Source organism: Pseudomonas alliivorans, from assembly GCF_017826695.1.
In the GTDB taxonomy this organism is placed as follows: domain Bacteria; phylum Pseudomonadota; class Gammaproteobacteria; order Pseudomonadales; family Pseudomonadaceae; genus Aquipseudomonas; species Aquipseudomonas alliivorans.
In genome coordinates this window covers 516306-572186 of sequence record NZ_JAFFZW010000002.1, presented here as the reverse complement: position 1 = coordinate 572186, position 55881 = coordinate 516306, and the positions used below count along the sequence as shown (strand labels likewise).

The following is a 55881-nucleotide window of genomic DNA, read 5'->3' as shown; positions in this document are numbered from 1 at the left end:
GGCGTATTACTCGGGTCTGTCGATCCGGCGCATTGCCGTTCAAGTGTTTGTCGGCAGCGCACTGGCCTGCGCGGTGGCGGGCATTCTGCTTGGCTCGACGGTCAACGCCTACGTGCCGATGTCGGGCAATGCCTACCTGATCAGCGCGATTGGCGCAGTATTCATGGGCACCACCTTGAGTCGTCAGGGACGGCCCAACATTGTCGGAACGTTATTGGGCGTGCTGTTCATCAACGTGATTGCCAATGGGTTGTTGCTGATTGGCTGGAATTTCTATTGGCAACAGGTGGCGACCGGAGCGCTGATCTTTCTGGTGCTGGCCTTCAGTTTCGCCAGTCGCCACCTGCTACGGGATGCTCACTGACACAGCGGCTCAGGCCTTGCCCGAGCCGTTGCCGATCTGCCAGACATAAGGCGGCTCTGTGCCGTTGATGCGCCAGTCGCCGACGATGCGTGCCTTGTAGATCAGCGGATTGTGCGAAGCCGCCGTGCGTGCGTTGCGCCAGTGGCGGTCCAGCGCCTTGTTGACGCTGACCCCCGATGCGCCGAGTGCGTTGAACAGGTCGGTGGCTGTGCGCAATACCAGTTCCGAGACGATCACCTGCGCTTTCGCGGTCTCGATTTCAGCGGCGATGTTGGCGTCCTTCTCCAGTTGCGCATCGTTGCCGAACCGGGCCAGATAAGCGCGCTGCAGAGGTTCTGCCGAACGCAGGGTAGCCGCCTCGGCCGCGTAGACCTGCGCTGCAATCTGCCCGACCACCTGTTGCACCTGGGCGTCCTGGCTCACGCTGTCGGCGTTGCCGGTGCTGAAAACGCGCTTGCGATCCCGCACTTCCTGGGCGATATCCCGCTCGACGGCCCGACCAATGCCTGCCAGCACGGCCAGCAATACCAGCTGATAAAAAGCCGTCTGATATTTGAAACGCTGCTCGAACGGGATCACGTGTTCGGCGGGCAGCGGCACGTTCTCGTAGACGGACGTGCCGCTGCCGGTGGTGCGCTGGCCGAATCCATCCCAGTCATCGCTGTGACGCACGCCGGCATGGTGCGCATCGACCACAGCGATCACGTCGGCACCGTTGTCGGCACGCTGGGCGTACACATCGATCCAGTCCGCGAAGATGCTGCCTGTGCTGTAGAACTTGCGGCCGTTGAGCACAAAACCGTCACCCCGGGCACTGACCTTGGTGATCACGTCGCCGATCTTCACTGCGCCGACTTCGGTCCAGCCGTTGCCGATCAGATCACCTGCAACGAAACGCGCAAACCATTTGTCCCGGTCGGGGCTGGCGGGGGCATTCAGGCGGTCTTCAACAAAAGCGAAATGCGCGCGCAACGCTTGTGGAATGTTCGAATCCGCTTCGGCCAGTTCGATCAGCAACTGAAACAGTTGGCCCACCGAAGCACCGCTGCCGCCGTATGCCTTCGGCACGCGGACTGCGCCAAAGCCTGCCTGCCTGAGCCAGGCAATGGGTTCGAAGGGCAGGCTCCGGCCTTTTTCGCGCTCGACCGCGCCCGCGCCGATCTCACGAAAGATCGGGCGGAAGCGGTTGGCGAGGGCTTCATAGTCGGTTCCAAGGGACAGCGGGTTGGCGTCGGTCGATAAAGTCATGCAGTGCTCCTGAGCGCTGGAAGATTGGCACTCGGCCAATGAGAGGTCGCTCAGGTCATTGCAGGGTCTGTGCCTGAATCCAATCAATTGATTTTTAAGACTATTTGTTTTTTGGGCAGTTGCAGATGTTGGCCTTGCAACAGCGCCTCAACAGCTTGGCTGCAAACCGAACACCGAACGTTTTGCATCAGGTTTCGCAACGTGTTGATCTGCAGGGTTTTACGGTATGGCACATTCGCTGCTATGGCACCTTCGATCCTTCCTTCGACGAAAGCCTTCATGCCTCATTCACTGCCTCAGGCGTCGCTGATCCAGGCTCAGACCCGTAACAGACGGCCGGGCGCGAGGACATTCATCATCACTGGCAGGGCGCGGCAGCGCGGTGAACACGCTGCTGTTCTCCCAGCAACAGCCTTTGAACAATCTGTTCATGTAGATGCTGATGCTGCTTCAAGAGTGTTCTGCAACTGACTGTATTCAAAGGAAAGTCATGTTCAGGCACGGCCTGTGCAATACCTGAATCGTGCGTGTTGAGCCGTTTTCAACCTGTTATCGATGATCAGGAACCTGCCCATGAGCCACCCTGTTAAAAGCCCGCCAAGGGCCCATGTCATCACCTCGGATGCCGAGGCCATTGAGGTCGCCAGAGCGCTTGCCGTGCGTTTTGCCGAAGAGGCCTCGGTCCGTGATCGCGAGCGCCGTCTGCCCATTGCGGAACTGGATGAATTCTCCGCCAGCGGCCTGTGGGCCATCACTGTGCCGAAAGCCTACGGCGGCGCCGGGGTGTCTTATGTGACGGTCGCCGAGGTGATCAGGATCATCTCGGCCGCCGACCCTTCGTTGGGACAGATCCCTCAGAATCATCTGGGTATTCTCGACATCCTGTTACAGACCGGCACCGAAGAGCAGAAGCGCCATTACTTCGCCAAGGCGCTGGCGGGCTATCGCTTCGGCAACGCGTTCTCGGAGTCGAAAAGCAAGAACGCCGGTACTTTCCAGACCCGCATCCGCTTTGATGGCGAACGGGCCGTGGTGGACGGTGAGAAGTTTTACTGCACCGGAGCGTTGTTCGCTCACATTGTGCCTGTGGTGGGCGTGGATGAGCAGGACAATGCGTTTATCGCATTTGTGGAGCGCGACAGTCCCGGCCTGACCATCATCGATAGCTGGGATGGGTTCGGCCAGCGCACCACGGCCAGCGGTGGCGCTGTTCTGAGGGCCGTGACGGTGCCCAGAAGTGCAGTGATTCCTGCGCACCGGGCGTTTGACGAACCCACGGCGCATGGTCCGATTTCGCAAATCATTCAGGCGGCTGTCGACACTGGCATCGCCCACGGCGCGTTCGAGGAAACCCTCAGGCATGCGCGACTGGCGCGGCCGTGGATCGACAGCAAACAGGACTTCGGCTGGCAAGACCCGTTCAGCATCGCAACCATCGGCGATCTGCAATGGCGACTGCACGGCACCGACGCAATCCTGGCCAGGGCCGGGCAGGCTATCGATCAGGCGCTGGCCGAACCCAGTGAAGCCAGTGTTGCGCACGCTTCGGTGGTTGTCGCTCAGGCAAAGGTGCTGTCGGCGCAGATTGCCTTGCTGGTCAGCAGCAAGCTGTTCGAACTGGCCGGCACCCGCTCGGTACTGGGCTCGCTGAACCTGGATCGCCATTGGCGCAACGCCAGAACCCACACGCTGCACGATCCCGCTCGCTGGAAATATCACCTGATCGGCAATCGCGTACTCAACGGTGTCGCGCCGCCGCGCCATGCCTGGAACTGATCAAGGAGCAGTCATTTGTCTCATTCAATTATCGACACCCAACTGGCGGTTGCTGCCGAAGACCTGAACGACGCACGGCGAGGCTTGCAGCAGACCCTCGATTATCTGCGTGAACAGGGCCAGCCCTGGGCGTTCAGCGATGTGCAGCGCATCGTCGAGGAGCCTTACGTGATCGGCAAGATTGGCGATCTGCAGATCCGCATCGACTTGGCGGCAGCGCTGCTGGAGCGGGCACAGACGCTTGAAGGCTCTCCCGAGCCGCGCCTGATCGCCAGCACCGAAGCGGTCATTGCCAGTGCCGATGCGTTGCTGGCGGTGGACAACGTGCAGTACGAACTGACCGGCCAGCGTCAGTCCCTGCCGCCGCAGACCGGTCGTGAACCGCTGCGCTGGCACTATCAGGTGCTGGGCAACCATCGCCTCAACGGCGTTGCCCCGCCTCAGCTTCAGGAGTGACTGCATGTCCCGTCAAATTCGCCTCAATGCCTTCGACATGAACTGCGTGGGGCATCAATCACCGGGCCTGTGGGCCCATCCGCGTGACCGGTCCTGGCAATACAAGGACCTGGAGTACTGGACCGATCTGGCCAGGATTCTGGAGCGCGGCAAGTTCGATGGCCTGTTCATCGCAGATGTGCTGGGCATTTACGACGTCTATCGCGGCAACGGCGAGGCGGCGATACGCCAGGCCACGCAGGTGCCGGTCAATGATCCGCTGCAGTTGATTCCGCCGATGGCGCTGGTTACCGAGCATCTGGGCTTTGGGCTCACTGCGTCGCTGTCGTTCGAGCACCCGTACCCGTTCGCCCGACGTCTGTCGACCCTTGATCACCTGACCAAGGGCCGGGCAGGGTGGAACATCGTGACGTCCTACCTGGAAAGCGGGGCAAAAAATCTGGGCCAGAAAACCCTGACCGAACACGATGCCCGCTATGACTTCGCCGAGGAATACCTGGAGGTCTGCTACAAGCTCTGGGAAGGCAGTTGGGAAGACGGCGCGATTCTGCGTGACCGGGAGCGACGCGTGTTCAGCGACCCGAGCAAAATTCATGAGATTCGTCATGTCGGCAAGCACTTTCAGGTGCCCGGTATCCACCTGTGCGAACCCTCGCCACAGCGCACGCCTGTGTTGTATCAGGCCGGTGCGTCCAGCCGGGGCAAGCAGTTCGCCGCCGAGCATGCCGAATGCGTGTTTGTCGCCTCGCCGTCAAAAGTGCTACTGAAGAAAACAGTCGCCGACATTCGCCGGCGCACGGCCGAGGCGGGGCGGGATCCGTCCAGCGTGCTGATCTTCAACCTGCAGACCGTAATTTTGGGCGAGACCGATGTCAAGGCGAAAGCCAGGTTCGAGGAGTACAAAAGCTGGGTCAGCTATGAGGGTGCAATGGCGTTGATTTCCGGCTGGACCGGCATCGATTTCAGCCAGTTCAGACCCGATGAACCCCTCAGGCACGTGCATACCAATGCCATTCAGTCGGCCGTGGAAACGTTCTCCACCGCCGACCCCGATACAATCTGGACCCCGCAGGCACTGGCCGACTGGGTTGGCATCGGTGGTTTCGGTCCGCTGTTTGTCGGCAGCCCGGAAACAGTGGCCGACCTGTTGCAGGAATGGGTCGAAGACACCGATGTCGATGGCTTCAATCTGGCGTACGCACTGACGCACGAAACCTTCATCGATGCGGTCGAGCTGCTGGTGCCGGAGTTGCAGAAGCGCGGTGTGTACAAGACCGAATACGCTCAGGGCACATTACGCGAGAAGCTGTTCGACAACGGACCGCGTCTGCAGGCCTCTCATCCGGGCGCGGCGTTTCGTGATCTGGCAGCGTTGAATCGTCATCGCGAGCCGCAGAGCGCCTGAAGCGTCGGATCTTTCACTCATACCTTGGACAGGACCAGGCCAACCCGGCGTGCCGATCAGGCTGCCTGGTTCGGCCAGGGCTGGCTTCAGCCTCGATGCCAGATTCGCCAGCCCTCAGGCCCCGGCCCGTTCGGACCAGGTCCTGAGCCCCGCCAGACAGCCTCCCTCCTGATGTAACCAGCCTGTATGCCCCGTCGCTGAGCCTTCGTGTCACCGTTTACAAGGTCACGGGTGATGGCCGGAATCTGTAATCATCTCTGCGGCTAATCTTTGAATCGAGAGACGCCCCAAACGTTGTACCTGCACCTGCCGCGTAGTTGGGCGTCATCGCCTCGCGCTGCAGTCTCGTTCCATCATGAACAGGAGTTCTCATGAAACCGACGATGCCGAGTCGTTCCAGCGTGTTTGCGCTATTGGTCATCTCCCTATTTCCGCTGACCCCGGCGCTGGCCAGGACGCCGTCTTCGAATGTGGCCGATAACCTTGCCCAACTGCCGGTTGTCAAACCGGTTACTGCCTGCGCTGCGCTGACCCAGACCGATCTGAGTGAGATCGGCGGGGCCGGCAGCCGTGTGGTGTCAGCCAGCGAATCCAGCCGTGATGGCGTGGCGGTGTGCGCCGTGGAAGGCCTGCTGGCACCGCAAATTGGTTTCAAGCTGGAACTGCCGACTGCCACTTGGGCGCAGCGTTATCTGCAAGTCGGCTGCGGCGGCTTTTGTGGTCACAGTGATTCAAGACCGGGCGTCGCCGACAGTTGCAAACCGCTCAAGACGGGCGCGTTCGCCGTGGCGTCCACCGACATGGGGCACAAGACGGTAGACACCACGTTTGGTGACGATCCGCAGAAGCGTGCAGACTTCGCTCATCGCGGCGTGCATCTCACGGCGCTTGCGTCGAAGAAGCTGATCCACGCGTTTTATGGCCGCAAGGCCGAGTACACGTATTTCACTGGCTGTTCGGACGGTGGCCGTGAAGCGCTGATCGAAGCTCAGCGTTACCCGGAAGACTTCAATGGGATCATTGCGGGCGCCGCTGCGCTGAATTTTCAGGTGCAGAAAGTGTTTTTTCATGGATGGATGGCGCGCGCCAACACAGGTCCTGATGGCAAACCGATCATCCTCGCGTCTCGCCTGCCGATTCTGCACAAGGCTGTGCTGACCCAGTGCGATGTGCTGGATGGACAGATCGATGGTCTGATCTCCGACCCCAGGCTCTGCCGTTTCGACCCCTCGGTGGTGCAGTGCAAAGTATCTGCCGACACCGCCAAGTGCCTCACGGCGCAGGAAGTGGAGGCCGCACGGCGCATTTACGATGGTCCGAAAGATCCGGTCAGTGGAGAGCGGCTGATCGTGGGCGGTCCGCAACCCGGATCGGAACTGGCTTGGGCGGGGCTGTTTGTACCCCTTTCTGCCGATCAGCCTAACGTCAGTCAACAGATCGCCGAACAGTCCATTCGCAGTCTGGTGTTCGAAAACAACCCTGCGGCGGACTTCAAGCTGGTCGAACTACGCTTCGACAAAAGCACCTTCGAACGCCTGCGCCCGTTGCACGCGCTTTATGACGCGACCAATCCCGATCTTGCTCCTTTCGCCAGCCGTGGTGGCAAGCTCATTCTCTGGCACGGCTGGGCTGATCCTCAGGTCTCGCCCCTGAACACACTGGCCTACCACGAGGCGGTCGAGGCACACATGGGCAAGGCCCGCACCGAATCCTTCACCCGGCTGTACATGCTGCCCGGTGTCTACCATTGCGGCCGTGGAGAGGGGCCGAGCGAGGTGGACCTGCTGACGCCGATCATGGCCTGGGTGGAAAAAGGTCAGGCGCCAGATGCCATCGTTGCCCGTCAATATCAGCCGGTGCCGGTTGATAAGGTCTTTGCGGCCAGCCTGCCGACGTTCATGACCAGGGAAGACATTTCCAACCGCGGCCGCACACGCAAGGTGTTCCCGTATCCGTACATGGCCGAGTACGACCACAAGGGCTATTCGAAACGCGCCAACAGTTACCAGCGCTCGGAACCCCTGACCGCTGAAAAGACACCGAAATGGGTAGGCAGCGGCTTCTTCCAACCTTACGAGCCGTTGCAGCGCTGATGAAGCAGGGCATGAGCACGACCAGGTGCAGACTGGTCGCGTCCATGCCCCGTGCGCGACGCAACGCATTTTCTGCCAGGCAATAAAAAACCCCGTCAGTCGAAACTGACGGGGTTTTCAAGAGTGGAGGCCGAGGTCGGAATCGAACCGGCGTAGGCGGATTTGCAATCCGCTGCATAACCATTTTGCTACTCGGCCTCAAACATCCGATGCGTTACTGCTGCATCAAACGTTGTAAACTTTTCGGAAGAACATTTTCTTTGTCTTCCAACCCATTGAATCTAAAGGGTTTTTTTCAATTCCCCAGTCGGGAATGGACGCAATTCTGTACTGGTTCGAATGGCATGTCAAGAACGGGGCGAAAATAATTCATCGCGTGCCTCAACGATGGTGCGTTCTATCAGACTTTTGAAGTCGACTTCGGCCAGACAGCGTCCCGGCCCTGACTCAACCCGCCACCCGCATCCGACGCTCTTCGCGCAATTGCTCAAGTTCCGAGGGCGTGCGGGCCAGAAGCCTCAAGGCGAAATCATGAGGGGTCGTATCGCGTTCCTGTGCTGCCCGCAGGAACGCAGAGCGTGCGTGTTCCGCACGACGTTCGCTGATGAACAGGCCGCCGGGATGACGATTGAAGTTGGCCAGTTCCTGCTGAAGCTGTTCATTGCGACGGATGAAGATTTCGAGTGCCTGGCTGATCTGGGTGTCCGTGAAAAGCATGTGTTTCTCTCCTTGAAAATATCGACCGATACCTCTATCGGCGGACTTGAAAAAATAGTGTGCGCAGTTCGTCGGTGAATGCTTGCCCACGCGAGCAGTCAGCGCCGGACGTCTGGTGCCCACCAGGGTTTTCAGGCTCAGAGTGAACAGGTGTTCGTCTGGCTCTGAATGCCTTCATGGATGGCCGCGATGGTGTGCGGCGGCATTTGCTCGATGACAAGAAATGTCGGCGCTTCAAACACCTGTAAAACCAGTGTGCAGGGCGCGTTCAATCGAGCCGACTCAGCCTCCAGTGCCGATAAGTGCCTCGCGTGGTTCGCTGCGATTTCACTGAGAGTTGACACGGTGTATCTCCTGATAACTGATCGGCGTTCCAAGGGGGGCTGACACGTCAGAAATACATCGTTCCGGCGCTGTTATAATCCTCATTGCAAGCCGCGAGCCATGCAGCGCCACGGTCTGCGTCAAATCTGACGAGCGGACCCGAGTCGCCGTTTTCGTTCCGCTTGTCTGATTTCAGACACTTCCGGCTGCGCGATTCTCTCAACTGTCACGCAGATAACTGCAACGCGGATTGAGGAACTGATGATGAGTATTGACGACAACGGACCTGAAAACGCTTATCCCGGTCCGGCAGAGCCCGGTGATGAGGAGGCATATCCAGACACAGAAAGTGACCGTCCTGACGACGAGGACAGTTCTCGAGACGACCTGAGTGACGACCCGGACATGCCGGTCAATCCTCCGGTCGACGAAACAGAGGTTCCGTCGCTGGGCAGCGGTGCCTGAAGTACTGGATCGAGTGCCAGCCCCCGCCCAGGCGGGGGCTGTTGCGAAGTGCTGTTTACGACTGTTTACGGGCTTCAGTCATCTTGCGTGTCATGACCTGACTGAACAGATCTTCAAGTGCTTCGATATCCTGCGCCGGCAATGCCTCGATACAGGCCAGGCCCATTAAAAAACCTTCGCCCACACCACCTGCCGTCGCCAGTTCCAGCAGGCCGTCAGCGAATTCAATTCGTTGCACGATTTCTGCCGCCTGGAATTTTATGGCGGGCACGATGGCCATCTCGTCGAGTTTCATCGTTGCGTACCTCGTGAGCTGAGGGCAAACAAGCCGTTCGTCACGCCGTCATTGCACGATTCGAAGCGACCATTTGCTCGCGTGTAAGTTGGCCCCAGGAGGCCGTGAACCGGTCAAACAATGCATTTCGGTTTTGCGCCATACGTGCCTTGTCTGCTGCGTTCACGGCCGACGTCAATTCCGGCAACGTCAATTCGGTGCAGTAGGCCGGTGTGCCTGGTTGCTGACGCCATGAGCCTTCGAGACCACCCGTGGCCAGCGCATCGAAGCCCGTATCTTCTACAAGTCTCTGCGCAATGGCCACCGCAATCACGTTATCGCCCGCTACAGGCAAGGCAATACGTGAAGAAGATCCTGCGGGTTTGCCCTGTTCAACCAGTGTCGCTGCAAGCACCGCGTTCCATGCCTTGACGACGGGACGGCCGATCTGCTCGCTGATCCAGACGCTCTCGGCTTTGCCGTCGTCGATTTCCTTGATCGCTCCATCACGAACAGGGTAGTAGTTGGACGTATCAATCACGACGGTTGACTCGCAGGCTTTGCTCAATGTGTCCCGAAGGTCCGGGTATTTTGCAAAAGGTATCGAGAGAATGACGACGTCAACATCCGCCACCGCGCCTTCCTTGGCCACGGCGCGTGCGCCGAGCTCGTCGGCTAGCGCTTGAATGCTCTTGGGGTCTTTGGAGTTCGCCAGTTTGACGTCATGGCCGCACGCTGCGAGTTTGCGGGCGAGGGTAGAGCCAATGTTGCCTGCGCCGATAATTCCGATTTTCATTTGGATCAACTCCCTACTGTGATTTGGCTGGGTGTGCGAATGCGTTAAGCGTGTCGCGAAGGTCAAGCAAACCCTCGGCAGTGAGCTGACACGCTGATTCGATCTTCTCGGTAATGCCCCAAAGCTCATGCCGCAGCGCCTCGCCTGCGGCAGAAAGCGCCACGAGCACCCGGCGTTCATCGGTTCGATCACGGGTTCGAGTGACTACGCCCAGAACCTCAAGCCTCTTCAACAGCGGCGTAATGGTGCCGGTGTCCATGCCCAGCTTCGTGCCAAGGTCACCCACAGCGCGGGGCTCTGCACGGAAAAGCTCAAGCATCACGAGATACTGGGGGAATGTCAGGCCAAAGGGCTCCAGCAGGGGCTTGTGGAGTCGCGCCATCCGGTTTGCTGCGCTGTAAAGCGCGAAAGACAGTTGCTGGCCGACTTCACGGCGGTCGGGGGTATCGTTTTGATCAGGCATTTATCTAGCTGGCTATTATGTAGTGTGCTAGATAATTTAGCGGGTTTGGCGCGGAAGAGCAAACCATGGGTCTGGCTGACAGTAGGGAGGGTCGGGGTTTTGCGATTTCGTGAGCCCACGAATGCGATCACGCATCAGGTTGCCAGTGTATCGCCCCGACGTGATGCCGCCGGGGCGGTGAGGGCAGGATCAGTGCTGAACGGCCCTGAGCGAATGATGGGCATCACTCTCGGGTTCGGCACAGCCTGAAGGGTTTTCTCCCCATTTTTCAGGGCTGATATCGGCAGCCCGGAGCAACTGTCTGTGATGGTCGATAACGCGTTCAAGCGAATCGATCCGATTCCATGAGTCAGAGGCACCTCTCAACAGATCGGCTATCCGGCTGTCTGCTGCCCTGAGCTTCGTCGAAAGCTTTTCCCGCTCGGCCGAGACGGTGTTGTGCATGTCGATCATCTTGGCCAGGTGCTGGCGATATCGACTTACTTCGGCGCGTAATAATCGGTTTTCCTCATTCACGATATGGGCACGCTGCCGGATCATTTGTTCTTCAGTCGGGTTGTAAGCCCAATCGTCGGCGATATCTGTGTCCATGACTGTATTCTCGATGTCTGTATGGATATACAGTAATCGAGAATTTCTAGTTTGGGGAGTGGTGTTCGTCGGCAGGACGCCGGGGAGGGGAGAAAAAGGTAGATTGCGGAGCGCTAAATAAAATTGCGGAGCAAAAACAAAAAAGGGTCAGGCAGAAAACTGCCTAACCCTTTGATTTAAATGGTGCCCCGAGCCGGGGTCGAACCGGCACGTCCAAAGGACGAGGGATTTTAAGTCCCTTGCGTCTACCAATTTCGCCATCGGGGCGGTAGCGCCAAGTGCGGGGAATATATACATCTCGCCATCGCTAAGCAAGCTCGCACACGCTTCGAAGGGTACAGGATGTGACGCGGGTGTCGAAAAAAATCCTTCGATAAATCAGGGGGCTACGAAATCCTGTCCACGTACTGGGTGTCAGGGCGGCGAGGGCAGCAGTCGTCCAGGCGCTACCGGACATCAACTGGCCGTACGGGACTGGCGTATCTTTCGACACTTTTGTCTGTTTACCGATGTCGATCCGATAAGCGCCAGTTGAAATCTTCTAGGTGATATAGGAAAAAAGTCTCTGCGTGATCAGAGGAGAGGCGTGAGCCTGAAGGCGATGCCCCTGCGGTGACGAGTAAATCCGGTTGGGCAGCCCCGGGCGATCTATGAACAATTTGATTTGAGCGCTGATTTTCACAGCGGGCATGGACGGTCAGGGTCATGAGCGATATAGGCACGAGATTGAAGCAGGAGCGCAAGCGTCTGGGGCTTTTACAGCGTGAACTCGGACACTTCGGAGGTGTTGCTGCCAATGCACAGGGAAAGTATGAAAGTGGTGAGCGTGTACCCAGGGCCGATTACCTGGCTGCGGTTGCCAATGTGGGGGTGGATGTTCTGTATGTGTTGACTGGCAGGCGCGCGGCCGGCGTTGAACTGGAGAGCATTGTGCAACGGATGAGCTGCGCAGTAGGCTCGTCTGATGTCATCTTTGTGGAGGTTCAGCATGCGGTGCGTCACCTTGTGGCGACGATCGAAGAGCTGTCCCATGCCTATGACACGGGGGGCAGAGAGGCGCAGGCCAGTATCGTGGAGTTGCCGGTCACGGCAGAGCAGTGACCGGTACAGCCGAGTGGTTTCAAAAAGCGATCAGGCTTTGACCTTCTCGGCCTCAGCCTCGATGCGGTCCGCCAGCGTGCGCAGGTAGCTGGCCAGCGCGACTTCTTCCAGCCTCAGTCCCTTGCGCTGTCTGAGGCGCGGGAGCTTGGCCAGATTGCCGAGCAGAAAGCCCTCGAGCACCGCTGGATGGATGTAGCACTTGCGGCAGATGGCGGGGGTGTTGCCCAGCTGTTTCGAAACGGCCTTGACCATGTCGACGATGTGCTTTTTCGCGTCGGCTTCCGGCTCCCAATGCAGTTTCTGAAGGGTAGCCAACGCCAGCGCGCTTGCAGCCCAGGTTCTATAGTCCTTGGCTGTGAAGTCCGATCCCGTAAGGCTTTGCAGGTAAGCATTGATGTCCGAAGACGTGACCGTATGGCGCACGCCATCATCGTCCAGGTACTGAAACAGATTCTGGCCGGGCAGTTCCATGCAGCGTTTGATCACGTTGGCCAGGCGCCGGTCTTTTACCGTGACACTGTGCTCGACGCCACTCTTGCCGCGAAACTCGAACATGATTTGCCCGCCTTTCACTTCGACGTGCTTGTTGCGCAGTGTGGTCAGGCCATAGGAGCGATTTTCCTTGGCGTACTGGCTGTTGCCGATGCGGATCAGCGTGGCATCGAGCAATGAAACCACCGTCGCCATGACCTTTTCCCTGCCCATGCCTGGCTGGGCGAGCTGTGCCTCGATCTGCTTGCGAACCTTGGGCAAGGCATGGCCGAACTCGATCATGCGCGAATACTTGTCCTGATCGCGGATCTCGCGCCAGCGCGGGTGATAGCGGTACTGCTTGCGGCCACGCGCATCACGCCCCGTTGCTTGCAGATGGCCATTGGGATCGGCGCAGATCCAGACGTCGGCGTAGGCGGGCGGCACGGCGAGCGCATTGATGCGCTTGATCTCCGACTCGTCCTTGATGCGCTCGCCCTTGGTGTCGAAGTAGGCGAACTTGCCGCGCAGTATCTTGCGCGAGAACCCCGGCTGGCTGTCGTCTACATAATGCAGGTCGCTGGCGAGTGGACTGATGATGGTCGAGTCAGGCATGGCAGAATTCCAGAGGCAGTTAAAAGCACTGACCGCGACGTTTTGCGGTGGTGCCGTTTATTTGCATCTGGTGTGCGACCGATCGCCATTACGCGAGTACGGCCACGGCCTTGATCTGCGCCCAAAGCGATTGCCCGCGATGCAGTTTCAGATGATCGCAGGAATAACGGGTGATACGGGCCAACAATGGCGTCCCGCCTGCGTCCAGCCGGACCATTACATGGGCCGAGTTGTCGGCAACCATTTCTTCTACGACTGTCACCGGTAATCGGTTCAGGATGCTGCTCTGATCGTCCGGCTGCAGATTGAGGCTGATATCACGGGCCTGCACCTTGATGCGCAGCGGCGTGCCTGGCTGCATGTCGGCATGTGCTACGCGCATCGAGAGCTTGCTGTCGGGCAGGGTGATGGTCAGCAGTTGGTAGTGAGGATCGTAGGCGCTTACCGTGCCATCGATCACGACACCTGCGTCATCGCCCATGGCCAGCGGTAGATCAAGGCGCGCCAGGGTTTCCCGGATAGGCCCGCTGGCCAGCACGCTGCCAGCCTCAAGCACTACCAGATGATCGGCCAGACGCGCCACTTCGTCCTGAGCATGGCTGACATAGAGCATCGGAATATCCAGCGCCCTGTGCAGACGTTCCAGATAGGGGAGGATTTCGCTTTTACGACGACTGTCCAGCGCTGACAGCGGTTCATCCAGCAGCATCAGGCGCGGACTGGTCAGCAGCGCACGGGCGATGCCGACGCGCTGACGCTCACCGCCGGAAAGCTTGTCAGGGCGTCGGTCGAGCAAGTGATCGATACCCAGCAACTTAGTAGCCTGCTGTAACTCAATGCTGCGCCGATTGCGGGCAATCCGTTTGAAGCCGAACTCCAGATTGTCCCTGACGGACAGGTGCGCAAACAGGCTGGCTTCCTGAAACACATAGCCTATGGAGCGTTTGTGGGGTGCCAGAAAGATGTTCTTGCTGGTGTCCTGCCAGACTTCGTCGTTGACCCGGATGACCCCTTCGTGCGCCTTTTCCAGACCTGCGATGCAGCGCAGGCAGGTGGTCTTGCCTGAGCCCGAAGGGCCGTAAAGCGCGGTCACGCCGGAGCCGGGCAATGTCAGGTCCAGGTCCAGGTGGAAGTCGGGATAGTTCATCTGCAGGCGTACGTCGACACGCGATGCCATGGCTCAACTCCAACCTGTTCTGGATTTGCCACTGGAATAGAGCGCCAGCAGGACCAGAAATGAAAAGACCAGCATTGCTCCGGCCAGCCAGTGGGCCTGCAGGTATTCCATGGATTCGACGTGGTCGAAGATCTGCACCGACACCACCCGGGTCTTCTCGGGGATGTTGCCACCGATCATCAATACCACCCCAAATTCACCGACCGTGTGCGCAAACCCTAAAATCGCGCCGGTAATAAAGCCGGGTTTTGCCAGCGGCACGATCACATGGAAGAACGTGTCCCATGGGCCTGCCCGCAACGTTGCGGCCACTTCCAGCGGGCGTGGGCCGATGGCTGAAAAGGCGTTTTGCAGAGGTTGCACCACGAATGGCATCGAGTAGAGAACCGAGCCGATCACCAGACCGGTAAAGCTGAACGTCAGCGTTCCCAGCCCCAGACTCTGGGTGAGTTGACCGATGGCACCGTTGGGCCCGAGCAGCAGCAACAGATAGAACCCGATGACGGTGGGCGGCAGAACGAGGGGCAGGGCGACGACGGCACCGACCGGACCCTTGAGCCACGAGTCGGTGCGCGACAGCCACAGCGCGATGGGCGTGCCGATCACCAGCAGGATCACGGTGGTCAACGAGGCGAGTTTCAGCGTCAGCCAGATCGCCGCGATGTCGGCGCTTCCCAGCGGCATTTACAACTGGTATCCGTACGACTTGATGATGGCGGCCGCTTGCGGGCCCTTCAGGTAGTCGACCAGCGCCTTGGCTGCCGCGCTGTCCTTGCCCTTGTTGAGAATCACTGCATCCTGTTTGATCGGGTCATGCAAGGCAGCCGGAACGATCCATGCTGAGCCGCTGGTCAGTTTGCCGTCCTTGTAAATCTGCGACAGGGCGACGAAACCCAGTTCCGCATTGCCGGTGGAGACGAACTGATAAGCCTGAGTGATGCTCTGGCCTTCGACGATTTTCGCCTTGGTGGTTTCTGTCAGGCCCAGCTTGCCCAGCACCTGAGTGGCCGCCAGCCCGTAAGGCGCGGTCTTGGGGTTGGCAATGGACAGGTGCTCGTACTGGTGGGTCTTGAGCACGTTGCCTTGATCGTCGACGTACCCTGGCCTGGCAGACCACAGCGCGAGCGTGCCAATGGCGTAAGTGAAGCGCGAGCCCTTGACGGTGTCGCCTTCCTGTTCGAGTTTTGCAGGCGTGGTGTCATCGGCCGACAGGAATACTTCGAATGGCGCGCCATTCTTGATCTGGGTGTAAATCTGGCCTGTCGCACCAAAGGCGGCGACCAGCTTGTGACCGGTATCGCGCTCGAAATCCTTGGCGATGGCCTGGACAGGTGCCGTGAAGTTGGCGGCTACGGCGACCTGAACCTCGTCGGCGAAGACAGAAGAGGTGCTGGCGAGCGTGACAGCAAGCGCGGTGAATTTCAGAACGGTTCGCAGCGGGGACGCGTGCATGCAGCAACTCCGGTAGATGAATGATGCGGCGCCGTACAGAAGGCGTTTCGCTATATATTTAAATATATAGCGATCCTTCCTCTTTCTGAAAGCGATGTTTCAAGCGCGATTCAAAATGCGCAGTGCGTTGTCCGCCAGTTGCCGGGTCAGTTCACCCGCCGTGAGCGAGTGCTTGATACCGACCGCCTGGCCGGCCCAGAGGTTCATGAAGTCGCCGTTGCCCTGAGGTTCGGCCTTGGCCCGCAACGGCATCAGCGCGCCGCCAGCCAGCGGGAAGGTCGGTGCCAGCGGGCTCATCGGGCCGACCTCACGCATGATCCGGTTCATGATGCCGCGCGCCGGGCGGCCGGTGAACAGGTTGGTCACCGCCGTCTCGCTGTCCTTGGCCACACTGAGCGCCTGGCGATGTGGCTTGCTGACCCTGGCTTCCGGGCAGAACAGATACGCCGTGCCCACTTGCACAGCACAGGCGCCCAATACGAACGCCGCCGCTACGCCGCGCCCATCGGCAATACCGCCTGCTGCGATCACCGGAACGTCGACAGCGTCAGCGACCTGAGGCACCAGTGCAAACGTGCCCACTTGGGTGTGCAACTGATCGCTGAGAAACAGTCCACGGTGCCCGCCTGCTTCATAGCCCATGGCGATGATTGCATCGCAGCCGCGCTGTTCCAGCCAGATGGCTTCTTCAACGGTGGTCGCTGAAGAAATGATCTTCGCGCCGGTGGCGCGCACGCGGTCCAGTAGCGCCTGCTCGGGAAGGCCGAAGTGAAAGCTCACGACTTCAGGTTTCAACTCCTCTACTAGCGCGCAACTGTCACTGTCGAACGGTGCGCGATTGGAAGCCGGCGTCGGTGCATCGAAGTCTGCACCCAGTTCTTCGTAGTAGGGTTTTAGCGTCATCTTCCAGCGATCGGCTTGCAGCGCGTCAAAAGGCGGCGGCTGGTGGCAGAAGAAATTCAGATTCAGCGGCGCGCTGCTGTCCTGCCTGAAGGCCGTCACTTCTTCACGGACTTGCTCAAGGGTGAGCAGGGCGCATGGCAACGACGCCAGACCGCCCGCATTGGCAACGGCAATTGCCATGGACGATCCGGTCGCGCCAGCCATCGGGGCGTGGAGAATCGGCAATTCGATATTGAAGAGTTCCAGAATGCGAGTGTCTGGCCAAAGGCTCATGCGGGGGCTCCTGATCCGTGGCAGTAAGAAAGCTTTCATTTGAGCGCGGCATGCAGGGTTTGGCAATCGACTCGTTCGGCAGGTTGCAGCGGTTACTGACGGTCCTGTTGACATAAGAGACGATCGGTCTAATATCGTCTGCATGACGACATTACCCAACCCGGCGGTCCAGCCCCGCCGTCCCGGCCGCCCACCCAAAGTGGACCGCGACAATCTCGAAACTCGTGAAACGCTGCTGCGTCGCGGCCTTGAAGTGCTGACGGAACAGGGCTTTTCCGCGACCGGGATTGACTACATTCTCAAGGAAATTGGCGTCCCCAAAGGGTCGTTCTACCACTACTTTCCCAGTAAGGAAGCGTTCGGTCGCGCTGTCCTGGACGAATACTGCCGATATTTCGCGCAACGTCTGGACCGGTGGTTTCTGGACGAAAGCCTCTCGCCTCTGGAACGACTGGTCGGTTTCGTGCAAAGCGCCAAGGCAGGCATGGCCCGTCACGATTATCGACGCGGTTGCATGGTCGGTAACCTGGGGCAGGAAGTCTGCCTGCTGCCGGACGCTTTCCGCGAGGTTCTGGAGCAGACATTGCTCGATTGGCAATCCAGGCTCGCCGTTTGCCTGCGTGCTGCTCAAAAGCATGGCGAACTGGCCGGGGATGCGAACTGCAATGAGCTGGCTGCATTTTTCTGGATCGGTTGGGAGGGCGCCGTGCTGCGTGCCCGGTTGGTCAAGAGCGATACCCCGTTGAACACATTCATTGCCGGCTTCCTTCGCGGATTGCCTCAATGAGCTTTGTGGTCTATTTAAAGACGATCGGTCTAAATTGGAGGCAACCATGCCGGTAAGCACATTCAACGCCATTGTGATTGATAAGGATGAGTCGGGTTATCACGTGAAGCTGACTGCCGTGGACGCGGCGGACCTGCCGCAGGGCGACGTCACCGTGCTTGTTTCCCACAGTACGCTCAACTACAAGGACGCACTGGCGCTGACCGGTCAGAGCCCCATTGTCCGCAAGTTTCCCATGGTGCCGGGTATCGATCTGGCGGGTGTCGTCGAGCACAGCCAGGCTTCGGCCTTCAAACCCGGTGACAAAGTGTTGTTGAACGGCTGGGGTGTGGGCGAAGGGCACTGGGGCGGTCTCGCGCAAAGGGCCCGGCTGAAGAGTGAATGGCTGATTCCACTGCCGGATGCGTTCACGCCCAGTCAGGCAATGGCCATCGGCACGGCAGGTTACACGGCGATGCTCAGTGTCATTGCGCTGGAAAAGCATGGCGTGAAGCCTGAACACGGTGAGGTACTGGTGACCGGGGCCAATGGAGGGGTGGGCAGCTTCGCCATCGCCATTCTGGCGAAGCTCGGCTATCAGGTCGTCGCCTCCACAGGGCGTGTCGCGGAAAGTGACTATCTGAAGCAGTTGGGCGCTGCGCGGATCATCGACAGAACCACGCTGTCCGAGCCGGGTCGTCCATTGGCCAGGGAACAGTGGGCCGCTGCCGTGGACTCGGTGGGCAGCCACACGCTGGTCAACGTCTGCGCCGGGATCAAGTACCGCGGCATCGTTGCCGCCTGCGGCCTGGCGCAGGGTATGGATTTTCCGGGCTCGGTGGCGCCGTTCATTCTGCGCGGGGTGACGCTGGCCGGGATCGACAGCGTCACCCGGCCTCACTCGGATCGTGTTGAAGCCTGGTCGAGACTGGCCGCCGATCTGGATGCTTCGTTGCTGCCACTGATCAGTCGGGAGATCGGCCTGAGTGAAGTGATCGACATCGCGCCGCAACTGATTGCCGGTCAGGTGCGCGGTCGCGTGGTGGTGGATACCGGTCGATAGGGTAAACAGGCTGGACGTGTTTGCCCGGAGCAAAGGCTTTGCTCACTTCGGCCCCTCACAGCAACTCGCCGGGGGGGCGAAGGTGGCTGAGCCTTGCGCTCGGCTCACTGACCGGGATAACCATTCGTTCAGGTATCAAGGTGTTACGCAGGTTTGATCAGGTGCAGCGTGCTAAAGTCAGTGCTCTGAACCGATTGAACGTGTCTGGCTGTTTGGCTGGCACTTGCACCACAAAGGCCTTGTCCGACATGTCGCACGATCCATCCTCCGACCAGGCTGCAAGCCCCAGGCAGTCGCCTTCGTTACCGGACGTCAGCAATCCGCTGCAGCTTTACCTGGCCCGTCTCGCTCCCTCCAGCCGTCTGACCATGAAATACGTTCTGCAGGACGCTGCCGACCGGCTGGGGATGGTCGATGTCGACATCTTCGACATACCCTGGCACACCCTGCAACCCGGTCATGTGACCGCACTGGTTTCGGCGTTGCGCGAGGATGACTACGCGCCCAATACTACCTCGCTGTACGTCAACGCGATTCGCGGTGTGATGAACGAAGCGTGGCGCCATGACCTGATCAGCCACGATCAGTTGCTGAAAATCCGCTCCATCAAACCGGTTAACGGGACGCGGTTGGCAAAGGGAAGGAATATTCGGCGCACACTCATTCGCGAATTGATGGAAGTCTGCGCCGCCGATCCCAGGCCGCAAGGTCGGCGGGACGCGGCGATCATCGCGATTCTGTACGGTTCGGGAATGCGCAAGTCGGAATCGGTGAATCTGGACCTGGCTCAGGTGGACTTTGCCGAGCGCAGCCTGCGGGTGACGGGCAAGGGCAACAAGCAACTGATCAAATACGCGCCCGAGTGGGCATTCGGCGCGCTGAATGACTGGCTGGAACTGCGTCGCTCCTGCCTGCCGCCGGGGCAGGACGATGATCCTTTCTTGTTCAACCGGATTCGCCGGGGCAGCAACATCACCCGTGAGCGCATCACCAAGCACGCGATCTATTTCATTGCCAAACAGCGTGGGCAGCAGGTGGGTGTCAACATCATGCCTCACGACTTCCGACGCTCGTTCATTACACGGGTCATCGAAGAATACGATTTGTCGATCGCTCAGAAGCTGGCCCATCACACGCACATCGCAACCACTGCCAGCTACGACATGCGCAGCGAGAACGAGCGACGCAACGTGGTGGACCGCTTCGATCTGTAGCGTCGATCCACAGGCAAAAAAAAAGCCACCTCACTGGGGTGTGGGGTGGCTTAAAGATCTAACCAAAGGAGTGATGAAGAAGAGCAAATATTCATCGGCATCGCGATGCGGATTCGCGCCGCCGGGAAACATGTTCATTCATCGAAGGCAACAGTAACACCGGCCGCAAAAAACCGATTATCAGCATTGTCGATAGTGACTATCACCGAGCGTAACTTGCTGCAAACCCGGGCATTGCCCGGCATGTTCCGCGTCCTGAAACGCTCTTACCTCATTGTTAACGTCAAGATGCACTAAGGCAGAACATAAGCCTTTGGATCAAACGTTCTCCAGAATTCAGACGCCTGCAAAAGCGAATACGTTGCGGTATAGCCGTACGGAGTCGTAGGTTTGTCTGCGGCTGTTTACGCGCGCGGCCATTCAGAAAGTCGATTCGACCGCTCTGATCTATCAAGGGATCGGATAGCCAATTGTTGCCGCGAATTTCATGCTTTGCCCCACTTACAACACACGGGTCTGAGCATGGAAAAGTTCGATATACACCGTAAAACCGACTTCGATGCCCTGGTACATGAGTATGGGCTCGACGGCAGTCGTCTATTGCCCTGGGAAGGCTACCCGATGCCGTTTGCAGGCGGCTGGTGTGTGGTGCGTCCGGGTACCCGCAGCGAGGCGCATACCCAGATCGATCAGGAAATATTCATCGCCATCAAAGGCAGTGCCCGACTGGTGGTGGGCGACAAGGTCATGCCGTTCAACGTGGGCGACATCGCGGCCATTCCGAAACATACCAACCATTACGTCATTAATGATTCCGATGAGGACTTTCATTTCTACGTGGTGTGGTGGGACATGAACTACGTCAATGCGTTCGTCGAGCAACACTGCGAAACCACGGGGTGCCTCGATGACTAAGTACATTGTCACCATCACGCCGCCCACGCCCAACGGCGATTTGCACATCGGTCATATTGCAGGTCCGTTTCTGGCTGCCGATGTCTTCACCCGCGTTCAACGTCAGCGCGGTCACGAGTGTGTGCTGCTGTCCTACTCGGACGACTATCAGTCATACATGTTGCGCAAGGGCCTGGAAACCGGCATTGACTCGGTAGAACTTGCCAATCGCAACTCGGACCGGATCGAAGCCTCGCTGGCGGCGATCAACATCCAGCCGGACAACTGGATGCGGCCTTACGACAACCATTGGTTCGCCGAGGCGGTTGCCGACGTGTTCAACAAAGTCCGCGATGCAGGGCTGATCGAGTTTCGCGATTCGAGCGAACCTTACTGCCCTGACTGCGATGTCTGGGGTTACGAAGCGTTTGCGCGCGGCAACTGCAATTACTGCGGAGTCGAGTCCGACGCCAGCCAGTGCGAAAACTGCGCTCAGGCACCTGACGCGCAGTTGATGACGGGGCTGCACTGCAAGCTGTGCAAACAGCCTTCGCAATGGAAAACCGCACACCGAGCATTCCTGAAACTGGCAGCCTGCAAGCCTGCGCTGCGTGACCGGCTGCTGGACCGCCAGTGGCGCAGTCCGCTGAACGCCTGGTTGCGCGACACCCTGGAGCACATCCACGACTGGGGCGTCACACGTCCGCACGATGGCGGCCTCGATCTTGAGGCTGACGGCTCGTGCCGGGTGCACACCTGGTTCATGGGGCTGCCCGGCTATATGGCCGCGTTTCGCGAATACGCCGACCGCATCGGTCGTCCGGAGCTGTTCCGTCAGTACTGGCAGTCGGGGCAGGGCACGCTGGTGCATTTTCTTGGCTTCGATTGCGTATTCAGCCACGCCGTTGTCTACCCGGCGCAGCTGTCAGTGATGGATGACATCCGCGTTCAACAGCGCTTTGTGCCCAACCAGTTTCTCAAGCTGGACGGACTCAATCTGTCGACCAGCCGCAATCACGCCATCTGGGTCGGGGATCTGGCCCGCGAAGCCTGTGCCGACAGCGCCCGTCTGTATCTGGCGAGCATCGCGCCGGAGGAGAGCGAGGGCGACTTTCGTCTGCAGCACTTTCTGAAATGGCGCGCGGACGTGTTCGAAGCGTTCTTCCCGGCCTTGCTCGCAACCGGCGAGCAGCGCGACAGCAGTTGGTGGAGCGGTGTGTGCGGTGCCGACGCCGGTCTGCTGGAAGCGCTGCGTCTGCAGTGGAGCAAGGCCTGCGAGCCGAATCAGTTTTCCATGAAAGGCATGGCGCAGGTGCTGCTGGATGTGATTGCCATCACTCGCACGCGCCTGGCGGAAGGGCGACAGGTCAGCCATCTCGCAGCCTTCATCGCGGTCATCGGCAAGGCGCTGATCCCCGAGATGTCGGCACGGATTGTCACCGCCTTCGATTTGCCCGAAGCCCGGGTCAACGCCACGGTCATGTCGGGATCGGCTGCCGAATACTCCATCTGAACGGACTCTCCACGATGTTCATCGAACATGAAATAGCGGTCATAGGCGCCGGGATCACCGGTGCCAGTATCGCGGCGAAGCTATGCAGCGCAGGGGTGTCGGTCGCGCTGATCGACAAGGGGGCAGCAGGCAGCCTCGGGGCCAGCGGCTACTCCGGCGGGCTGGTGCGCCTGTACGACAACGATCCGCTACTGATGGAGCTGGCGGCTTATTCCATCGGCCGGATGGAAGAGGGCGTGTTCGCCACGACTTACCGCCAGGCACTCAGGCGCACCGGTGTTATCTACCGCGCGGCCCCCGATCAACTGGACAACCTGTGCCGCGCCATCGAGCACTATGGCAGTGAGCGGTATCCCATGCGCCTTTTGAGCCGTCGCGAGCTGGACGGCAGCCGTTATCCACGCTGCCCGGACGAAGAGCGGGTCAATCTGTTCGAGTCGCACGCCTGTGTCGGCAATGTGCGCCAGGCGGTGGCCGCGTTGTGTGGCGTGGTGCGTCAGCACGGCTTGCTGCTGGAACATCGCGAGATCAAGGCCATCGATTGCCGGGCCCGCGACCTGGTACACATCGAACTGGGCGATGTGACCGTGCGGTGTCGCGCGGTGGTCGTGGCAGCCGGGGCCTGGAGTCGGTTACTGGTGCCGAATCTGGCGCTGGAAGCGCGTTCGATTCCGCTGGCACGGGTCATGACCGACAGCGATTGGTCCATGCCATTGATCGATGCCGTCACCCAGAGCTACGGCATCCCGCTGACCCGCAACATCGTGCAGACCGGTTGCGGCCTGCGCGACAGCGGTGTGTGGCCGGAGCACCTCGCATTGCCGGACGCACGCCATGCCGAGGACGCTCGCAAGCGCGTTGCGCAGTTGTCCGACACCTGGGCGGCCCAGGTGCGTGTGCTGGACGTCCTGCCGGGCTTTGACAGCTACAGCGTGGATGGGCGTCCGTTGCTGGGCTTTTGTGACGAACAGAGCCCGATTTATGTGGCGGCCGGCATGTCCGGGCTGGGCTTCAAGTTCGCGCCGGGCGTTGCGCATATCGCGTTTGATCAGTTGCGCGATCGCCTGTCGGGGCAGCGTACGCCATGTCCCGGCTGGTCGGCACTTGCGCCGGATCCCTTGCGGTGCAGCCCGGATCAGCAGGGCGTGCGGCCATGAGCGTCGTCTTGCCGGAACCTGAAGCCTTGCGGGTCGGCGTCAGTGCGTTGTTCGACCCGAATGACACGCCCCATGCCCGGACCTTTCTCAGGGCAATGGCCGTGGCGCGCAACGTCATTCCGGGGCTGGGCCGCGTGCAGTGGCGCTTTCTCGATGACGGTGCCAGTGCCGGCCGAGGTGCCGAAGTGGCGCAGCAGATGATCGACTGGCAGGCAGATCTGGTCATCGGTCACTTTTCGTCCGATGCCGCCATCGGCGCGGCTGCGCTGTATCAACGGGCAGGTATTGCGCTGCTGACGCCTGCGGCGACCATTGATCGACTCACGATCGAGCACCCCAACGTGTTCAGGTTTTGCCCGTCGGACCGGCAACTGGCTGTAGACCTGACGCGATGGCTTTCAGCTCGTCAGTGGCATGCCGTGCACCTTCAAGCGGATGGCAGCGCCCATGGCCAGGCGCTCATCGTGGCAATCGGCGATGCGCTTGAAACCGCTGGCCTGCGTGTAGCGAGCGAACGGGAGCACGCCGATGTGGAAGTGTTCGCCGGGCGTCTGCACCCCAGTCGCGAGCATTGGCGGGCGCGACGTCAGGCAGGCAGTACCCGGCCGCTGGTTCTGACCGACGACGCCGCCTCGCCGCACTTGGGCTGTGCGTCTGCCCATGACAGCAACACCTGGGTCATCGGTTTCGGCGTGCCGCCCGGCACGCAACAGAGTGCCGCAGCACAGGCATTGCACCCGTCGCTGTTCGGCGTCATGCCACAGACCTATTACCGGGAAAGCCTGCTGATGCTCCACGTGCTGGCAATCCTGGCCAACAACGCGTGGCGCGGGAAGCAGCTGCTGGATGTGCTGAACCGCACCCTCTTCAGTACGCCGCTGGGCGAGGTCAGCTTTGATCGGGGCGAATACCGCGGCGCATTCAACAGTGTCTGGAAAGTCGGTCCCGAGGGGCTGATTCCGGAACCTTTCTGATGTTCACGACCGCTTTTCAAGGCGTTACGCCAACTCTAAGGATGGGAATTTCATGGGTCATTCAACACCACACCTTTATCAATCGGATGCTGTGTGTATCGGTTTCGGCCCTGCGGGCATCGCTCTGGCCTGCGCGCTCGAGGATGCGCGGGAAGATAACGGTCCGCTGGCGAACCTTTCTGTGCAATTTCTGGAAGCCGCGGCGGACACCCAGTGGCACAGGGAACTGCTGCTCGCCGGAACGGACATCAATCACCACGTGTTTCGCGATCTGGTCACGCCGCGCAACCCGCGCAGCCGCTTCTCGTTCGCCATGTACCTCAAGAGCAAGGACCGACTGTTCGATTTCGGTTTGCTGGGTCGTCCTGCGAGCCGCCACGAATGGTCGGATTACGTGGCCTGGGTGTCGCAGCAGGTCGACAGCGATACGCGCTTCAATTCACCGGTGACCGACATCGCTCCGGTGGTCCGTGCCGGGCGTCTTTGCGAGCTGAAAGTCGGCACGCCGGATGCCTGCTTCACCACCCGTAACATTGTGCTGTCGAGCGGCAGTGCGCCACGCATTCCGGTGATGTTCCAGGCGCTGCTGGGCCCTGCGCTGTTCCACACCTCGCAATTTCTGACCCGCCTGCAAGCCTTTGGCGAGAACCTGCCCAAGCGCTGGCTGGTGCTGGGTTCGGGGCAGAGCGCCAGCGAATCGGTGCTGGAACTGGTGACGCGTGATGCGGGCATCGAAGTGCACTCCGTGCATCGTTCTGCCGGTTTCAAACTGACCCAGCTGGGGCAGTTCCCCAACCGCGTCTTTGCGCCCGATCACGTCGACTACTTCCACAGCCTCAACCACGCAGCGCGGCATCGGTTTCTCGACTGGAGCCGCTCGACCAACTATGCAGGCATCGACCCGGACGAAAGTCAGAAGCTGTTTTCACTGATCTACGAGGACGCCATCGCCGGACGCAAACGCCTGCAGACCTACGGCTACAGCGTCGTTTCGTCCATCGGACAGGCCGGAAACGGTTATCGCGTCGAGATCACCGATACCTTCAGTCAGCGTAGCCAGGTGCTGGACGTGGACGCTGTGGTGCTGGGCACCGGTTACGAGCAATACCTGATTCCGCCATTGCTGAGCGGGCTGCAACCCTGGCTCAAGGCGGACCTGGACGGAGGGCTTCTGATCGACCGGGATTACCACGTCGCGATGGACGAAGACTGCGACGTGAACATCTGGGTCAACGGCCTTTCCGAGCGCAGTCACGGTATCAGCGACAGCCAGTCGTTTTCCCTCATGGCCCTGCGCGCCGGACGTATCGCCAATGCTCTTGAACAGGCCGTCGATTGCACGGCCGATGCACCGTTACTGGCACAGTGGAAGTGACCCTCATGTACGACACTATCTGCGACATTATTCACGACCGGACCTTTCTCAAGGTCTCGGGCCTCGGGCATGACTTTTTCCTGAAAATGGAATCGCTCAACCCGGCAGGTTCGATCAAGCTCAAGACCGCTGTAGGTCTGGTGGATGACCTGCAATCACGGGGTCTGATAGGGCCGGAGACGATTCTGATCGAATCGTCGTCGGGCAATCTCGGTGTAGCGCTGGCCATGCTCTGCGCCGAACGCGGGATTCGCTTCACCTGCGTGGTCGATCCCAACAGCTCCAACCACAACATTCGCATGATGCGCACTTATGGCGCCGAGGTCATCCGGGTCGAGACGCCGGACGAAAACGGCGGATTTCTCGGTACACGCATCGCGCTGATCCGTGAAAAAATCGGCAGCGACCCGCGCTATGTGTGGCTCAACCAGTATGAAAACGCGGCCAACCCACGAGCCCATGCACGTACCACGGCGCGTTCGATCAGCCAGCATTTCGGGCATGTCGATTACCTGTTCGTTGGCGCAGGCACAACCGGTACCCTGATGGGCTGCCTCCAGCATTTTCAGCGCCATCACCCGACCACCAAAATCATTGCCGTGGACAGTGTCGGCTCGGTGACGTTCAACACCCCGGCCAGCCGTCGCTACATTCCGGGCCTTGGCACCAGCCAGCGTCCGCCGATTTTCAATGCCGACGGTGTGCACGCGCTGGAGATGGTGCCCGAGTCGCGCACCGTGGCCATGTGCCGCATTCTGGCGCGCACCAAAGGCTTGCTGGTCGGTGGTTCGACCGCCACCGTGGCGGCGGCGGTTCACGCATGGCGCGACCGCATCGAACCCGGTTCGGTGGTGGTGGCCTTGTCGCCGGACTGGGGTGAGCGCTATCTGGACACGCTGTATGACGACCTGTGGGTCGAGCGGCATTTCGGCAGCGATGTGCTGAACATGACCTTGGCAGACATGCCGGTCATGCCGCACTGGACCACGTACCTGGCGGCCGAACGCTCGCGCCAGGCTCCGTTCCATGTGATCGACGGTGAAGTGGTTGCGCGGCTGCTGGCGGCGGATCCTCAAGCGTGCATTGATGACGTCGAGAACGCTTATCTGGCCCATGAAGCAGGCCGGACGATCAACCCCGACAGTTACTTTCTGAGGTTTCCCGAAGCACCGGCCAACCGCATCATCGCGCTGCCCGCCAGTTTGTGCGGGGAACAGCCGGTCAGTGGGATCAAGTGGATTTCCAGCTTCCCCGGCAATACAGAGTCGGGTCTGCAACGTGCTTCGGCAGTGTTGATCCTCAACGATCCGCAGACCGGCTATGCCTTCGCCTGCCTGGAGGCGTCGCGGATCAGCGCCATGCGCACCGCCGCCTCGGCAGTGTTGGGTGCGCGCTGGATGAATCGTCATCACAAACATGCCCGGCGCATGGCGTTCATTGGTGCTGGCTTCATTGCGCGCAGCATTCTGGACATGTTCGTCAGCGACGGCTGGACCCTGGATACGGTGAGTGTGTTCGATCAGCACGCCGATTCGGCACGAGCGCTGGTCGATCACGCCACGACTCGGCACCGGTTGGTCGGTGAGCTGGCCGATCTGGACGACAGCCTGCAGGCGGATGTGGTGGTGTTCGCTACCACTGCGCCGAGTCCTTATGTCCTGAAGCCTGCATTCCGGCCGGGTCAGTTGGTGTTGAACATCTCGTTGCGTGATCTGGGACCGGAGGTGATTGCCTGCGCCAACAACATTCTGGATGACGTCGAGCATTGCCTGAAAGCCCGGACCTCGCCTGACCTGGCGGTGCAGCAGTATCAGGACCGTTCGTTCATTACCGGCACGCTGGCGCAACTGATGACCGGGCAAGTGGAGCTGAGCCCGGATCGGGCATCAATCTTCTCGCCGTTCGGCCTGGGGGTGCTCGACCTGGCTGTGGGGCAGCGGATTTACGGGCAGGCCGTGGCCGAGGGCAGCGCCTTGCCGGTGCCGCAGTTCTTCTTCGAATCCAACCGCTGGTGACCGGTATGCAGACACGTTCTCTTGACCGGGCCGAACGGCGTGCCCGGCAGTTCGGACCTGAGCCGCGTTCGATCGCGATCATCGGCATGGGCTCGCGCGGCCTCGGTGTTCTGGAACAGTTGATCGGTTTGAGTCGCAAGGCGCGTGCGCAACGGCTGCACATCGAGGTGTTCGATCCCCAAGCACCGGGCGGCGGCCTGCACCTGGCCGAGCAGCCCGATTACCTGATGCTCAATACCATGGCGGGCCAGTTGTCGGCGTTCTCATCGGCCTTTCCAGTCGGTGAACCTGCAGGCTGGAGCTTTTTGCAATGGTGCGAGGCCAAGGCTGTCAGGCTCGATGAGCGCGGCCATGTCAGTACGGATGGGCAGGGCAGGCCGGTGGCGTTCGGCGACTTTGTGCCGCGCAAACTGCTGGGGCGTTATTTGCAGGACAGCTACCGTTTTCTGCTGCAGCAGTGCCCGGCGCATGTCGAAGTGCGCCATCACGCCGAGGTGGTCACGGGTTGTCGTGAGCTGGGTGTGGGTGCAGGTTTTTGCCTGCAGACATCGGCTCGCGAGCTGGAAGTAGATGCGGTGTTGCTGACCTGTGGGCATTCTTTCGCGGAAGATGCGCCACCTGCCGTCGGCGAGTCGGTGTTGATCGAAGGGCTGGGCCTGACGGCAATGGACACCCTCGCGCAGCTCACTCAGGGGCGCGGCGGGCGCTACGTTTCTGATCCGGGCCTAGCGGGCTGGCGCTACCTGCCGTCCGGGCTGGAGCCGAGGATAGGGCTGTACTCTCGCTCCGGGCTGCCATTTCACGCCCGGCCCCAGTGGCATCCTTCTGCCCATGCTGTGCTGCCGAGAACGTTTTTCACCGCTGAAGCCATTGCCGGTCTTCGCCGGCAGCGTACGACCGGACAGCTTGATTTCGAGCGTGATGTGCTGCCGCTGATCAAGGACGAAATGCGCGCCCTGTTCTGGCAGGCCAAAGTCCGGCTCGACGCGCCTCGTGAATTGCCGGCACTGCAGCTGACGCTTCGTCATGCGACGGGTCAGGCATCGCACCCCAGGTTGTTCAAGGCGCTGGCCGAGCAGTGGGGCGAGTTCGAACCCGAGCAGTGGCTGGTCACCGAGCGCTGGTCCGGCACTGATGAATCCTATGCGCAGTGGTTCGAACGCTGGATCAAGCGTGAGCTGGCGCTGAGCCGTCTGGGCACCGTGAACAGTCCGATTCGTCAGGCGCTGGAAGTCTGGCGTGATTATCGCGACCTGCTGCGGCGTGTGGCGGATCGCGGCGGCCTCAGCGAAGCGTCGACACTGGCGTTTTATGAAAAATGGGCCGGTCTGTCGAATCGACTGGTCGGCGGCCCGCAGAAAGAGCGTTACGAAGACCTGCTGGCGCTGATCCAGGCGGGTGTCGTCACCGTCCTGCCACCCATGGAGGATGCCTCCGGCTCGTCGGTGCCGTTCGACACGCTGATCCGGGCCCGAGTGGCGCACCGCGGTCTTTGCGCCAGTCGTGATCCGCTGCTGAACGACTTGCTGCGTCAGGGCCTCGTCCGCCCGGCTCATGCGTACCCGGCCGACGGTGTGGAGACGGACCTTTCCGGGCGTGCCTTACGTGCCGACGGCAGCGTTCATCCACGCCTTTGGGCGCTGGGGCCGATCGTCGAAGGCTGCACCTTCTACAACCACTACGTGCCCACGCCAGACCCGACCTGCCGTGCGCTGATCGAGGCGCGGCAGGCTGCCGAGACATGCCTTGATGCGCTCTCGGCCGGTCGCTTCGACTCCCGTTCCATCACCTCTTTTTCAACCCTCTAAAAGGAATTGGTTACATGTACGAGATCACTCTGCTGACGGCGCTCGCCGGTGCTTTCATTGTTCTGATCATCAGTCCCGGCCCGAACTTTCTGGTCATCACCCAATTATCGTTCAGCCAGTCCCGGCAACAAGGCATCTGCGCCGGGCTGGGCGTCGCCTCGGGCAGCATCCTTTGGGCGTTATTGGCCGCCACTGGCCTGGGCCTGATCTTTCAGCAACTGCCCTGGCTGCAACCGGCCTTGCAACTGCTGGGCGGGGCATACCTGACCTGGCTGGGCACCAAGAGCCTGCGCAGCGCGGGCAGCCAGCCCAAACCCCGAGACATTGGCGCGCTGGGCATTGGCAGCCTCAGCCGTGCCTACCGTTTCGGCCTGTTCACCAACCTGACCAACCCCAAGGCATTGGCGTTCTACACCAGCGTGTTTACCACCGTGACGACGCCGGGGATGCCAATGTGGGTACGCACGGCCGGGGTGTCGATCATTGCCATTCTCGCCATCTCCTGGTTCGTGCTGCTGGCCACGCTGTTCTCGATCCCGGCGGTGCAGGCCCGTTATCAACGCATGAAAAAGGTCATCGACATCGTGACCGGGCTTTTCATGATCGCGTTCGGCATTCGCCTGCTGATAGGCCTGCTGCCGTCCGGTCTGATCAACTGATTTCAAGGAACGACACCATGTACAACAATGATTGGCATTACCCGACATCCATTCGCGCAGGCGTCGGGCGCGCCGCCGAGCTGGCCGATGCCTGCCGTGTGACAGGCATCAAACGTCCACTGCTGATCACTGATCAGTTTCTGGGCAGCACCGACATGATCCACAGCGCCGTCGAGGATTGCCGTCAGCGGTTGGGGCATTGCGGTCTGTTCGACCGGGTCAAGGGCAATCCCACCGGCACCAACGTCGCTGACGGGCTGCAAGCCTATAAATCGGGCGATCACGACGGTGTGATCGCTTTCGGCGGCGGCTCGGCACTGGACGCTGCCAAGGCGGTTGCACTGATGTCAGGGCAAGTCCGTCCGTTGTGGGACTTCGAGGACATCGGTCAGAATCATCTGCGCGCCAACCCGTCGGGCATCGCTCCGGTCATTGCGCTGCCGACCACGGCGGGTACCGGCTCGGAAGTGGGAAGGGCATCGGTGATCACGGATGAACAGGCCAGGGTCAAACGCACCATCCTGCACATCCGCATGATGCCGCGCATCGCGATTCTGGACGCCAACCTGACGCTGGACTTGCCCAGACACCTGACCGCTGCGACCGGTGCCGACGCGTTGACCCACTGCATGGAGTCCTGGTGTTCGCCGGTCTGGCATCCGATGGCTGAAGCGGTGTCGGTGAAGGGCATGCAGATGATCAGGGCGTATCTGCCTCGCGTCGTCGAGGACGGGCGGGATCTGGAGGCGCGACAACAGATGCTGGTGGCTTCCAGCCTTGGCGCGGCAGCGTTTCAGCGGGGATTGGGCGGTGTGCATGCCATCGCGCAGAGCCTGGGTGCGCTGTATGACCAGCATCATGGCTTGCTCAACGCCATTCTGCTGCCGTATGTGCTGGAGGCCAACAGGCCTGCCTTGTTGCAGCAAATGGACGACCTGGCGATTTACCTGCGTTTGCCCAGACCCGGTTTCAGCGGCGTGATGGACTGGGTACTGAACCTGCGCGAGCAGATCGGTATTCCCCACACGCTGGCTGATATCGGCATTCATGATCAGGACGCCGAGCTGGTGGGGCGGATGGCGTTTGTGGACGGATGCTCGCACACCAACCCGATTCGCCATTCGGCCGAGGCCTACGCCGGGATATTCAGGCAAGCGGTCAGGGGGCAGTGATTCATGGTGCAGGTGGATGAACCGACGGTTCAGCGTCTCGGCCAGGTGTGGCAAGGCTGGGTGGATTCGGGGCGGATCGTTGGCGGCGTGCTGCTGGTGGCGCAGGGCGGCGTGCTGCGCTACGTCAGCGCGCGTGGCTGGGCTGATCGGGAGCGGCGCGTGAGTGTCACTCGCGATACACGTTTTCGCCTGGCATCGCTGACAAAACTGCTGACGTCGGTGACTGTGCTGCGGCTTTGCGAGCAAGGCATCGTGCGTCTGGATGCGCCGGTAACGGACTGGCTGCAAGCGTTTCGACCCTGTCTGCGGGATGGCCGGGAACCGTTCATCACCCTCCGCCATCTGCTGTCGCACACCTCCGGGCTCGGCTATGGGTTCGAACAGCCGCGCGGCAACGCCTACGAGATGGCCGGCGTGTCAGACGGGCTGAACCGTGTGGCGTTTGATCTGCAGGAAAACCTGAGTCGTCTGGCGAAGCTGCCTTTGCTGTTCGAACCCGGCACCGCTTGGGGATATTCGCTGGCGAGCGACGTTTTGGGTGCGGTGATCGAGCAAAGCACTGGCCGTGCGTTGTCGCAGGTTATCGGCGAGCAGGTCACCCAGCCTCTGGGCATGGCGTCGACCTCGTTCAGGCAGGATCAGGGTCGGCTGGCGCGTGCCTATAAAGACGGTGCTGACGTTCCCGAGCGTATCGGTCATGACGATGTGCTGGTGCTTGAGCATGGACTGGCCAAAGTGTCTTCGGGCCGGGTCTACGATGCGCAGGCCTATGAATCGGGTGGCGCAGGCATGCTGGGTACGGCCGACGATTACCTGAAACTGCTGGAATGCCTGCGTCTGGGCGGGTCGCCATTGTTGACCCCGGCCAGTACGGAGGCGTTGCTGGGCAACGCCATCGGCAAGCTGACCCTCAAGGGCAGGGGCGCTGGCTGGACGTTCGGGCTGGGGCCGGTGATCCTCGCTGATCCGCAGGCTGCCGGGCAGCGACAGGGTGCTGGCACCTGGTCATGGTGTGGTGTGTACGGCAGTCATTACTGGGTCGATCCGGTTTCTGACATCAGTCTGGTTGTACTGACCAATACCGCCGTGGCAGGTGCCTGGGGCAGCTTTGCGGATGCGTTGGTTGAAGCGGTGTATTCATGAAGGGATGCTGATCGTGTCGATGCCGAGCGTCGGCACGATCAGTGCCCGTCACACCCGCGCAAACTGCTTGCGGTAGCTGCTCGGGCTGACGCCCACCAGATTGCGAAAGTGCCTTCGGAACGACTCCTCGGAGCCGAAGCCGGTTCTGTCCACCACCTCGTTCAACCGCAACTTCGACGATTCCAGCAACTCCTTGGCATAAGCCACGCGCTCACTCAGCAACCAGTCGTAAGGCGTGAGCCCGGTGCTTTCCATGAAACTGCGGTGCAGGGTGCGGGTACTCACTGCGGCGCGGGAAGCCATTTCCTTGATGGTGTGCGGCCGGTTCAGGTCGCTGCGGATCCAGTCCATCAGGTTGGAAATCGGCCCGTCGCTGGCCGACACCAGTTGCCGCGAAGCGTACTGGGATTGACCGCCTTCACGGTGGGGCGGGATCACCATGCGCTGCGCCACCATATTGGCCACACGCGAGCCGTGATCGTTGCGCACCAGATGCAGCATCATGTCCAGTCCTGCCGCAGACCCTGCGGCGGTAACGATGTTGCCCTGATCGACATACAGCTCGTTGGGCTGAATGGTCAGTTCCGGATACATGGTCGCCAGCAAATCGGTGTAACGCCAGTGAGTCGTGACCCTGTGGCCGTCGAGCAATCCCGCAGCCGCCAGCACGAACGCGCCGGTACAGATCGAGCAGATGCGCGCGCCACGCGCATGGGCAGCCTGAAGCTGCTCGATCAGGCGCTGCGGCACCTTTGATTCGACTCCGCGCCAGCCGGGCACGATGATGGTATCGGCGTTTTCCAGCAGCACGTCGCCAGGCGTCGGCACGATGGTAATGCCCCCGGCAGCCGTGATCGGCCCGTCATCTACCGGGAATGTCGCGAATTCATACCAGCTCACACCCAGTTCGGGCCGCTTGAGGGCGAACACTTCGACCGTGCAGCCGAATTCGAAGGTACAGAGCTGGTTATAGATCAAGGCGACAACGAGATGATTTTTCATGGCGCGATGTTACCGGATATTGGCATTTCGGACAGTGGTTCGTGCTGATGCTACTGGGTAATCTGGAGCCTGTCACTCAGGTGAATCCTTAACCCTGCATGTGGTCCGGCAACCGGACCCAGGAGCCATTTCGTGTCCCTCAATATCGGTATCTACGTGTACGACGACGTCGAAGTTCTCGACTTCGCGGGCCCCTACGAAGTGTTCACCACCGCTACTCGAATGCATGCGCGCAACAGTCGTGATGACAAGCCGCTGTTCACTGTCTTCACCATCGGCCGCAGCACTGCCCCTGTGCGTGCGCGTGCAGGTCTGAAGGTCGACCCGGATTTCTCGATCAATGATCACCCGGCCATGGACTGCCTGATCGTGCCGGGTGGCGTGGTCAACGCCGAGCTGGAAAAGCCGGACGTCATTCGCTGGATCAGCGATCAGTCGGAACCGGGCCGTGTCGTCGCGGCCGTGTGCACCGGCGCATTCATGGTCGCCAAGACCGGCAAGCTGGCGGGCAAGCAAGTCACGACGCACTGGGAAGACATCGCCGATCTCAAGGAAATGTTCCCTTCAGTGGATGTCCTCAGCACCCTGCGCTGGGTCGATGAAGGTTCGTTCGTGACGTCGGCGGGCATTTCCGCTGGCATTGACATGAGTCTGCATCTGGTTGAACGTCTGCACAGCCGCGAACTGGCCGAGCGCACTGCGCTGCAACTGGACTTCGACTGGACCGAGAACGACTGAATCAACGTCCATCGCCCATCGCGATCTGTACCGCTTTCCGGATACATCGGACTCGATACTACGGGTGACTGACAGACTTTCTGCCTTGTCTGGGGTCCTGCTGTCTGGCCGTGCGCGCTGACGCGTCCGGGCAGGATCCTTTCCAGAAAATCCAGCGGTTGCATGCACCCCCGACTGACCGATCTCTTTGCACTGCCGATAAGCGTGCACAGGGGCATGTCATCGGGGGTTCCTGTTTTTCCGACTTTTCCGTCAGCGCCAGGTCGCGTCTACCATCGCTTTATCCAGAGTGCAGGACAGATGAAAACCCATTTCTTCAAAATCGTTCAAACCGTTGCCCAGCACGGTTCGTTCTCGGAAGCTGCGGCCATTCTGGGGTGCAGCCAGTCGAACATCAGTTACGCCATCAAGGAAGTCGAAGATTTCTTCGAGAAACGCCTGTTCATCCGCAGTCGCTCGGGCTGCACACTGACGCCTGATGGAAGGGTGATTTCACAGACCCTGGGCAGCATCATGGCAACGCTTGAACAACTAAAAAAAATGGGGTGAGCGGCAGTGTAACGATCCACTACTACACGCACATTCAAGAGACCAGCCTTGGCACTTCGCTGGATTTTCTCGCCCGGCATTACCCTGACATTCACCTCAATGTGCTGCACGGCAGCGAACAGAATCCGTCGCTGGAGCCGTTGATAAAGGAAGCAGCCGATATCCTGATTCTGCCCAGTACCGTTCTGGGCGAACACCACATCGAGCATCATCACTGGTCCGATCACTACGTTTTGGTGACCGCCAAGGGCAAGCTTTCGCAGACCCGCACGTTCACCGAACTGTCTCAGACCTCACGCTATGTCGCCTGGCGGCATCCCGGTGTGGACCGATTGCATCAGCAACTGGCATCCGCGCAGGTCCGGCTCAGTCATCGCGGTGAACTCAGTTGTCTGGAAACCCTGCTGGACCTGATCGCCCGTCAGCACTGCATCTCGATTCTGCCCAGCGCCCTGGTCAATGGGCATACGCGAGAAGTGGAGCAGGTGCCGTTGCCCGGAGCGATCTTGCGTCACATCAGTGTCGTGGCTCGTCCGACTTCGCTGCTTTCCAATGCCGCCAATGCGGTTATCCAGGCGTTGAAGAAGCCGCGTGTGCTGGCGGTTCAGCGGTATTGAGCATGCACTGGGCTGTGGAAATTACAGCCCGTCGGCAAGTGACTCTGTGTTTCACGCAGTGAAGCCCTTGTCTCGTGAAAGCTACAGCCTGATGCAACGAATTGTCCCCAAAGGGCTCATACCCATAGTTAATACATTCGGGACGCTTGTTCGCAAGCGTCCAACGCCGCCGATTCGAGAGGAAGACTGGACGCTATGACGATACCGGACAAGCAGTATGTGGACTGGCTGGTCGAGCAATCGATGCTGAACGCTGCCAGGCAGCGCGCCAAGACCTACTCGGGGCAGGGAAGACTCTGGCAGCGGCCTTTCGCACAGGCCCGTCCACGGGACGCATCCGCCATTTCTTCGGTCTGGTTCACCGCGTATCCCGCTTCGATCGTCACCCGTGAAGGCTGCTCGGTACTTGAGGCGCTGGGCGATGAGACGCTGTGGCATGCCTTGTCGGAAATCGGCATTCAGGGCATCCACAACGGCCCGCTCAAATTGTCAGGTGGTTTGCAGGGGCGTACCCGCACGCCCAGCATCGACGGCAATTTCGACCGCATCAGCTTCACCATCGATCCCGAACTGGGGACTGACGCCCAGCTGTTGAGCCTGACGCGCATCGCGGCCGCGCACAATGCGGTCATCATCGATGACGTGATTCCGTCGCACACAGGCAAGGGAGCCGACTTCAGGCTGGCCGAGCTGGCCTATGAGGACTATCCCGGCCTTTATCACATGGTCGAGATCCGCGAAGAGGACTGGCAGTTGTTGCCTGACGTCCCGGCGGGCCGCGATGCGGTCAACCTGACGCCTGACGTGGTCGATCAGTTGCGGGACAAGCATTACATCGTGGGTCAGCTGCAACGGGTGATTTTCTTCGAGCCGGGCGTCAAGGAAACCGACTGGAGTGCCACCGATGTGGTGCAAGGCGTCGATGGCAAGGCCCGGCGCTGGGTGTACCTGCATTACTTCAAGGAAGGCCAGCCTTCCCTGAACTGGCTGGACCCCAGTTTCGCCGCGCAGCAGATGATCATCGGCGATGCGTTGCACGCCATCGACGTGTCTGGCGCACGCGTGCTGCGACTGGATGCCAACGGCTTCCTTGGCGTTGAGCGTCGAGCCGAAGGCGCCGCCTGGTCGGAAGGTCATCCCTTGTCGATCACCGGCAACCAGTTATTGGCCGGTGCGATCCGCAAGGCCGGCGGTTTCAGCTTCCAGGAACTCAACCTGACGCTGGACGACATTGCATCCATGGGCAATGGCGGTGCAGACCTTTCCTACGACTTCATCACCCGTCCGGCCTATCAGCATGCGCTGTTGACCGGCACGACCGAGTTTCTGCGACTGATGCTGCGTCAGGTCCATGCGTTCGGCATCGATCCGGCGTCGTTGATCCACGCGCTGCAGAACCATGATGAACTGACACTGGAGCTGGTTCACTTCTGGACGCTGCACGCCCACGACACCTATCACTATCAGGGCCAGACCTTTCCCGGCAACATTCTGCGCGAGCATATCCGCGAAGAGATGTACGAGCGGCTGACCGGCGAGCACGCGCCTTACAACCTGAAGTTCGTCACCAATGGCGTGTCATGCACCACGGCGAGCATCATCACCGCCGCACTGGGCATTCGCGACCTGAGCGCGATTACCGATGCGGACATTCAGCAGATCCAGCACATTCACTTGCTGCTGGTGATGTACAACGCGATGCAGCCTGGCGTGTTCGCCCTGTCTGGCTGGGATCTGGTGGGCGCTCTGACCTTGCCGGCCGAGCAGGTTCAGCACCTGATGCAGGATGGCGATACCCGCTGGATCCACCGTGGCGCATACGACCTGGCCGATCTCGACCCGGAAGCGGAGTTGTCGGAAGGCGGCATGCCGCGCGCGCAGTCGTTGTACGGCAGCCTGGTCAGTCAGCTCAAGCGCCCTGACTCGTTCGCTTCGCAGCTCAAGAAGATTCTGGCCGTTCGTCGCGCGTACGACATTGCTGCCAGCCGCCAGATCCTGATTCCTGATGTACAGCATCCCGGTTTGCTGGTGATGGTGCACGAGTTGCCAGCAGGCAAGGGCACGCAGATCACGGCACTCAACTTCAGCGCCGAGACCATCGTCGAAACGCTGCACCTGCCCGACATTGCACCAGGGCCTGTGGTGGATATCATCAATGAGCGCGTGGAAGGTGACCTGACCGAGCAGGGTGAGTTCACCATCACGCTGGACGCTTATGAGGGGCTGGCACTGAGGGTGGTGAGTACCTTGCCGATGATCTGAGCATTGGGGGCGCACGCGCTCCCTTCACACTGATCGTGCCCATCGCTGCGCGTGGGCACGCATCCCGTGACGCTTCGCGTCCTGCCTCAACCGTTCTGATGTTTTTTCATTCTGTAGGCAAACTGCGCTCGGCTGAGGCCCAGCAGCCTTGATGCTGCTGCCAGGTTGCCCTGACTCTTGGCCATCGCTTCACTGATCAGGCGATGCTCAAGGTCGTCGATGGAGAAACCCTCAGGCTGGCCGAGTTTGTCCAGAAGTGTGGACGCAGGTTCTGCATCAGGCTTTGGGCCGAGCGACAATCCTCCCTCATGATTCAGCGAGTACGATTCGACCGGCATCGGCTCATTGCGAAATATGTGGATCAGGTCGATGGGCTGGCCCTCTTCGCTGGCGATCAGGCCGCGTTCGATCAGGTTCTGCAGTTCGCGCACGTTGCCGGGAAAGTCGTAGCGCAGCAGCGTTTTCAAGGCCCTCATGGTCAGCCCGGCCGGCGTGCGGCCGTATTCATGGCAAAAGCGCCCGAGAAACGCGTTGATCAGCAGCGGCACATCATCGCGGCGGTCACGCAGCGGGGGCAGGGCGATCGGGTAGACGTTCAGGCGATAGAACAGGTCTTCGCGGAAGTCGCCATGCGCCACGGCCTGGCGCAAATCGATGTTGGTTGCCGCGACCACCCGCACATTGACCTTGATGCCGTTCGCCCCGCCAACCCGCTCGATTTCACGCTCCTGAAGAGCCCGTAACAGTTTGCTCTGTCCCGCAAGGCTGAGGCAGGTGATCTCATCGAGAAACAGGGTGCCGCCATTGGCGCGCTCGAAGCGACCGGGACGCGAATGGGTGGCTCCGGTGTAGGCACCGCGCTCGACACCGAACAGCTCGGATTCGATCAGGTTGTCAGGGATCGCCGCACAGTTGAGCGCCACGAAAGGCCCGTCGCGATGGCGACTGAGCTGATGCAACTGGCGAGCGAACATTTCCTTGCCCACCCCCGATTCCCCGCTGAACAACACGGTAGCGGGGGTCATGGCAACACGTTGCAGTGCCTGGCTGGCCGCATTGAACGCAGCGCTCGCCCCAATCAGCGGATGGTCTGTGCCAGCGGAAGGTACTTCTTTCAAGGTCGCCGCAGAGGGTGCGGGTGGATGGTATGGCACGGCAGAGGAAACCACGCTCAGGTAGCTGAGGTCGCGTTCTACATCGCCCCATTGTTCGGCGGTCTTGCCGATCACTCGACAGCAGTTGTGGCCCATGCCGCGGCATTCCACTTCGCGAAAGATCACCATCTGCCCGAATAACCCGCTGACGAAACCGATGGCGTAACCTATTTCGGTCCAGCACACCGGATCCTGACCAATGCCGTGGGACGCAAGGTGCTCATCGGCTTCACAGGAGTGGTGCCAGAGGAATTCCCCTTCGTAAAACCCCGACTTCGCATCGAACTTGAAATGCAGGGTTTCTACCTTGGCCATGCCTTCAAGGGTATGCAGATGGGTGCCGGCGCGGAACACTGCGGTGGCATCGGCATGCGGCCAGCGCTCCCGGATCAGTCTGGCATCCCGTGCGCCGGACAGATAACCGGCGCGGGTAAACATGCCGCGCGCCTGTTCCAGGCCCTGACGTTCGATGATTTCCCGGCGCAAGGCGCCGAATGACGAGCTGTGCAGCAGGAGCATGCGCTGGTCGTTGAGCCAGATGCGGCCGTCGTCAGGGGAAAAGAACAGGCACCCGGTCAATTCTTCCGAGGTGGGAGACTGACTGGGGTTCGATCCGGCGCTGTCACCTTGAGGTGTAAAACGCTCGCTGGCGAAATCATGGTCGGGAAGATCGCGAAGCGGGTTAGTCATTGTTATGCCCCAGGCCGGCAGTGATCGAAATGATGAAAAGCTTAAATAGTTATAAAACATAACTTAATCAAATGAACAAGCCCGATCTAACTTGCATTCGTTCGGATGTGACGTTCGACATATCAAAGCAGGGCGCAAGCGTTGGATCCAGAGCGGTCGCGCAAAAATATGACCATTTGATGGCAAAACCGGCACAGCGCTTGCTGAGGACTGAGCACGGCGCAAGCGATCCTTACCAAGGGCGCTGCGATTACAAACATAAAAGCCGGAGTTTCACCATGTCAGTGTCTGAGCCTGTGTCTCTGCTGCAACCCGCAATCGTAGCCAACTGTATTTTCAACGGTGACTGGGTACCGTCAGCGGCGCCCTTGCGTCCGGTGATCGAGCCTGCCACCGGTGAATTGCTGATGAACACCGCCATGGCGGATGCCGCCGATATCGCAGTCGCCTGTCGTGAAGCCGCACTGGCCCAGCCAGCCTGGGCCGCGATGGGGCCTCGCGAGAAAGCGGAAATATTTTTGCTGGCCGCCGACCAGGCTGTCCGCTCGTTCGATGAATTATCGTTGTATGTGGCGCGCGAGACCGGCGGCAGCCTGCCCAAGGGTGAACATGAGGTACGTGAAGCCATCGTGTTGCTGCGTCAGGCGGCCGGGATGTTGTCTCAGGCTCATGGTCACGGGATGATGCTGCCCAGCGCGGCGGGGCGGTTGTCGTACGCGCGACGCGTACCGCATGGCGTGATCGGGATGATTTCACCGTTCAACTTTCCACTGGTCCTGTCGCTGCGCACGGTTGCGCCTGCATTGGCGGCGGGGAACGCGGTGGTGCTCAAACCGGACCCTCAGACACCGGTCAGCGGCGGTTTCCTCATTGCCCGTCTGTTCGAACAGGCCGGTCTGCCCAAGGGCCTGCTCCACGTTTTGCCCGGCGCTGCGGATGCAGGTGAGGCCCTGTGCCGCGACCCCAACGTGCAAATGATTACCTTCACCGGCTCCACTGCTGCAGGCCGCAAGGTGGGCGAGACGGCGGGGCGCAACCTCAAGAAGGTCTCGCTGGAGCTCGGCGGCAAGAACCCGTTGATCATTCTGGAAGATGCCGACCTGGACCTGGCGGCCTCTAATGCGGCGTTCGGTGCCTGGCTGCATCAGGGCCAGATCTGCATGGCGACCGGGCTGATCCTGGTCCACGAATCCATCTCCGCTGCCTTCACCCGTACGCTGGCCGACAAGGCGCGCGCCTTGACCGTCGGCAACGCCGCGCGCGGTGAGGCCGCACTGGGGCCGCTTATCAATGCTCGTCAATTACAGCGTGTGCATGCGCTGGTCAGTGAAAGCATCGAGGCCGGCGCACAACTGGAAACCGGCGGCGAATACGATGGCCTGTTCTATCGTCCGACGGTGCTCAGTCACGTGAAACCGGGTATGCGGGTGTTTGAAGAAGAAGTGTTCGGGCCTGTGGCGGTTGTCGTGTCATTCTCCACGGATGAGGAGGCGATCGAGCTGGCCAATCGCAGCGAATACGGGCTGGCGGCGGCGGTGATCTCGCCGTCGGTCGGCCGCGCGATGGCCATCGGTGACCGCCTCAAGTGCGGCTTGCTGCATATCAATGACCAGACAGTGGCGGACGAATGCATCAACTCTTTTGGCGGGCGTGGTTCATCAGGCAACGGCAGCAGCGTCGGCAGCCCATCCGACGGGGACGAGTACAGCCAATGGCAATGGGTCACGGTGAAGAATCAGGCTCCGGTCTACCCATTCTGAGTGCTGTTCACAGGCTGGGAAACACAGGCTCAACCTACAACAACAAGAGTGCACGATGATGAACCTGAACAACAAAACCCTGATCGTGACTGGCGTGTCTTCCGGTATCGGTGCCGAGGTGGCGAGGCTGGCCCGCTTCCAGGGTGCCAAAGTAATCGGTGTTGATCGCCACGAACCGCAATTGACTCTGGACAGTTTTTTTCAGGCGGATCTTGGCGATCCCGCCAGTATCGATGCGCTGATCGAAAAACTGCCCGTGCAGGTCGACGCGCTGTGCAATATCGCAGGCGTGCCGGGCACCGCCCCGTCCGAGATCGTGGCGAAGGTCAATTACCTGGGGCTGCGCCATCTGACTCAGAGCCTGCTGCCACGCATTGCACCGGGCGGCAGCATCGTGAATGTAGCTTCGGTTCTTGGTGCGCAATGGCCGGAACGCCTGGAGCTGCACAAGGCGCTGGCTGCGACCGAAAGCTATGCCGAAGGTCAGGCGTGGCTGGCGGCCAACCCGGTGGCGCAGGAGACGTGCTATCAGTACTTCAAGGAAGCACTGATTGTCTGGACGTTCCAGCAGTCGCAGGCCTGGTTTCGCGATCACTCGATACGCATCAACTGCGTGGCTCCGGGGCCTGTGTTCACACCGATTCTGGGAGATTTTGTCACCATGCTGGGTGAAGCGCGCATTGCCAGGGACGGTGCACGCATGAAACGTCCGGCCCAGGCCGATGAGGTCGCCGAGGTGATCGCATTTCTGTGTTCCGACGCGTCGCGCTGGATCAACGGCGTGAACCTGCCGGTGGATGGAGGGTTGGCCGCCACTTACGTGTAGCGCGAGTGGTTGATGTGACTCCGACGGCATGTCCGTGCTGTCGGGGGGGCTTTGAAAACAACAATAAAAAACCGAAGGAATTTCAGGATGCAGAAGTCTATCTTGCGTACCGTCGTGGCCGCAGCATTTGTCACCCTGTCATCAACCGCTCACGCGTATGACTTGCCCGGCCTCAATCTGGGCAATACCAGTTTCTACGATGGTTCTCCCGCGCCGGCCGGGCCGGGTTGGTACCTGGAGGAGTACGCCAACTTCGCCAAGGCCGACCGTTTCAATGACGTCAATGGCGATAAGTTGCAATTGCCCAGACAGGACGTGGAAGTGCTGGCGCTGACCACCCAGCTCATTTACCTCGCACCCCCTCTGGCCAATGGCGCGATGCCCGGTATCACGGCGATCAACACGTCGTTGGCGCATGTCGACGTCGATGACGGTCTGGGCAACTCGGCCCTCAGTTCCAGGGCCGGTTTTGGTGATTTGATCATCGGCCCGTTTCTGCAACTGCCAACGATTTCAAATGCCGATGGCAGCCCGCTGCTGACTCAACGGGTCGAGGCCGACATTGCGATTCCGATTGGCTCTTACGACCGAAATCGTTCGATCAATCCCGGCAGCAATTTCTGGTCGTTCAACCCGTACTACGCCGCGACCTACTGGTTCTCACCGAAATGGTCGGCCAGCGGCCGCTTCATGTACCTGTGGAACGGCAAGAACGACGACCCGCAGGCAGGCTTCGGCAACGCTTCCGACACTCAGGCCGGACAGGCATTGCACGCAAACCTGACCTTGCAGTACGCCGTCAGCGAGCAATTTTCCGTGGGACTCAACGGCTACTGGCTCAGGCAGTTCACCGATACCCAGGTGGATGGGCATGACGTGAGTGGACGCAAGGAGAAGGTCTGGGCCATCGGGCCGGGGTTTCTCTACGCATTCAGCAAGGAGAACGTGCTGACGGTGAACAGTTACGTCGAGCAAGGCGCTGAGAACCGTACGGAAGGGAACAAGGTGGTGCTCAATTTCCTGCACAGGTTGTAAGCGCCGTAGTGAGCTGGGGGGCTCCAGTCAGACGTGCCGCCAGCGACCGTCGCTGGCGTGCCTGGCTTCAGGCCTGGTAGACCTTTTTCAGCAGACGCAGCAATTCCTCGCGCTCCTGACTGTTCAAGGCCGACGTGGAATCCAGGTCGCTTTCCGCGGCGATCTGTTTCAGCTCCTTGAGCAGGGTTTCGCCTGTCTTGCTGAGAAAGATCCCGTAGGACCGCTTGTCCGGTTTACAGCGCAGACGGACTGCCAGCGCACGGCTTTCCAGCTTGTTCAGAAGCGGTACGACCTGCGGCGGCTCGATGGCCAGCGCCCTGGCGAGATCTGCCTGCATCAGGCCCGGGTTCTTGTCGATGATCGCCAGCGCGGAGAACTGCGCGGGTCGAAGATCGTGACTGGACAAACGTGCAATGAGGTTCTGGAAAAGTTTGAGCTGTGCCCGGCGCATGGCGTAACCGATCAGGTCATCCAGTGCGGAGTCCATAGGCAACGACGCCTCGGTAACCTGTGCCGTGGTTGGGCAGAGGGTGGCGATGTCGGATGGCTTGGCCATTGAAAATCCAGTCCTTTTGGGTGATGAGCAATGTTTCCGGCAGTGTGCCGGTGTTAGCGAGCGAAGGCCATGGGCATTCACAGTTGTGACCAGCATATCCGAATGGAGTGCGGTAAATGTTAATTAACGTTAATAACAGTTAATTGACATAACTAATTTTCCGGTTTAGGTTTGATTCATCTTCCAATCAAAACAAGAGAGCACCACGATGAGCACGTACGAAGGCCGCTGGACCACCGTCAAGGTCGAAATCGAGCAGGGCATTGCCTGGGTCATCCTCAACCGCCCGGAAAAGCGCAACGCCATGAGCCCGACGCTGAACAGGGAGATGATCGATGTGCTGGAGACGCTGGAACAGGATCCTGAGGCCGGCGTGCTGGTTCTGACCGGTGCCGGTGATGCCTGGACGGCCGGTATGGACCTCAAGGAGTACTTCCGTGAAGTGGACGCCGGTCCGGAGATTCTTCAGGAAAAGATCCGTCGTGAAGCATCCCAATGGCAGTGGAAACTGCTGCGCATGTACGCCAAGCCGACCATCGCCATGGTCAACGGCTGGTGCTTCGGAGGTGGTTTCAGTCCGCTGGTGGCGTGTGACCTGGCTATCTGCGCCGACGAAGCCACGTTCGGTCTCTCGGAGATCAACTGGGGTATCCCGCCGGGCAATCTGGTCAGCAAAGCCATGGCCGATACCGTGGGCCATCGTCAGTCGCTGTATTACATCATGACCGGCAAGACCTTCGATGGCCGCAAGGCTGCTGAAATGGGCCTGGTCAACGAAAGCGTGCCGTTGGCGCAACTGCGTCAGGTGACCATCGATCTGGCGCTCAATCTGCTTGAAAAAAACCCGGTTGTACTGCGCGCTGCCAAGCATGGCTTCAAGCGCTGCCGCGAACTCACCTGGGAGCAGAACGAAGATTACCTGTACGCCAAACTCGATCAGTCGCGTCTGCTGGACAAGGAAGGCGGTCGCGAGCAGGGCATGAAACAGTTCCTCGACGACAAAAGCATCAAGCCAGGTCTGCAGGCCTACAAGCGTTGACTCGCATCCTGCATGGCTCGCTATGCCGGATGACCTGTCGAGGCTAATGTGAACAAACGCTGCACTGCATTCCCTACAAATACAATAAAGAGGAATCATCATGCTGGACGTGCCCCTGCTGATTGGCGGCCAGTCGTGCCCCGCCCGCGACGGACGAACGTTTGAACGTTGCAATCCTGTGACCGGTGAAGTCGTTTCGCGCGTTGCTGCCGCCACCCTTGAAGACGCCGATGCGGCGGTCGCTGCCGCTCAGGCCGCATTTCCCGCCTGGTCAGCGATGGCTCCGGGTGAGCGCCGTGCCCGATTGATGCGGGCGGCGGAGCAATTGCAGGCGCGCAGCGCCGAATTTATCGCGGCGGCTGCCGAGACCGGTGCGATGGCTGACTGGTACGGCTTTAACGTGAACCTGGCGGCCAGCATGCTGCGTGAAGCAGCGGCCATGACGACCCAGATCAATGGCGAGATCATTCCTTCCAATGTGCCCGGCAGTTTTGCCATGGCGCTGCGTCAACCCTGCGGTGTGGTGCTGGGTATTGCACCGTGGAATGCGCCGGTGATTCTGGCCACACGCGCCATCGCCATGCCGCTCGCCTGTGGCAATACCGTGGTGCTCAAGGCTTCCGAACTGAGCCCGGCCGTGCATCGCCTGATTGGTCAGGTGTTGCAGGAAGCGGGATTGGGCGACGGCGTGATCAATGTGATCAGTAATGCACCTGCCGATGCGCCGGCCATCGTCGAGCGGCTGATCGCCAATCCGGCGGTGCGTCGAGTCAATTTCACCGGTTCTACGCCCGTGGGACGCATCGTTGGTGAACTCTCGGCCCGTCATCTGAAACCGGCCTTGCTGGAGTTGGGCGGCAAGGCACCGTTTCTGGTGCTGGACGATGCCGATCTGGACGCTGCTGTGGAAGCCGCAGCATTCGGTGCCTACTTCAATCAGGGCCAGATCTGCATGTCCACCGAGCGCCTGATCGTAGATAGGAAAGTGGCCGATGCGTTTGTCTCGAAGCTGGTGGCCAAGATCGGAACGCTGCGTGCCGGCGCTCCTGACAACAGCACGTCGGTGCTGGGCTCGCTGGTCGATGCTGGCGCTGGAACGCGCATCAAGGCGTTGATCGACGATGCTGTCGGCCAGGGCGCAAGGATGATTGCGGGCGGACAGCTCCAGGGCAGCATCCTGCAGCCCACCTTGCTGGACGATGTCACCGACAGTATGCGTCTGTACCGCGAAGAATCCTTCGGGCCTGTTGCGGTGATGATTCGTGGGGACGGTGATGAGGAGCTGCTGCGCCTGGCCAACGACTCGGAGTTCGGCCTGTCGGCAGCGATCTTCAGTCGCAACACTGCCCGCGCCCTGGCGCTGGCGCAACGGGTCGAATCGGGCATTTGCCACATCAACGGGCCCACCGTCCATGACGAAGCGCAAATGCCGTTTGGTGGGGTCAAGTCCAGTGGTTATGGCAGTTTTGGCGGCAAAGCGTCGATCGAGCACTTCACTCAGTTGCGTTGGGTGACATTGCAGGACGGGCCGCGGCACTACCCGATCTGAAGCTGTTCACGTCCACCCGGCCGTCCCGGAACGGGGCGCTGCGGTGACCAGTCATGCTTACCAACAACAAGGCCGCAGCCAGCCGCTGCAACGCCTGCCACGAACCGCCGTGTGCCGTTCGGTGCACGCGTGCCTTGACGGAGAGACGCTCGTGAGTTCCGAACCCAGACCCTCAATGTCGCACATCGAAATCAATCCGCCACGCTACCGTCAGGTGAGCATTGGCCATCCTGCCGTTGAGGTACGCGAGGAGCAGGGCATTCTGCACATGCGGTCGCTCGAACCTCTGGCCGAGTTACCCAGGCGTTTGCTTGACCGGCTGGTGCAGTGGGCCAACGTTCGTCCGCAACAGACCTTCCTCGCCGCCCGCGACAGCCTGGGTGGCTGGCGCACGGTCAGCTATGCCGAGATGCTGGACAGCGTGCGCGCCATTGCGCAGAGCCTGCTCAAGTACGGGCTATCGGCCGAAAAACCGCTGGCGCTGCTTTCGGGAAACGACATCGAACACCTGCAGATTGCCCTGGGAGCGATGTACGCCGGCATTCCCTATTGCCCGGTATCGCCTGCCTATTCCGTGCTGTCCCAGGATCACGCCAAATTGCGCCACGTTTGCGAGGTATTGCAGCCGGGGCTGGTGTTCGTCAGCGATGCCGAGCCATTTCAGCGCGCCATCGACGCGGTGATTCCCGCCGACACGCCAGTCATTACGGTGCGCGGCCAGCTTGACGGGCGATCCCGGATCCGGTTCGACAGCCTGCTGGCACGCCCCGGCGGCGCGGAAGCCGAGGCAGCATTCGACGCTACCGGGCCGGACAGCATCGCCAAGTTTCTATTTACCTCCGGCTCGACCAAGCTGCCCAAGGCTGTTGTCACGACGCAACGCATGCTCTGCGCCAACCAGCAAATGCTGCTCCAGACCTTTCCGGTGTTCGGTGAAGAGCCTCCGGTGCTGGTGGACTGGCTACCGTGGAATCATACGTTTGGAGGCAGCCACAACGTCGGCATCGTGCTGTACAACGGCGGTACGTTCTATCTGGACAACGGCAAACCCACGGTTCAGGGCTTCGCCGAAACCCTGCGCAATCTCAAGGAAATCTCGCCGACTGCTTATCTGACCGTGCCCAAGGGCTGGGAGGAACTGGTCAATGCGCTGGAGCAGGACGCCGAACTTCGCGACCGCTTCTTTTCGCGCATGAAACTGTTCTTCTTCGCCGCCGCCGGGCTGTCGCAAAGCATCTGGGACCGCCTGGATCGTGTCGCCGAGCAGCATTGCGGCGAGCGCATTCGCATGATGGCCGGGCTGGGTATGACCGAAGCTGCGCCGTCCTGCACCTTTACCACAGGGCCGCTGTCCATGGCCGGTTACATCGGCCTGCCGGCACCGGGCTGTGAAGTTCGGCTGGTGCCGGTGGATGGCAAGCTGGAAGGCCGCTTTCGTGGACCGCACATCATGCCCGGCTACTGGCGCTCGCCACAGCAGACCGCCGAGGTGTTCGACGAAGACGGGTTTTACTGCTCCGGTGACGCGATCAAGCTCGCCGACCCCGAAGCGCCCGAGCTGGGATTGATGTTCGACGGACGGCTGGCGGAGGATTTCAAACTGTCTTCCGGGGTTTTCGTCAGCGTCGGCCCGATGCGCAACCGCGCGGTACTCGATGGTTCGCCCTATGTGCAGGATGTGGTCATCGCTGCGCCGGACCGTGAATGCCTTGGCGCTCTGGTTTTCCCGAGGCTTTACGACTGTCGCCAGCTTTCGGGACTGAGTGCCGGTGCCAGTGACCGCGAGGTCCTCGCCAGCGCACCGGTTCGCCAGTGGTTCTCAGACTGGCTGGCCCGCTTGAACCGCGATGCCACCGGTAACGCCAGTCGTCTTGAGTGGATCAGCCTGCTGGTCGAGCCTGCGTCGATTGACCGTGGAGAAATCACCGACAAGGGCTCGATCAACCAGCGTGCGGTGTTGCAGTGGCGCGCATCGATAGTCGACGCCCTGTATCGCGGCGAGGAACCTGACGTGTTGCGTGCCGGACCCTTGAAATGAGCGGGCAGTATTCGGCTTTCAGCGACGTGGCGATCATCGGGTCGGTGCGCACGCCCTGGGTCGATCTGAGCGGTGCGCTGGCGCAGGTTTCGCCGATCGATCTGGGTATCAAGGTCGGCCGCGAAGTCCTGGCTCGGGCCGGGATCCAGGCGGGGCGGGTCGATACTGTGCTGGCCGGATCAATGGCACAGGCCAGTTTTGACGCCTACCTGCTGCCCAGGCATATCGGCTTGTACTGCGGCGTGGCGCAGAGCGTTCCTGCACTGGGCGTGCAGCGCATCTGTGCGACCGGTCTCGAATTGTTGCGCCAGGCGGCGCTGCATCTGGGGTCGGGCGGACAACTGGCGCTGTGTGTTGCGGCCGAATCGATGTCGCGCAACCCGATTGCTGCCTATACCCATCGCAGCGGTTTTCGCCTGGGAGCAGGTGTGCAGTTCAAGGATTTTCTCTGGGAAGCGCTATACGACCCGGCACCCGACATGAACATGATCGCCACCGCCGACAACCTCGCACAGCGCCACGGTATTACGCGTGAGCAAGTGGATGGCTACGCGTGCCTGAGCCATGAGCGAGCGCTTCAGGCTCAGGTCAGCGGCAGGTCGAGCGCAGAAATCGTGGCCGTCACGCCTGAGCCGTTCGCGCTGGACGGTTATCAGCCCAGGGCCATCGTCTTGCCTCGCGGCGTGTACAGTGTGTCGCAGGACAGCCATCCCCGCGCTACCCAGCTGGCGGCCTTGTCGCGGCTGCGCTCCATCCAGGCTGGCGGTGTGCAGACCGCAGGCAACAGTTGCGCGGTGGTAGACGGGGCAGCAGCGGCGCTGGTCGGCAAGATCTCGCAAGCGGATGGCCCGGTCCTCGCGCATCTGCTGGCCAGCGCCGTGGTGGGTGTGCCTCCCGAATTCATGGGCATCGGCCCGGCGCCGGCCATTCGGTTGCTGCTGCAGCGCAGCGGCTTGAAGCTCAGCGACATCGGGCGTCTGGAGATCAACGAAGCGCAGGCCGCTCAGGTGCTCGCCGTTGCCCAGATGCTGGAGCTCGATACGGACCGTTTGAATGTCCACGGCGGTTCGCTTGGCCTCGGGCATCCCCTGGCTGCAACCGGCTTACGGCTGGTCATGACCCTGGCTCGCCAGTTGCGCGAAGAAAACCTGCGCTACGGCATCGCTGCCGCCTGTGTCGGTGGTGGGCAAGGCATGGCGTTACTGATCGAGAATCCCGACGTTGAAGGTTAGCGTTTGCATGACCCGCAGAGCCTTTCAAAAAAACCGCTCCGGGGCCTGCAGGCCACGGTTTTCATGGCGCTTATCATACCTTTATATAGCTTGACCAAACGCTGGCGAAGCGCGAATCTCGCAGGCTCAGACAACACGGATTGCATCCATGCGTACCCTCGCCGAACTCTCTTTCGATTTTATGTGGCATTTGATGTTCACGGATGAGAATCAACTCGAGCAGGATCTGGCGGTCCGGATGCTTGAGAATACGTGTGATCACCTGATGAAAATGTCGGATGAAGAGAGAAGGGCGTTCATCACCGTAGCGATTCAGCGTCGGGCCCTATGGCTGGCTGACTTTGAAGCCGGTTCTCATCCGGCCAGGCAACGTGTTGCTGACGAACAGAAGCAGTTTCTCGATGATGTGATATCCGGTCAGTTCTTCAGCCAGTTCGAAGAGCCGACGATCCCCGACGACCATGACCGTGTCGTGCCTATGCGCAGTTATCGAAAAGGCGGCCAGCGCTAGTCTGGCCGCTGCTTGCTCAATCAGTTCCCACCGCCTTCAGGTAGTTTTGCAATCACCTTGATTTCGAACTCGAAGCCATAAAGCCAGGTGACGCCGACGGCAGTGACCGTCGGGTAGGGCGCCTGCCCCCAGTACTGCGGCACGACGGTGTTCCAGATGTGCTCGAACTTATGGGCCGGGTCGACGATGAACAAGGTGACGTCCTGGACATCAGCGAACGTGCAGCCAGCCGCCTCCAGTACGGCGTTCAGGTTACGAAAAGCGAGTTGCACCTGCTTGTCCGGATCGGGTTCCGGCGACCCGTCTTCGCGGCTGCCGACCTGGCCGGAAACAAACAGAAGGCCGTTGGCGCGCACCGCTGGCGAATAGCGATTGCGTTCATAAAGGGCCTGGCGGCCTGTCGGGAATACCACGTCGCGTTGTGTCATGCGCTTTCTCCATTCACAGGCCGGGATGACCTGTCGTTCAAGATGGATCGACTTTAGGTGCTTGCAACGGACGGATAAACGCGCAACTGTAGCCATCACTGTTTGGGAATCCCAAACAATCAGACACAAACACGGGGCGATAATGGATCGGTTCGATGCGATGCAGGCGTTTGCGCGAGTGGTGGAGACCGGCAGCTTCACCAAGGCTGCAGGTACGTTGCACATGAGCAGGACCAGCGTGACGCAACTGGTGCAGCAGCTTGAGGCACGTCTGCGCGTCAAGCTGCTCAACCGCACCACGCGCAAGGTCAACGTCACGGCCGATGGTGCTGCGTATTACGAGCGCGTGATCCAGTTGCTGGCGGACATGGACGATGCAGAGACCAGTCTGTCCAGCGCCGCCGCATTGCCGCGGGGGCCGATTACGGGTCGACGTGCCCAGCCCTTTTGCCAGCCTTTTACTGATGCCTGCCTTGCCTGCCTTTCACGCACGTTATCCCGACATCCAGATCGACCTGGGCGCCAGTGACCGCGTCGTCGATCTGGTTCGAGAGAACGTGGACTGCGTGCTGCGCGGCGGAGAGATCAGCGATCAATCGCTGATCGCGCGACGCGTCGGGGATCTGCGGTTGGGTGTCTACGCAACGCCAGGTTATCTGGAGCGTAAGGGGCTGCCGACCCATCCGCAGGACCTCGAGAACTCGCATCACCGTATTGTCGGCTATCTGTGGGCGCGTACCGGCAAGGCGCTGCCTTATGCCATGCACCGTGGCGAGGAAAGTGTTCATGTCCACGGTCGTTACGTGTTGGCAGTGGACGACGGCAACGCCTATCTGGCCGCCGGGCTGGCAGGAATGGGCGTCATCTGGCTTCCCGACTACATGGCACTTCCTCACTTGGCCAGGGGGGATCTGGTGCCGTTGTTCGAAGACTGGCGTCTGGATTCGATGCCGATGTACGTGGCGTTTCCGCCAAACCGGCATGTGAGCGCCAAGGTCCGGGCCTTTATCGACTGGATCGCCGAGCTGATGGCCGAGCATGCGCCGGTCAATGCGCGCTAACGGCGTGCCGACAGTTGTTGCGGGGCCAGAAAGGCGTCGTGAAAATACTGACGAAACGCCTGCATCGCCGGACTGAACGCCCGCTCGCGGTGCCAGGCGAGCCCCACGCTCATGGGGTTGACCTTGTCTGTCAAGGTCATGGTTTCGATACGCTTGCCTTCGAGCGACCAGGGCCTGTGCACCAGATCCGACAGGATTGCCACGCCGCTGCCGTTGGCGACCATGCTGCGCACCGCCTCGACCGAACTGGTGCGCACCCGTACATTGGGTTTCTGACGGGCCATCTCCCAATAACGCATCGCACTCTGCTCGGCTTCATCGACGGTCAGCAGGATGTACGGTTCTTTGGCGACGTCAGCAAGGCTCACCACATCACGCTGGCACAGCGGATGATGGCTGGGCAGCCACAGACGACGCTCCGAATTGAACAGCGTTTCGGAAACGATATCCGGGTGGGTGATGTTTTCGGTGAGCACCACTGCCATGTCGAAACAGCCTTCCAGCAAACCGTGTTCGATGGCCTGGCGTTCCTGCTCATGGACCTGAATCGAAACGTCCGGGTGCCAGTGTTCCAGCCGTTGCAGGTGATGGGGCAGGAAATAGCCGATCACGGTGTAACTCGCGGCCAGACGCAGCAGTCCGCTGGCACGCACGTCAGGCAACGGGCTGTTCAAGGCATCGTCGACGCTGCGCAGGATCACATAGGCGCGGTTGAGAAAATGCCGCCCGGCGTCGGTCAGCGTCATGCCCTGTGCCGAGCGCTGGAACAGCAGGCTGCCCAGAATGTGCTCCAGTTCCTTGATCGCTGTCGTCACGGCAGACTGGGAAATATTCAGGTGAATGGCGGCCTGGGAGATCTGGCCGATCTCTGCAGTGGCGACAAAATAGCGAATCTGGCGAAGGGTGAGAGACATCGACTTTCCTTCAGGCAGGCCATCTGATTTATAGATAAAGGGTTATCTGTTAATAGATCTACCCAAGGGGTTATGAGGAATCTAACGTTGTCCGGGTCAGATCGCAATTTCATGTCAGGAGGGTGCGACATGCGGAAAGTCGATTTCAATTCGGACATGGGTGAGAGCTTCGGCTCCTGGACCATTGGTGACGGCGTTGACACCGAACTCATGAAATTCATCAGTTCTGCCAATGTGGCCACCGGCTTTCATGCGGGCGACCCTGGCACCATGCGTCGCACGGTCGAACAGGCCAAACGCCTCGGGGTGGCCGTCGGAGCGCATCCGGGGTTTCACGACCTGGTCGGGTTCGGCCGTCGCCATATTCAGGCTCCTGCGCAGGAACTGGTGGACGACATGCTTTACCAACTGGGCGCCCTGAGAGAGATCGCTCGTGCCCAGGGTGTAACGTTGCAACATTTCAAACCCCACGGTGCGCTTTACATGCACCTGGCCCGCGACGAGGAAGCGGCCCGTCTGCTGGTTGAAAATCTGCAGCGTGTTGAACCGGCGCTGTTGCTGTACTGCATGCCGGGCTCGGTCATCTGCAGGATCGCTCAAGAGCTGGGACAGCCGGTCATTCGTGAATTTTACGCCGACCGGGCTTACGATCTCAGCGGTTCGATCGTGTTTACCCGCAATGTGCAGGCTTACGATCCGGCGAAGGTCGCCGCACGCGTGCTACGTGCCTGTCAGCAGGGCGTGGTGCGTACGGTCGAGGAAGAAGACTTGCCCATCGAGTTCGATTCCATCTGCCTGCACAGCGACACGCCAGGCGCGCTGGATCTGGCCGAAGCCACACGCAGGGCGCTGGACAACGCCGGTATCCTGGTGAAAGCGCCCCGTTGACCATGCAAGGACACCGGCACACAGATGCCGGGTCCCGTTACCGTTCGCCTGCCGTTCTCCAACCCATCCAAGAGGAACAGACATGGCCGACTATCAACTCAGCGGAGGCCGGGCATGAACGATCCGATTCGCTACAGTTTCGGTGCCGACGAACACCTGTTTGCCGAAGTCAGCGAAAGCATGTCACTGGAAGCCTTTTTCAAGGGCATGGCGGTGACCCGCGCCGTGGAACGTCTGCAACTGGACGGCGTGCTCGACGTGTGTCTGGCCAATGCGTCGTTTCAGATCCGTTTCGACCCGGACCGGATCGAGCCCCATGCCTTGCTTGATGCCGTCAGGACCGCCGAAGCCGGCGCGGTCGCAGAGCGCACCCTGAAGACCCGAATCATCGAAATTCCGGTGCTCTACAACGATCCCTGGACCCATGAAACCCTGATGCGGTTTCGCGACCGTCATCAGGACCCGAGCGCGACAGATCTAGAGTACGCGGCGCGGATCAATAACCTGGCCGATGTCGATGCGTTCATCGCCGCTCACAGTGGCGCACCCTGGTTCGTGTCGATGGTGGGTTTCGTGGCCGGACTGCCGTTCATGTTCCAGATGGTCGAGCGCGAGCGCCAGTTGCAGGTTCCCAAATACCTGCGTCCGCGTACCGACACGCCCAAACTGACCCTCGGGCATGGCGGCTGCTTCGGGTGTATCTATTCGGTGCGCGGCGCCGGTGGCTATCAGATGTTCGGCGTCACGCCAGCCCCGATCTACGATCCGCAGCAGCAACTGGCTTACCTGAAAGAGCACATGGTGTTTTTCAGACCCGGCGATATCGTTCAGTTCAAGCCCATTGATCGTGAGGCTTACGACCTCGCAGTCGCCGAAGTGGACGCGGGTCGTTTCGACCTGCGGATCCGTCCGGTCGAGTTCTCGCTCGACAGCTTTCTCGCCGACCCGGCCGGCTATCCGGCTTCGCTGCAGGAGGTGCTTGCATGATCAAGGTACTTAAACCGGGACTGGCCACATCGGTCCAGGACCTGGGCCGCGAAGGGTATTACCACCTGGGTATTCCACCTTCCGGCGCACTTGACCAATACGCGCTCAGCGCCGCCAACCAACTGGTCGGCAACCCGCCAGGCGCTGCCGGGCTGGAATGCACGCTCGTCGGGCCCGAGCTTGAGTTTCAACAGGATGCATTGGTGGCAGTATGTGGCGCACACATGACGCCTCGGCTGGATGGCGTTGACATGCATCACGACACCGCCTTCGCGGTGAGAGCGGGGCAGGTGCTGCGTTTCGACTTTCCCAAGGACGGCGCTCGTGCTTATGTGGCCGTGGCAGGCGGCATTGATGTGCCATTGGTGCTGGGCAGTCGCTCAACCTATACGTTGGGCGCACTGGGCGGTTTTGAAGGGCGACGCCTGGCTGCTGACGATCAGTTGGCTATCGGCGTGCCCAGTGGCAAAGGCCGGGCGGGAGCAAGTCTGCCGATGGCCTTGCGTCAGTCTCTGGGCGGTGAGGTGTATCTGCGCGTGGTGCCGGGGCTGTATTACGAGCGCCTGACGGAGTACGCGGCGACCAGCTTTTTTTCCGAATCCTGGACGGTCGGTTCCGAGGCGGACCGTATCGGCTATCGCTTCAAAGGCGGCAAGGCACTGACGTTCCAGCCACGCGAGCAACCGTTCGGTGCTGGCTCCGACCCCTCCAACATTGTCGACAGTTGCTATCCGATCGGCTCGATTCAGGTGCCAGCCGGGCTTGAACCCATTGTGCTGCATCGCGACGCGGTGTCCGGCGGCGGTTACGCCATGATCGGCACGGTAATCAGCGCCGACCTCGACCTGATCGGGCAGATGCAACCCAATCAGAAGGCGCGTTTTGTTGCCGTTACCCTTGAAGACGCCTTGCAGGCTCGCAAGTCGTACAAAAAGAAACTGGCGTGCCTGAGCAGGCTATTCGCATCCTGATGCATCAGGCGTTACGGGCAGCCGGCTGAAAATCGCCGGCCTCATCCTGGCTGACGGAAGACGTGTCTTCAGACAATTTTTCAGCCTGTACGAGCATCGTTGTCCGGCAGGCTTCAAGGATTTCGTCTGCCAGCGCCGAGTCGTTCGGCACGGCGCGGGACAACATGACTGCGCCGACCGCATGGGCCAGCATGTCCAGCAGCGCCAAGCGTAAAGCCTTGGGGTCCGCGTCCTGCTGTGTCGCTGCGTCAGGCATCAGGTTTTTCAGCAACTGTTCAATGCCATTGGCAAAGGTGTTTTTGACGTCGTCGGACTGGCGCGATGCATCGCCGCCAAGGGCGGCCATCGTGCAGCCGG

General features: G+C 60.4%; 53 protein-coding genes, 2 tRNA genes and 1 pseudogene (2 of these 56 running past the window's edge). 36 read left to right on the top strand and 20 right to left on the bottom strand.

What is annotated here, in order from left to right; all coding sequences use genetic code 11:
* Window positions 1–364: the end of an ABC transporter permease gene (locus tag JTJ32_RS07145; RefSeq protein WP_184322638.1), read on the top strand. It extends 623 nt beyond the left edge of the window; the window shows 364 of its 987 coding nt (coding positions 624–987); its start codon lies beyond the left edge, outside the window; the stop codon is at window positions 362–364.
* 9 nt (window positions 365–373) lie between these two features.
* Here the strand turns inward: JTJ32_RS07145 and JTJ32_RS07140 are convergent, their stop codons facing one another.
* Together JTJ32_RS07140 and JTJ32_RS07135 are read right to left on the bottom strand one after the other, a co-directional pair.
* Window positions 374–1612: an acyl-CoA dehydrogenase family protein gene (locus tag JTJ32_RS07140; protein WP_210041575.1), complete on the bottom strand. Its 1239-nt coding sequence runs from the start codon at window positions 1610–1612 to the stop codon at window positions 374–376.
* Between the two features lie 83 nt (window positions 1613–1695).
* On the bottom strand, window positions 1696–1893 hold the full coding sequence (locus JTJ32_RS07135; protein WP_210041574.1) for a hypothetical protein: 198 nt from the start codon (window positions 1891–1893) through the stop codon (window positions 1696–1698).
* A gap of 292 nt (window positions 1894–2185) precedes the next feature.
* Here JTJ32_RS07135 and JTJ32_RS07130 point away from each other — a divergent pair, with 292 nt between their 5' ends.
* The 4 genes from JTJ32_RS07130 to JTJ32_RS07115 all read left to right on the top strand — a co-directional run bounded on the left by JTJ32_RS07130 (window position 2186) and on the right by JTJ32_RS07115 (window position 7342).
* Window positions 2186–3388: an SfnB family sulfur acquisition oxidoreductase gene (locus JTJ32_RS07130; protein ID WP_210041573.1), complete on the top strand. Its 1203-nt coding sequence runs from the start codon at window positions 2186–2188 to the stop codon at window positions 3386–3388.
* Between the two features lie 15 nt (window positions 3389–3403).
* Window positions 3404–3844 carry an acyl-CoA dehydrogenase family protein gene (locus JTJ32_RS07125; RefSeq protein ID WP_210041570.1) on the top strand — a complete coding sequence of 147 codons (441 nt, stop codon included), beginning with the start codon at window positions 3404–3406 and terminating at the stop codon, window positions 3842–3844.
* 4 nt (window positions 3845–3848) lie between these two features.
* Window positions 3849–5249 carry an LLM class flavin-dependent oxidoreductase gene (locus JTJ32_RS07120; protein WP_210041569.1) on the top strand — a complete coding sequence of 467 codons (1401 nt, stop codon included), beginning with the start codon at window positions 3849–3851 and terminating at the stop codon, window positions 5247–5249.
* Between the two features lie 371 nt (window positions 5250–5620).
* Window positions 5621–7342 (top strand): tannase/feruloyl esterase family alpha/beta hydrolase, encoded by a 1722-nt coding sequence (locus JTJ32_RS07115; protein ID WP_210041567.1) that lies wholly within the window; start codon window positions 5621–5623, stop codon window positions 7340–7342.
* 124 nt (window positions 7343–7466) lie between these two features.
* Here JTJ32_RS07115 and JTJ32_RS07110 read toward each other — a convergent pair.
* Window positions 7467–7540: transfer RNA gene (locus JTJ32_RS07110), tRNA-Cys, on the bottom strand.
* A gap of 249 nt (window positions 7541–7789) precedes the next feature.
* Window positions 7790–8059 (bottom strand): DUF6388 family protein, encoded by a 270-nt coding sequence (locus JTJ32_RS07105; RefSeq protein WP_099227696.1) that lies wholly within the window; start codon window positions 8057–8059, stop codon window positions 7790–7792.
* A gap of 588 nt (window positions 8060–8647) precedes the next feature.
* On the opposite strand from JTJ32_RS07105, the gene JTJ32_RS07100 reads away from it, so the two are divergent.
* Window positions 8648–8848: a hypothetical protein gene (locus tag JTJ32_RS07100; RefSeq protein ID WP_143518947.1), complete on the top strand. Its 201-nt coding sequence runs from the start codon at window positions 8648–8650 to the stop codon at window positions 8846–8848.
* A gap of 55 nt (window positions 8849–8903) precedes the next feature.
* On the opposite strand, the gene JTJ32_RS07095 is transcribed toward JTJ32_RS07100, so the two are convergent.
* The 5 genes from JTJ32_RS07095 to JTJ32_RS07075 all read right to left on the bottom strand — a co-directional run bounded on the left by JTJ32_RS07095 (window position 8904) and on the right by JTJ32_RS07075 (window position 11239).
* On the bottom strand, window positions 8904–9143 hold the full coding sequence (locus tag JTJ32_RS07095) for a hypothetical protein (protein ID WP_210041565.1): 240 nt from the start codon (window positions 9141–9143) through the stop codon (window positions 8904–8906).
* 40 nt (window positions 9144–9183) lie between these two features.
* Window positions 9184–9918, bottom strand: coding sequence for an NADPH-dependent F420 reductase (locus JTJ32_RS07090; RefSeq protein ID WP_236059210.1), 735 nt, complete (start codon window positions 9916–9918; stop codon window positions 9184–9186).
* Between the two features lie 13 nt (window positions 9919–9931).
* The gene (locus tag JTJ32_RS07085) at window positions 9932–10381 is read right to left on the bottom strand and encodes a MarR family winged helix-turn-helix transcriptional regulator (protein ID WP_143518946.1); all 450 of its coding nucleotides are present in this window, start codon (window positions 10379–10381) and stop codon (window positions 9932–9934) included.
* A gap of 189 nt (window positions 10382–10570) precedes the next feature.
* Window positions 10571–10972, bottom strand: coding sequence for a hypothetical protein (locus JTJ32_RS07080; RefSeq protein WP_184322648.1), 402 nt, complete (start codon window positions 10970–10972; stop codon window positions 10571–10573).
* Between the two features lie 181 nt (window positions 10973–11153).
* Window positions 11154–11239, bottom strand: a tRNA-Leu gene (locus JTJ32_RS07075).
* 438 nt (window positions 11240–11677) lie between these two features.
* Between JTJ32_RS07075 and JTJ32_RS07070 the strand changes: the two genes are divergently transcribed.
* A complete protein-coding gene (locus tag JTJ32_RS07070; protein WP_099227622.1) occupies window positions 11678–12073 on the top strand; it encodes a helix-turn-helix domain-containing protein in 396 nt (131 codons plus the stop codon).
* A gap of 30 nt (window positions 12074–12103) precedes the next feature.
* Here JTJ32_RS07070 and JTJ32_RS07065 read toward each other — a convergent pair whose 3' ends face one another.
* The 5 genes from JTJ32_RS07065 to JTJ32_RS07045 form a co-directional block, all read right to left on the bottom strand.
* Window positions 12104–13159 carry a DNA topoisomerase IB gene (locus JTJ32_RS07065; RefSeq protein WP_210041563.1) on the bottom strand — a complete coding sequence of 352 codons (1056 nt, stop codon included), beginning with the start codon at window positions 13157–13159 and terminating at the stop codon, window positions 12104–12106.
* Between the two features lie 88 nt (window positions 13160–13247).
* Window positions 13248–14336, bottom strand: a complete 1089-nt coding sequence (gene modC / locus JTJ32_RS07060; RefSeq protein WP_210041562.1) for a molybdenum ABC transporter ATP-binding protein — start codon at window positions 14334–14336, stop codon at window positions 13248–13250.
* Between the two features lie 3 nt (window positions 14337–14339).
* Window positions 14340–15020, bottom strand: coding sequence for a molybdate ABC transporter permease subunit (gene modB, locus JTJ32_RS07055; RefSeq protein WP_210041561.1), 681 nt, complete (start codon window positions 15018–15020; stop codon window positions 14340–14342).
* Window positions 15021–15788, bottom strand: a complete 768-nt coding sequence (gene modA / locus JTJ32_RS07050) for a molybdate ABC transporter substrate-binding protein (RefSeq protein ID WP_210041560.1) — start codon at window positions 15786–15788, stop codon at window positions 15021–15023.
* Between the two features lie 99 nt (window positions 15789–15887).
* A complete protein-coding gene (locus JTJ32_RS07045; protein ID WP_210041558.1) occupies window positions 15888–16964 on the bottom strand; it encodes an NAD(P)H-dependent flavin oxidoreductase in 1077 nt (358 codons plus the stop codon).
* A 142-nt stretch (window positions 16965–17106) separates the two neighbouring features.
* Here JTJ32_RS07045 and acuR point away from each other — a divergent pair, with 142 nt between their 5' ends.
* The 13 genes from acuR (at window position 17107) to JTJ32_RS06980 (ending at window position 32717) form a co-directional block, all read left to right on the top strand.
* Window positions 17107–17751, top strand: a complete 645-nt coding sequence (gene acuR, locus JTJ32_RS07040) for an acrylate utilization transcriptional regulator AcuR (protein ID WP_210041556.1) — start codon at window positions 17107–17109, stop codon at window positions 17749–17751.
* 46 nt (window positions 17752–17797) lie between these two features.
* Window positions 17798–18793: an acrylyl-CoA reductase (NADPH) gene (gene acuI, locus JTJ32_RS07035; protein WP_210041555.1), complete on the top strand. Its 996-nt coding sequence runs from the start codon at window positions 17798–17800 to the stop codon at window positions 18791–18793.
* 248 nt (window positions 18794–19041) lie between these two features.
* A complete protein-coding gene (locus tag JTJ32_RS07030; protein ID WP_099227614.1) occupies window positions 19042–20007 on the top strand; it encodes a site-specific integrase in 966 nt (321 codons plus the stop codon).
* 522 nt (window positions 20008–20529) lie between these two features.
* A complete protein-coding gene (locus JTJ32_RS07025; protein ID WP_099227613.1) occupies window positions 20530–20922 on the top strand; it encodes a cupin domain-containing protein in 393 nt (130 codons plus the stop codon).
* Window positions 20915–22414, top strand: coding sequence for a methionine--tRNA ligase (locus JTJ32_RS07020; protein ID WP_210041554.1), 1500 nt, complete (start codon window positions 20915–20917; stop codon window positions 22412–22414). The genes JTJ32_RS07025 and JTJ32_RS07020 overlap by 8 nt, the downstream gene beginning before the upstream one ends.
* A 14-nt stretch (window positions 22415–22428) precedes the next feature.
* Entirely contained in the window at window positions 22429–23571 is a 1143-nt protein-coding gene (locus JTJ32_RS07015) for an NAD(P)/FAD-dependent oxidoreductase (RefSeq protein ID WP_210041553.1), read from the top strand.
* Window positions 23568–24545: an ABC transporter substrate-binding protein gene (locus tag JTJ32_RS07010; protein ID WP_210041552.1), complete on the top strand. Its 978-nt coding sequence runs from the start codon at window positions 23568–23570 to the stop codon at window positions 24543–24545. The genes JTJ32_RS07015 and JTJ32_RS07010 overlap by 4 nt, the downstream gene beginning before the upstream one ends.
* 52 nt (window positions 24546–24597) lie before the next feature.
* On the top strand, window positions 24598–25920 hold the full coding sequence (locus JTJ32_RS07005; RefSeq protein ID WP_210041551.1) for a lysine N(6)-hydroxylase/L-ornithine N(5)-oxygenase family protein: 1323 nt from the start codon (window positions 24598–24600) through the stop codon (window positions 25918–25920).
* Window positions 25921–25925: 5 nt separating this feature from the next.
* Window positions 25926–27935, top strand: a complete 2010-nt coding sequence (gene sbnB / locus JTJ32_RS07000) for a 2,3-diaminopropionate biosynthesis protein SbnB (RefSeq protein ID WP_210041550.1) — start codon at window positions 25926–25928, stop codon at window positions 27933–27935.
* Between the two features lie 5 nt (window positions 27936–27940).
* Window positions 27941–29743, top strand: a complete 1803-nt coding sequence (locus tag JTJ32_RS06995; RefSeq protein ID WP_210041549.1) for an FAD/NAD(P)-binding protein — start codon at window positions 27941–27943, stop codon at window positions 29741–29743.
* A 14-nt stretch (window positions 29744–29757) separates the two neighbouring features.
* Window positions 29758–30402: a LysE family transporter gene (locus JTJ32_RS06990; RefSeq protein ID WP_099227606.1), complete on the top strand. Its 645-nt coding sequence runs from the start codon at window positions 29758–29760 to the stop codon at window positions 30400–30402.
* A gap of 17 nt (window positions 30403–30419) precedes the next feature.
* On the top strand, window positions 30420–31574 hold the full coding sequence (locus JTJ32_RS06985; protein ID WP_210041547.1) for an iron-containing alcohol dehydrogenase: 1155 nt from the start codon (window positions 30420–30422) through the stop codon (window positions 31572–31574).
* Window positions 31575–31577: 3 nt separating this feature from the next.
* Window positions 31578–32717, top strand: coding sequence for a serine hydrolase domain-containing protein (locus JTJ32_RS06980; RefSeq protein ID WP_210041546.1), 1140 nt, complete (start codon window positions 31578–31580; stop codon window positions 32715–32717).
* A 48-nt stretch (window positions 32718–32765) separates the two neighbouring features.
* Here JTJ32_RS06980 and ftrA read toward each other — a convergent pair whose 3' ends face one another.
* Entirely contained in the window at window positions 32766–33719 is a 954-nt protein-coding gene (ftrA, locus tag JTJ32_RS06975) for a transcriptional regulator FtrA (RefSeq protein WP_210041545.1), read from the bottom strand.
* A gap of 132 nt (window positions 33720–33851) precedes the next feature.
* On the opposite strand from ftrA, the gene JTJ32_RS06970 reads away from it, so the two are divergent.
* The 4 genes from JTJ32_RS06970 (at window position 33852) to treS (ending at window position 37885) form a co-directional block, all read left to right on the top strand.
* Complete coding sequence (locus JTJ32_RS06970; protein WP_099227602.1) at window positions 33852–34457, top strand: DJ-1/PfpI family protein; 606 nt, start codon at window positions 33852–33854, stop codon at window positions 34455–34457.
* 300 nt (window positions 34458–34757) lie between these two features.
* Window positions 34758–35006: a LysR family transcriptional regulator gene (locus tag JTJ32_RS06965; protein WP_025993605.1), complete on the top strand. Its 249-nt coding sequence runs from the start codon at window positions 34758–34760 to the stop codon at window positions 35004–35006.
* The gene (locus tag JTJ32_RS06960; RefSeq protein WP_210041544.1) at window positions 35003–35623 is read left to right on the top strand and encodes a LysR family transcriptional regulator substrate-binding protein; all 621 of its coding nucleotides are present in this window, start codon (window positions 35003–35005) and stop codon (window positions 35621–35623) included. Before JTJ32_RS06965 ends, JTJ32_RS06960 begins: the two co-directional genes overlap by 4 nt.
* Window positions 35624–35818: 195 nt before the next feature.
* Entirely contained in the window at window positions 35819–37885 is a 2067-nt protein-coding gene (treS, locus tag JTJ32_RS06955) for a maltose alpha-D-glucosyltransferase (protein ID WP_099227600.1), read from the top strand.
* Between the two features lie 86 nt (window positions 37886–37971).
* Here the strand turns inward: treS and JTJ32_RS06950 are convergent, their stop codons facing one another.
* Entirely contained in the window at window positions 37972–39729 is a 1758-nt protein-coding gene (locus JTJ32_RS06950; RefSeq protein WP_210041543.1) for a sigma-54-dependent Fis family transcriptional regulator, read from the bottom strand.
* A gap of 278 nt (window positions 39730–40007) precedes the next feature.
* Between JTJ32_RS06950 and JTJ32_RS06945 the strand changes: the two genes are divergently transcribed.
* From JTJ32_RS06945 to JTJ32_RS06935, 3 genes are all read left to right on the top strand, one after another.
* On the top strand, window positions 40008–41489 hold the full coding sequence (locus JTJ32_RS06945; RefSeq protein ID WP_210041542.1) for a benzaldehyde dehydrogenase: 1482 nt from the start codon (window positions 40008–40010) through the stop codon (window positions 41487–41489).
* A 58-nt stretch (window positions 41490–41547) separates the two neighbouring features.
* Window positions 41548–42315, top strand: coding sequence for a coniferyl-alcohol dehydrogenase (locus JTJ32_RS06940; protein WP_184322662.1), 768 nt, complete (start codon window positions 41548–41550; stop codon window positions 42313–42315).
* 87 nt (window positions 42316–42402) lie between these two features.
* Window positions 42403–43350: a SphA family protein gene (locus JTJ32_RS06935; protein ID WP_210041540.1), complete on the top strand. Its 948-nt coding sequence runs from the start codon at window positions 42403–42405 to the stop codon at window positions 43348–43350.
* Between the two features lie 67 nt (window positions 43351–43417).
* Here the strand turns inward: JTJ32_RS06935 and JTJ32_RS06930 are convergent, their stop codons facing one another.
* A complete protein-coding gene (locus JTJ32_RS06930) occupies window positions 43418–43906 on the bottom strand; it encodes a MarR family winged helix-turn-helix transcriptional regulator (protein ID WP_184322664.1) in 489 nt (162 codons plus the stop codon).
* A gap of 208 nt (window positions 43907–44114) precedes the next feature.
* Here JTJ32_RS06930 and JTJ32_RS06925 point away from each other — a divergent pair, with 208 nt between their 5' ends.
* The 5 genes from JTJ32_RS06925 (at window position 44115) to JTJ32_RS06905 (ending at window position 50275) form a co-directional block, all read left to right on the top strand.
* A complete protein-coding gene (locus tag JTJ32_RS06925; RefSeq protein ID WP_004882372.1) occupies window positions 44115–44945 on the top strand; it encodes a p-hydroxycinnamoyl CoA hydratase/lyase in 831 nt (276 codons plus the stop codon).
* A 100-nt stretch (window positions 44946–45045) separates the two neighbouring features.
* On the top strand, window positions 45046–46494 hold the full coding sequence (locus tag JTJ32_RS06920; RefSeq protein ID WP_210041538.1) for an aldehyde dehydrogenase: 1449 nt from the start codon (window positions 45046–45048) through the stop codon (window positions 46492–46494).
* A 175-nt stretch (window positions 46495–46669) separates the two neighbouring features.
* Window positions 46670–48532, top strand: coding sequence for a feruloyl-CoA synthase (locus tag JTJ32_RS06915; protein WP_210041834.1), 1863 nt, complete (start codon window positions 46670–46672; stop codon window positions 48530–48532).
* Window positions 48529–49764 carry a thiolase family protein gene (locus JTJ32_RS06910; RefSeq protein WP_210041536.1) on the top strand — a complete coding sequence of 412 codons (1236 nt, stop codon included), beginning with the start codon at window positions 48529–48531 and terminating at the stop codon, window positions 49762–49764. Before JTJ32_RS06915 ends, JTJ32_RS06910 begins: the two co-directional genes overlap by 4 nt.
* 148 nt (window positions 49765–49912) lie before the next feature.
* A complete protein-coding gene (locus tag JTJ32_RS06905; protein WP_099227593.1) occupies window positions 49913–50275 on the top strand; it encodes a hypothetical protein in 363 nt (120 codons plus the stop codon).
* 20 nt (window positions 50276–50295) lie between these two features.
* Here JTJ32_RS06905 and JTJ32_RS06900 read toward each other — a convergent pair whose 3' ends face one another.
* On the bottom strand, window positions 50296–50703 hold the full coding sequence (locus tag JTJ32_RS06900; protein WP_184322667.1) for a RidA family protein: 408 nt from the start codon (window positions 50701–50703) through the stop codon (window positions 50296–50298).
* Window positions 50704–50845: 142 nt separating this feature from the next.
* Between JTJ32_RS06900 and JTJ32_RS06895 the strand changes: the two are divergent.
* Window positions 50846–51764 (top strand): annotated as a pseudogene (locus JTJ32_RS06895) (LysR substrate-binding domain-containing protein).
* On the opposite strand, the gene JTJ32_RS06890 reads toward JTJ32_RS06895, so the two are convergent.
* Window positions 51761–52678: a LysR family transcriptional regulator gene (locus JTJ32_RS06890; RefSeq protein WP_184322669.1), complete on the bottom strand. Its 918-nt coding sequence runs from the start codon at window positions 52676–52678 to the stop codon at window positions 51761–51763. The pseudogene JTJ32_RS06895 and the gene JTJ32_RS06890 sit on opposite strands and share 4 nt — an antisense overlap.
* Window positions 52679–52807: 129 nt before the next feature.
* Between JTJ32_RS06890 and JTJ32_RS06885 the strand changes: the two genes are divergently transcribed.
* The 3 genes from JTJ32_RS06885 (at window position 52808) to JTJ32_RS06875 (ending at window position 55524) form a co-directional block, all read left to right on the top strand.
* Window positions 52808–53566 carry a 5-oxoprolinase subunit PxpA gene (locus tag JTJ32_RS06885; RefSeq protein ID WP_184322670.1) on the top strand — a complete coding sequence of 253 codons (759 nt, stop codon included), beginning with the start codon at window positions 52808–52810 and terminating at the stop codon, window positions 53564–53566.
* 114 nt (window positions 53567–53680) lie between these two features.
* Window positions 53681–54553, top strand: coding sequence for a 5-oxoprolinase subunit B family protein (locus tag JTJ32_RS06880; protein ID WP_184322671.1), 873 nt, complete (start codon window positions 53681–53683; stop codon window positions 54551–54553).
* The gene (locus tag JTJ32_RS06875; RefSeq protein WP_184322672.1) at window positions 54550–55524 is read left to right on the top strand and encodes a 5-oxoprolinase subunit C family protein; all 975 of its coding nucleotides are present in this window, start codon (window positions 54550–54552) and stop codon (window positions 55522–55524) included. The genes JTJ32_RS06880 and JTJ32_RS06875 overlap by 4 nt, the downstream gene beginning before the upstream one ends.
* 4 nt (window positions 55525–55528) lie before the next feature.
* Here JTJ32_RS06875 and JTJ32_RS06870 read toward each other — a convergent pair whose 3' ends face one another.
* Window positions 55529–55881: the 3' portion of a TetR/AcrR family transcriptional regulator gene (locus JTJ32_RS06870; protein ID WP_184322673.1), read on the bottom strand. Its footprint extends 286 nt past the window's final position; the window shows 353 of its 639 coding nt (coding positions 287–639); its start codon lies beyond the right edge, outside the window — the gene reads right to left on this strand; its stop codon occupies window positions 55529–55531.

What these genes read in the sequence shown, in the direction of transcription:
- JTJ32_RS07015 (WP_210041553.1), top strand. Translation starts at nt 22,429, where the DNA reads ATGTTCATCGAACATGAAATAGCGGTCATAGGCGCCGGGATCACCGGT.
- JTJ32_RS07065 (WP_210041563.1), bottom strand. Translation starts at nt 13,159, where the DNA reads ATGCCTGACTCGACCATCATCAGTCCACTCGCCAGCGACCTGCATTAT.
- JTJ32_RS06945 (WP_210041542.1), top strand. Translation starts at nt 40,008, where the DNA reads ATGTCAGTGTCTGAGCCTGTGTCTCTGCTGCAACCCGCAATCGTAGCC.
- JTJ32_RS06950 (WP_210041543.1), bottom strand. Translation starts at nt 39,729, where the DNA reads ATGACTAACCCGCTTCGCGATCTTCCCGACCATGATTTCGCCAGCGAG.
- JTJ32_RS06905 (WP_099227593.1), top strand. Translation starts at nt 49,913, where the DNA reads ATGCGTACCCTCGCCGAACTCTCTTTCGATTTTATGTGGCATTTGATG.
- JTJ32_RS06990 (WP_099227606.1), top strand. Translation starts at nt 29,758, where the DNA reads ATGTACGAGATCACTCTGCTGACGGCGCTCGCCGGTGCTTTCATTGTT.
- modC (WP_210041562.1), bottom strand. Translation starts at nt 14,336, where the DNA reads ATGGCATCGCGTGTCGACGTACGCCTGCAGATGAACTATCCCGACTTC.
- JTJ32_RS07025 (WP_099227613.1), top strand. Translation starts at nt 20,530, where the DNA reads ATGGAAAAGTTCGATATACACCGTAAAACCGACTTCGATGCCCTGGTA.
- modB (WP_210041561.1), bottom strand. Translation starts at nt 15,020, where the DNA reads ATGCCGCTGGGAAGCGCCGACATCGCGGCGATCTGGCTGACGCTGAAA.
- JTJ32_RS07010 (WP_210041552.1), top strand. Translation starts at nt 23,568, where the DNA reads ATGAGCGTCGTCTTGCCGGAACCTGAAGCCTTGCGGGTCGGCGTCAGT.
- JTJ32_RS06980 (WP_210041546.1), top strand. Translation starts at nt 31,578, where the DNA reads ATGGTGCAGGTGGATGAACCGACGGTTCAGCGTCTCGGCCAGGTGTGG.
- JTJ32_RS07105 (WP_099227696.1), bottom strand. Translation starts at nt 8,059, where the DNA reads ATGCTTTTCACGGACACCCAGATCAGCCAGGCACTCGAAATCTTCATC.
- JTJ32_RS06925 (WP_004882372.1), top strand. Translation starts at nt 44,115, where the DNA reads ATGAGCACGTACGAAGGCCGCTGGACCACCGTCAAGGTCGAAATCGAG.
- ftrA (WP_210041545.1), bottom strand. Translation starts at nt 33,719, where the DNA reads ATGAAAAATCATCTCGTTGTCGCCTTGATCTATAACCAGCTCTGTACC.
- JTJ32_RS07140 (WP_210041575.1), bottom strand. Translation starts at nt 1,612, where the DNA reads ATGACTTTATCGACCGACGCCAACCCGCTGTCCCTTGGAACCGACTAT.
- JTJ32_RS07045 (WP_210041558.1), bottom strand. Translation starts at nt 16,964, where the DNA reads ATGAGCCTTTGGCCAGACACTCGCATTCTGGAACTCTTCAATATCGAA.
- JTJ32_RS07030 (WP_099227614.1), top strand. Translation starts at nt 19,042, where the DNA reads ATGTCGCACGATCCATCCTCCGACCAGGCTGCAAGCCCCAGGCAGTCG.
- JTJ32_RS06985 (WP_210041547.1), top strand. Translation starts at nt 30,420, where the DNA reads ATGTACAACAATGATTGGCATTACCCGACATCCATTCGCGCAGGCGTC.
- JTJ32_RS06900 (WP_184322667.1), bottom strand. Translation starts at nt 50,703, where the DNA reads ATGACACAACGCGACGTGGTATTCCCGACAGGCCGCCAGGCCCTTTAT.
- sbnB (WP_210041550.1), top strand. Translation starts at nt 25,926, where the DNA reads ATGTACGACACTATCTGCGACATTATTCACGACCGGACCTTTCTCAAG.
- acuI (WP_210041555.1), top strand. Translation starts at nt 17,798, where the DNA reads ATGCCGGTAAGCACATTCAACGCCATTGTGATTGATAAGGATGAGTCG.
- modA (WP_210041560.1), bottom strand. Translation starts at nt 15,788, where the DNA reads ATGCACGCGTCCCCGCTGCGAACCGTTCTGAAATTCACCGCGCTTGCT.
- JTJ32_RS06885 (WP_184322670.1), top strand. Translation starts at nt 52,808, where the DNA reads ATGCGGAAAGTCGATTTCAATTCGGACATGGGTGAGAGCTTCGGCTCC.
- JTJ32_RS07020 (WP_210041554.1), top strand. Translation starts at nt 20,915, where the DNA reads ATGACTAAGTACATTGTCACCATCACGCCGCCCACGCCCAACGGCGAT.
- JTJ32_RS06915 (WP_210041834.1), top strand. Translation starts at nt 46,670, where the DNA reads ATGTCGCACATCGAAATCAATCCGCCACGCTACCGTCAGGTGAGCATT.
- JTJ32_RS06995 (WP_210041549.1), top strand. Translation starts at nt 27,941, where the DNA reads ATGCAGACACGTTCTCTTGACCGGGCCGAACGGCGTGCCCGGCAGTTC.
- JTJ32_RS07090 (WP_236059210.1), bottom strand. Translation starts at nt 9,918, where the DNA reads ATGAAAATCGGAATTATCGGCGCAGGCAACATTGGCTCTACCCTCGCC.
- JTJ32_RS06935 (WP_210041540.1), top strand. Translation starts at nt 42,403, where the DNA reads ATGCAGAAGTCTATCTTGCGTACCGTCGTGGCCGCAGCATTTGTCACC.
- JTJ32_RS06875 (WP_184322672.1), top strand. Translation starts at nt 54,550, where the DNA reads ATGATCAAGGTACTTAAACCGGGACTGGCCACATCGGTCCAGGACCTG.
- JTJ32_RS07085 (WP_143518946.1), bottom strand. Translation starts at nt 10,381, where the DNA reads ATGCCTGATCAAAACGATACCCCCGACCGCCGTGAAGTCGGCCAGCAA.
- JTJ32_RS06890 (WP_184322669.1), bottom strand. Translation starts at nt 52,678, where the DNA reads ATGTCTCTCACCCTTCGCCAGATTCGCTATTTTGTCGCCACTGCAGAG.
- JTJ32_RS07135 (WP_210041574.1), bottom strand. Translation starts at nt 1,893, where the DNA reads ATGAAGGCTTTCGTCGAAGGAAGGATCGAAGGTGCCATAGCAGCGAAT.
- JTJ32_RS07130 (WP_210041573.1), top strand. Translation starts at nt 2,186, where the DNA reads ATGAGCCACCCTGTTAAAAGCCCGCCAAGGGCCCATGTCATCACCTCG.
- JTJ32_RS07080 (WP_184322648.1), bottom strand. Translation starts at nt 10,972, where the DNA reads ATGGACACAGATATCGCCGACGATTGGGCTTACAACCCGACTGAAGAA.
- acuR (WP_210041556.1), top strand. Translation starts at nt 17,107, where the DNA reads ATGACGACATTACCCAACCCGGCGGTCCAGCCCCGCCGTCCCGGCCGC.
- treS (WP_099227600.1), top strand. Translation starts at nt 35,819, where the DNA reads ATGACGATACCGGACAAGCAGTATGTGGACTGGCTGGTCGAGCAATCG.
- JTJ32_RS06910 (WP_210041536.1), top strand. Translation starts at nt 48,529, where the DNA reads ATGAGCGGGCAGTATTCGGCTTTCAGCGACGTGGCGATCATCGGGTCG.
- JTJ32_RS07100 (WP_143518947.1), top strand. Translation starts at nt 8,648, where the DNA reads ATGAGTATTGACGACAACGGACCTGAAAACGCTTATCCCGGTCCGGCA.
- JTJ32_RS07005 (WP_210041551.1), top strand. Translation starts at nt 24,598, where the DNA reads ATGGGTCATTCAACACCACACCTTTATCAATCGGATGCTGTGTGTATC.
- JTJ32_RS07120 (WP_210041569.1), top strand. Translation starts at nt 3,849, where the DNA reads ATGTCCCGTCAAATTCGCCTCAATGCCTTCGACATGAACTGCGTGGGG.
- JTJ32_RS06940 (WP_184322662.1), top strand. Translation starts at nt 41,548, where the DNA reads ATGAACCTGAACAACAAAACCCTGATCGTGACTGGCGTGTCTTCCGGT.
- JTJ32_RS06930 (WP_184322664.1), bottom strand. Translation starts at nt 43,906, where the DNA reads ATGGCCAAGCCATCCGACATCGCCACCCTCTGCCCAACCACGGCACAG.
- JTJ32_RS07115 (WP_210041567.1), top strand. Translation starts at nt 5,621, where the DNA reads ATGAAACCGACGATGCCGAGTCGTTCCAGCGTGTTTGCGCTATTGGTC.
- JTJ32_RS07070 (WP_099227622.1), top strand. Translation starts at nt 11,678, where the DNA reads ATGAGCGATATAGGCACGAGATTGAAGCAGGAGCGCAAGCGTCTGGGG.
- JTJ32_RS06880 (WP_184322671.1), top strand. Translation starts at nt 53,681, where the DNA reads ATGAACGATCCGATTCGCTACAGTTTCGGTGCCGACGAACACCTGTTT.
- JTJ32_RS07095 (WP_210041565.1), bottom strand. Translation starts at nt 9,143, where the DNA reads ATGAAACTCGACGAGATGGCCATCGTGCCCGCCATAAAATTCCAGGCG.
- JTJ32_RS06965 (WP_025993605.1), top strand. Translation starts at nt 34,758, where the DNA reads ATGAAAACCCATTTCTTCAAAATCGTTCAAACCGTTGCCCAGCACGGT.
- JTJ32_RS06920 (WP_210041538.1), top strand. Translation starts at nt 45,046, where the DNA reads ATGCTGGACGTGCCCCTGCTGATTGGCGGCCAGTCGTGCCCCGCCCGC.